This window comes from Rhodococcus sp. NPDC058532 (assembly GCF_042719255.1).
Taxonomy (GTDB): domain Bacteria; phylum Actinomycetota; class Actinomycetes; order Mycobacteriales; family Mycobacteriaceae; genus Rhodococcus_G.
On the sequence record NZ_JBHXNU010000009.1, the window covers coordinates 11,376 to 69,046 of the forward strand.

Below are 57,671 nucleotides of genomic sequence, written 5' to 3' on the forward strand. Positions count from 1 at the left end.
AGGGGCGCGGGGTGTGGGGGGGGACCAAGGGTCGCGGGGGGTGGGGGGGGAGGAGACCGCGGAGAGACCCCAGAACCCACCACCAGGGTCAACCCACGAGCAACGACGAGCGCCTCCCCGCGGCCGTCGCGGTCTGCAGAGCCGAATCGCTACAGCTCGGTGGTGGTCCCACCGGCAGCGGCGATCTTCTCCTTGGCGGAGCCGGTGAACTTGTTCGCGGTCACCTGCACGGCAACCGTGAGCTCACCGTCGCCGAGAACCTTCACCAGACGGTTCTTGCGGACCAGGCCCTTGGCAACGAACTCGTCGATGCCGATCTGGCCGCCCTCGGGGAACACCCGAGCGATGTCGGCGACGTTGACAACCTGGTACTCGACCCGGTTCGGGTTCGTGAAGCCCTTGAGCTTGGGCAGCCGCATGTGCAGCGGCATCTGCCCGCCCTCGAAGGCGGCAGGCACGTTCTTGCGGGCCTTGGTGCCCTTCGTGCCGCGACCGGCGGTCTTACCCTTGGAACCCTCACCACGGCCGACGCGGGTCTTGTCGGTCTTGGCGCCCGGCGCGGGCCGGAGGTGGTGCAGCTTGATGGTCATGGTTAGACCTCCTCAACTGTGACGAGGTGTCGAACCACGTTGATCAGGCCGCGGTTCTGCGCGTTGTCCTCGCGGACGACGCTCTTGCGGATGCCCTTGAGGCCGAGCGTCCGCAGGCTGTCGCGCTGGTTCTGCTTGGTCCCGATCGAGCTCTTGACCTGAGTGACCTTCAGATCTGCCATTACTTCACGCTCCCAGCCTGTGCGCGGGCACGCAGCATGCCGGCCGGGGCCACGTCCTCGAGGGGCAGGCCACGACGGGCCGCAACCTCTTCCGGACGCTGCAGACCCTTGAGGGCGGCAACGGTCGCGTGCACGACGTTGATCGCGTTGTCGCTACCGAGCGACTTGGCAAGGATGTCGTGCACACCCGCGCACTCGAGCACGGCACGCACCGCACCACCGGCGATCACACCGGTACCCGGGCTGGCCGGGCGGAGCATGACGACGCCGGCAGCGGCCTCGCCCTGCACCGGGTGGGTGATGGTGCTGCCGATGAGCGGCACGCGGAAGAAGCCCTTGCGCGCCTCCTCGACACCCTTCTGGATGGCCGCGGGAACTTCCTTGGCCTTGCCGTAGCCGACGCCAACGAGTCCGTTGCCGTCGCCGACGATCACGAGGGCGGTGAAGCTGAAACGCCGACCACCCTTGACGACCTTCGACACGCGGTTGATCGCGACCACACGCTCGATGTGGTCCGACTTCGGTGCCGCCTGGCCGCGACGATCGTCACGACCGCCACGGCGGTCGCCACCGCGGTTGTCCCCGGTGTTGGGGCCATTCTGTCCGGCGGGTCCGCTGCCGCCGTCACGCCTCTGACGTCCCGGCATCAGACTGTCCTTCCGTTAGAAATCTTCGTCATCAGAACTTCAACCCGCCTTCGCGAGCGGCATCGGCCAGGGCCGCGATGCGGCCGTGGTAGCCGTGGCCACCGTGGTCGAAGACCACGGCGTCGATGCCGGCAGCCTTGGCGCGCTCGGCGATCAGCTGACCGACCTTGGCGCTCAGGGCCTTCTTGTCGCCCTCGGCGGCACGCAGGTCCGCCTCGATGGTCGACGCCGCGGCCAGGGTCCGGCCTGCGAGGTCGTCCACGAGCTGGACGTGGATGTGACGCGAGGAGCGGTTCACGACGAGACGGGGACGCTCGGGCGTGCCGGAGATCTTCTTGCGCAGACGGAAGTGACGACGCGTCTTCGACAGACGACGCGTGGTGGACACGTCCTTGCCCAGCGGGATTCGCTTGGCCTTCTGGTTTGCAGTCTGGCTCATATCACTTACCCGTCTTTCCGACCTTGCGGCGGACCTGCTCACCCTCGTAGCGGATGCCCTTGCCCTTGTACGGGTCGGACTTGCGCAGACGACGGATGTTGGCGGCGATCTGGCCGACCTTCTGCTTGTCGATGCCGGAGACCGAGAACCGGGTCGGCGACTCGACCGCGAACGAGATGCCCTCGGGCGCCTCGATCGGGACCGGGTGGCTGTAGCCGAGCGCGAACTCGAGGTCCTGGCCCTTGAGCGCGACGCGGTAGCCGACGCCGTGAATCTCCATCTTGGTGGTGTACCCCTGGGTGACACCGGTGATGAGGTTCGCGACGAGGGTGCGCGACAGGCCGTGCAGCGCGCGGCTGCGACGCTCGTCGTCGGGACGGGTGACCAGCAGGGCACCGTCCTCACCCTTGGCGATGGCGATCGGCTCGGCGATGGTCAGCGACAGCTGCCCCTTCGGGCCCTTCACCGCGACGTCCTGGCCGTCGATGGTCACCTCGACACCCGAGGGGACGGTGACCGGAATCTTTCCAATACGCGACATTGTGGTGGCCTCCCTTACCAGACGTAGGCGAGGACTTCGCCGCCCACGCCCTGCTTGGCCGCCTGACGGTCCGTGAGCAGACCGGAGGACGTGGAGATGATCGCCACGCCGAGGCCGCCGAGAACCTTGGGCAGGTTGGTGGACTTCGCGTACACCCGGAGACCGGGCTTGGAGACACGGCGGACGCCGGCGAGGCTGCGCTCGCGGGTGGGGCCGTACTTGAGGTCGACGATGAGGGTCTTGCCCACCTCGGCGTCCTCGGTGCGGTAGTCGGAGATGTAGCCCTCGCGCTTGAGGATCTCGGCGATGTTCGCCTTGATCTTCGAGTGCGGCAGCTTCACCTCGTCGTGGTACGCCGTGTTGGCGTTGCGCAGACGCGTCAAGAAGTCTGCGATCGGGTCGGTCATGGTCATGGTTAGACCTCGACACCTTTCTCGCTGCGGTTCCCATGCAACACCGGTCGCCCGGTCGTGGGCCTACAACAATTCGGCTGGTCCGACCGACAATCGTCGACCGGAATGAATGCATGTCGCCCGGTCCGTGACGACGCAACGTGGGTCGTCGTGGCACAGGCAACCGCTCTAGTGTAGGCAAAACCCCTGGCCAGGCCAAATCGCCCCAGGTGGCCGCCCCTCCCCCGCCGCGGCGGGGCACGGAAACAACAAGGGGCGCGGACCTTTTCAGGTCCGCGCCCCTCGCCTGTCACACTGGTGGTGTCACCGTCGAACGGGTGAGATCACCACGAGCTCTTGTGGACACCCGGCAGCTCGCCGGCGTGCGCCATCTCGCGCAGGCACACGCGGCAGAGGCCGAACTTGCGGTAGACCGCGTGCGGCCGGCCGCACTTCTGGCAGCGGGTGTACGCGCGGACCGCGAACTTGGGCTTCTTGTTGGCCTTGTTGACCAGTGCCTTCTTCGCCATGCTCAGTTCTCCTTGAACGGGAAGCCGAGGTGCTTGAGCAGGGCACGGCCTTCGTCGTTGTTGGTGGCGGTGGTCACGACGGTGATGTCCATACCCCGCGGGCGGTCGATCTTGTCGACGTCGATCTCGTGGAACATCGACTGCTCGTTGAGGCCGAACGTGTAGTTGCCGTTGCCGTCGAACTGCTTGCCGGACAGGCCACGGAAGTCCCTGATTCGCGGAAGCGCGATCGACACGAGACGGTCGAGGAACTCCCACATGCGGTCGCCACGGAGGGTGACGCGGGCACCGATCGGCATGCCCTCACGCAGCTTGAACTGCGCGATGGACTTGCGGGCCTTGCGGATCTCCGGCTTCTGACCGGTGATCAGCGCGAGGTCCGCGACGGCGCCGTTGATCAGCTTGGCGTCGCGGGCGGCGTCGCCGACACCCATGTTGACGACGACCTTGACCACGCCGGGGATCTGCATGACGTTGTCGTACTTGAACTCCGCGTTCAGCGCGTCCTTGATCTCGGCGCGGTAGCGCAGCTTCAGGCGCGGCTGGATCTTGTTCTCAGTGCTCGTCATCTCAGATGTCCTTCCCGTTCTTACGGGAGATCCGAACCCGCTTGCCGTTCTCGTCGGTGCGGTAGCCCACGCGGGTGGGGTTGCCGTCCGAGTCGATGACCGCGACGTTCGAGACGTGGATCGGGGCCTCCTGGGTCACGATGCCGCCGGAGGAGGCGCCGCGCTGGTTCGCGGAGACCGCGGTGTGCTTCTTGATCCGGTTCACACCCTCGACGAGGACCTTGTCGGTCGCCGGGTAGGCCTGGATGACCTTGCCCTTGGCGCCCTTGTCCTTGCCGGCGATGACCAGAACGGTGTCACCCTTGTGCACCTTCATCACAGCACCTCCGGGGCGAGCGAGACGATCTTCATGAACTTCTTGTCGCGCAGCTCGCGGCCGACGGGTCCGAAGATGCGGGTGCCACGCGGGTCGTGATCGGGCTTGATCAGGACGGCGGCGTTCTCGTCGAACTTGATGTACGAGCCGTCCGGACGGCGGCGCTCCTTGGTGGTGCGCACGACGACGGCCTTGACGACCTCGCCCTTCTTGATGTTTCCACCCGGGATGGCGTCCTTGACGGTGGCGACGATGATGTCACCGATCCCGGCGTAGCGACGGGACGAGCCACCGAGAACGCGGATGCAGAGAATCTCCTTGGCACCCGTGTTGTCGGCGACGCGCAGTCGCGACTCCTGCTGAATCACTGATCTCTCCTAAGACCTGGATTTTCGTACGTAGCGGATTACCGACCCGATACGCGCGGTCTGCCGCCCATCCGTACCCGCACGCGGGCATGCGGAGGCACAGGCAACCGCCCTAGTGTAGGGAATCCGCACCGCGAAGCCAAATCGGTGACACCCGATTCACGCAGGTGGGGATCCCTGTCACAGCCGAACGGCCCGCCCCGGAAGTCCGGGACGGGCCGTTCGACAGTGCTGCATCCGGCGCGGGCAGCTGGTGCCAACGCCGGGAGGAACGCGAGGGCCTACTTGGCCTTCTCGAGCACCTCGACCAGACGCCAGCGCTTGGTCGCCGACAGCGGTCGGGTCTCCATCAGCTGCACGCGGTCGCCGACGCCGGCGAGGCCGTTCTCGTCATGCGCCTTCACCTTGGTGGTGCGGCGGATGATCTTGCCGTACAGCTTGTGCTTGACGCGATCCTCGAGCTCGACAACGATCGTCTTCTCCATCTTGTCGGAGACGACATAGCCGATGCGGACCTTGCGGGTCCCACGCTCTTCAGTCACTGCGGTGTCCTTCTCGTTCTCACTCATGCCGCGTCACCCGCACCCGGGCCGGCGGCGAGGCCGAGCTCACGCTCGCGCATAACGGTGTAGATGCGCGCGATCTCGTGACGAACGGTGCGCAGGCGACGGTTGTTGTCCAGCTGACCGGTCGCCATCTGGAAGCGAAGGTTGAACAGCTCTTCCTTCGACTCGCGGAGCTTGGTGACCAGCTCCTCCTCGGTGAGCTCGCGGAGCTCCGCGGCGGGGGTTCCAGTAGCCATCAGAACTGCTCCTCCCTGGTGACGATGCGGCACTTGCACGGGAGCTTGTGCATCGCGCGACGCAGGGCCTCGCGAGCGATCTCCTCGTTCGGGTAGCTCATCTCGAACATGACCCGACCGGGCTTGACGTTCGCGACCCACCACTCCGGCGAACCCTTACCGGAACCCATGCGGGTCTCGGCGGGCTTCTTGGTCAGCGGGCGATCCGGGAAGATGTTGATCCAGATCTTGCCGCCACGCTTGATGTGGCGCGTCATGGCGATACGAGCGGACTCGATCTGACGGTTGGTGATGTAGGCGGGCTCGAGAGCCTGGATGCCGTACTCACCGAACGTGACCTGGGTGCCACCCTTGGCCGCACCCGAACGGCTCGGGTGGTGCTGCTTGCGGTGCTTGACCCGACGTGGGATCAACATGCGTCAGCCCTCCTGATTCGATTCGGTCGAGGCCGGGGCCTCGGAGGCGGCGCGACCGGCCTCGGTGCTGGTCGCGGTGGTGCCCGAGGCACCGGAACGACGCGGGCGGCTCGGACGCTCGCGACGCGGGCGGTCGCCTGCCGGCGCGGCGGCGGTCAGCTCACGCTTGCCACCGACGATGTCGCCCTTGTAGATCCACACCTTCACGCCGATCCGGCCGAAGGTGGTCTTCGCCTCGTAGAGGCCGTAGTCGATGTCCGCGCGCAGCGTGTGCAGCGGGACGCGACCCTCGCGGTAGAACTCCGAGCGGGACATCTCGGCACCGCCGAGACGGCCCGAGCACTGCACCCGGATGCCCTTGACGTTCGGCTGACGCATGGCCGACTGGATGGCCTTGCGCATGGCGCGACGGAACGCGACACGGTTGCTGAGCTGCTCGGCGACGCCCTGCGCGACGAGCTGGGCCTCGGCCTCCGCGTTCTTGACCTCGAGGATGTTCAGCTGGACCTGCTTGCCGGTCAGCTTCTCGAGGGCGGCGCGGATGCGGTCGGCCTCGGCGCCGCGGCGGCCGATGACGATGCCCGGACGCGCGGTGTGGATGTCGACGCGGACCCGGTCACGGGTGCGCTCGATCTCCACCTTCGCGATGCCTGCCCGCTCCATGCCGGTGGCGAGGAGCTTGCGGATCGCGACGTCTTCCTTGACGTACTCCGCGTACTGCTTGTCGGCGTACCAGCGGGACTTCCAGTCGGTGGTGATACCCAGGCGGAAGCCGTGCGGGTTGATTTTCTGGCCCACTACTGAGCACTTCCCTTCCGGCGGTTGCGGGTCGAGGTTCCGGCCTTCGGCAGGCTCTCCACGATGACCGTGATGTGGCTGGTGCGCTTGCGGATCCGGAACGCACGGCCCTGGGCACGCGGCTGGAAACGCTTGAGGGTGGCACCCTCGTCCACGTACGCGGTGGCGACGACCAGCGTGCTGGGGTCAAGGCCGAGGTTGTTCTCGGCGTTGGCAGCGGCGCTGGCAACGACCTTGGCGACCGGCTCGCTGGCGGCCTGCGGCGCGAACTTGAGGATGTTCAGGGCGTCCTCGACGGAACGACCACGAACCAGGTCCACGACACGACGGGCCTTCATCGGCGTCACGCGCACGTGGCGCGCGACCGCCTTGGCGGTGGGGTTCTGAGTTTCAGTGCTCATCGACGCTTGCTCTTCCGGTCGTCCTTGATGTGACCCTTGAACGTGCGGGTCGGTGCGAACTCACCGAGCTTGTGACCGACCATCGAATCGGACACGAACACCGGCACGTGCTTGCGACCGTCGTGGACGGCGAACGTGTGACCGATGAAGTCCGGGATGATGGTCGAACGACGGGACCAGGTCTTGATGACCTGCTTGGTGCCCTTTTCGTTCTGCACGTCCACCTTCGCGAGGAGGTGGTCGTCGACGAACGGACCCTTCTTAAGACTGCGGGGCATTCTTCACTCCCTCCTAGCGCTTCTTGCCGGTACGCCGGCGGCGGACGATGAGCTTGTCGCTCGGCTTGTTGGGCTTGCGGGTGCGGCCTTCCGGCTTACCCCACGGGCTGACCGGGTGGCGACCACCGGAGGTCTTACCCTCACCACCACCGTGCGGGTGGTCGACCGGGTTCATCACGACACCGCGGACGGTCGGGCGCTTGCCCTTCCAGCGCATGCGGCCGGCCTTGCCCCAGTTGATGTTCGACTGCTCGGCGTTGCCGACCTCGCCGACGGTGGCGCGGCAGCGCACGTCGACGCGGCGGATCTCACCCGACGGCATGCGCAGGGTCGCGTACGGACCCTCCTTGCCGAGGAGCTGGATGCTGGCACCGGCGGAGCGGGCCATCTTGGCGCCGCCGCCCGGACGCAGTTCCACCGCGTGGATGGTGGTACCGGTCGGGATGTTGCGCAGCGGCAGGTTGTTGCCGGGCTTGATGTCGGCGCCGACACCGGACTCGACCCGTGCACCCTGCTTGAGGTCCTTCGGCGCGATGATGTAGCGCTTCTCGCCGTCGGCGTAGTGCAGCAGCGCGATGTTCGCGGTGCGGTTGGGGTCGTACTCGATGTGCGCGACCTTGGCCGGCACGCCGTCCTTGTCGTTGCGACGGAAATCGATCAGCCGGTAGGCGCGCTTGTGTCCGCCACCCTTGTGCCGGGTCGTGATGCGACCGTGCGCGTTACGACCACCGCGCCCGTGCAGCGGGCGGATGAGCGACTTTTCGGGCGTCGACCGAGTGATCTCGGCGAAGTCCGAGACGCTCGAGCCGCGACGGCCCGGGGTAGTCGGCTTGTACTTACGGATTGCCATGAGTCTTCTCGTCCTCTATATCTCGTCAAGTCCCGCCCGCTTACGCGACCGGGCCTCCGAAGATCTCGATGGGCTTGCTGTCGGCCGAGAGGGTCACGAGCGCGCGCTTGGTGTTCTTGCGCTTGCCGTAGCCGAACCGGGTCCGCTTGCGCTTGCCCTGACGGTTGGCGGTGTTGACGCTGGTCACGGTGACGCCGAAGACCTTCTCCACGGCAATCTTGATCTGCGTCTTGTTCGAGTCCGGGTGCACCAGGAAGGTGTAGGTGCCTTCCTCGATCAGTCCGTAGGACTTCTCGGAGATGACCGGCGCGAGCAGGATGTCGCGGGGATCGGCGATGGTGCTCACTTGCTCTCCTCCTTCTGCGCCGACTCGGCCGGGCCGTGGACGAACGTGTTGAGCGCCTCGACGCTGAACACGACGTCGTCGCTGTTGAGCACGTCGTAGGTGTTCAGCTGGTCGGGGGCGATGGGGTGCACACCCTCGAGGTTCTGCACGCTCTTCCAGGCCGCGATGTCCTCGCGTCCGACGACGAGCAGGACCTTCTTGCGATCCGAGATCTCGCCGAGGAACTTCTTGGCGGACTTGGTGGACGGGGTCTGACCCGCCACCAGTTCGGTGATCACGTGGATGCGCTCGTTGCGGGCCCGATCGGAGAGGGCACCGCGGAGGGCGGCGGCCTTCATCTTCTTCGGGGTCCGCTGGCTGTAGTCGCGCGGCTTCGGGCCGTGGACGGTGCCACCACCGGCGAACTGCGGCGCGCGGGTCGAGCCCTGACGGGCGCGGCCGGTGCCCTTCTGCCGGTACGGCTTCTTGCCACCGCCGCGGACCTCGCCGCGGGTCTTGGTGGAGTGCGTGCCCTGACGTGCCGCGGCCAGCTGAGCGACGACGACCTGGTGCATCAGCGCGATGTTGGCCTGGACGTCGAAGATCTCGGCGGGCAGGTCGACGGTGCCGTTGGTGCCGCCGTCGGCGTTGCGGACGTCGAGGGTGAGCTTGGTTGCGGTCTCGGTCATGCGGACGCACCACCCTTCACTGCGGTCTTGACGATCACGAGGCCGCCCTTGCGGCCGGGGATCGCACCCTTGATCAGAAGCAGACCGTTCTCGGCGTCCACCTTGTGGACCGAGAGGTTCTGCGTGGTGACGCGGTCGTTACCCATGCGGCCCGACATGCGCATGCCCTTGAACACGCGGCCGGGGGTGGCGCAGCCACCGATCGAGCCCGGGCGACGGTGCACGGCCTGCGCACCGTGGGAGGCGCCCTGACCGGCGAAGCCGTGACGCTTCATGGTGCCGGCGAAGCCCTTGCCCTTGGAGGTGCCGGTGACGTCGACGTAGGCGCCGTCCTCGAACACAGCGGCGGTGAGCTCCTGGCCGACCTCGTACTCGCCGGCGTCGGCGACGCGCAGCTCCACGATGTGGCGGCGGGGGGTCACACCGGCCTTGGCGAACTGGCCGGTGGTCGGCTTGTTCACCTTGCGGGGGTCGATCGCGCCGTACGCGAGCTGGACGGCGCTGTAGCCGTCGCGCTCCTCGGTGCGGATCTGGGTGACGACGTTCGGTCCGGCCTTGACGACGGTGACCGGAACGACCCGGTTGTTCTCGTCGAAGACCTGGGTCATGCCGAGCTTGGTGCCCAGGATGCCCGTGATCTTGTTCTCAGTCATTGTTGTTGTCTCCGCCGCGCTCACTGGATGTTGACATCGACGCTGGCCGGCAGGTCGATGCGCATGAGCGCGTCGACCGTCTTGGGCGTCGGGTCGAGGATGTCAATGAGCCGCTTGTGGGTGCGCATCTCGAAGTGCTCGCGCGAATCCTTGTACTTGTGCGGCGAACGGATAACGCAGTACACGTTCTTTTCGGTCGGCAACGGCACCGGTCCGACCACACGGGCCCCGGTACGGGTCACCGTCTCGACGATCTTGCGCGCAGACGCGTCGATCGCCTCATGGTCGTAGGCCTTGAGCCTGATGCGGATCTTCTGTCCCGCCACGCTTGTGTCCTCTTCCTTGCCCGATGTGATTAGGCCTTCGCAGCATCCGGGGATGCTGCTCGTTTGCACGTAGACCCGTCAGGGGCTACCTCGTCTGCACAGTTCCCACCCACTTCCGGGCGAAGAAGAACGTTGGCGATCGGGACGCAGGGTCCTGGGACTCGTTGTCCGATGCCGATCGGGATTCCGATCCGCTGCCGCTGTTCATCTGTCATGGAACTGTCCCCGGTCCACGCGGTCGGGCGTGTCGCCCTCCCGCTCCGTCCCCGACCCGCGTTTACACACGAATCGGCGACGGAAAATGTGTCCCGGGCTGCGCTCCGGGTGGAGCGCAGGTGGTCACTGCTTCCGTCTTGCGACGATTTGTTCTGCTTCGGCCCGACCGGCAGTCCGGTGAAACCTCCACCGGAACGTGCTGATCTCGACCCTCAACCGCCGGGCGGAGGCCGTGCGCGTGCACGTCCCTGGCCCAGGCAACCTGAACAGTATGCCGTAGCGCGGCGCGGACTTCAACTCCGGGCGGCCGACCCCCTTGGCCCTGAACTTACTTTTAAGTAAGGTTCGGGCATGGCCATCGAGTCCCCGACCTACCGCAGCTGGCAGCGTCTGCCGAGGAACGGCGTCGGTTCCGTGCTGTTCTCCCTCGGCATGTGCGCGCGGGTGCCGTACTTCGCGACGGTGCTCCCCCGCGTCACCGCGCTGGAGCCGGGCCGCTGCGAGGTGCGGTCCCCGAAGTGGTGGGGGGTGCACAACCACATCGGCACCTTCCACGCGATCGCGGCGTGCAATCTGGCGGAGGCCGCGATGGGGATGCTCGCCGAGGCGACGGTCCCGACCACGCACCGCTGGATCCCGAAGGCGATGCACACGCAGTACCTGGGGAAGGCGACGACGGGACTGCACGCCGTCGCGCAGCTGCCCGCGCTCCCCGACTTCGCCGCGATCACCGACGGCACCGACCTCGTTGTCCCGGTCACGATCCGGGACCGGAACGGCGCCGAGGTGGTGCACGCGGACATCACGATCTGGGTGACGCCGCGGTAGCGAGCTTATCGAATTCCGCCGTCAACAGGTCCTCGTAGCGACCGAGATCCGGCATCGCCGCGCTGTCGACCGTCACCGACAGGGACACGCGGTCGCCGACGGACGAGACGAAGTGCGCCAGGCCATCTCCGTCGCTGAGGGTCAGCACTCCGAACGACCCGATGATGCGCTTGCCCTCGAAGGTCGCGCCTGCCGCCCGGCTCGGGACGTTGGAGATCAGGGTGTTGCCGGTGGACACCACCTCCGGGGGTGTTGCGCCCGCGGCGGCGCGGGCCCCGACGAACCTGGTGACGAACGCGGGAATGCGCTCGGACACGGTGCGCTGCGCGGCGACCGCCGCATGGTTCTGCCGGTCCTTCTCCGCGCGCGTGGTCGCGGCAACCTTCCGCAGTCGCTCGGTCGCATCCGGGACGTCCGTGTGAAGGTCGACGGACCCGAGCGCGAACTTGTTCGCCGTGTCGGTGTCGTCGTCGGTCGCGATAGGCATCTTCGCGGCCAACGAACGGCCGGGCTTCTCCCCCGCCTCGTCCAGGTAGGCGCCCATCGCACCCCCGATGACGGTGAGCATGACGTCGTTGACCGTCGCTCCGGCGACGGTCGATCTGATCGCTGCCAGGTCGGCGAGGTCGAAGAACTGCACCGCGACTCCGGGCACCCCGGCGAGGCGGCGGTTGAATCGCGTTCGCGGCCAGCGCCCCTGCGGCTTGACCAGTTCGCCGCGGGCGGCCGCCAGGTCGACTGCCCGGGCGGCGCGGGCCCCGGTCACGAGCGCGCCGCCGAACCGTACGAGCCGGGCCGGGACCCGCAGCACAGCGGCGGCCGCGCCGGTCGGCCGTGGCACAGGCTGCATGGCCACCGCGGAAGTCCGACTGCCGTCGAACAGTCGCCGTGCGATCGCCGCGGTGGCCACGGCATCCCCCACCGAGTGATGGAAGCGCAGAACCACCACCGTCGCCGTGTCGGGAAAGCCCCCTCCGATCCCGGACACGTTCGGAAGAACGGTGATGTCCCACGGCGGCCGGGTGAGGTCCATCCGCGCATTGACCCGGCCGGCGATGATCCACTTCGCCGAGCCCCACTCAGTGTCGCCGGGCACCACGGTGACGTGGTCACGCACGTCGAAATCCTCGTCGGTGATCCACGCCGGGTAATCGAGCTCACCGAACATCCGGTGCAAACGGGCGGTGAGTATCGGCGAACAGGTCAGCCGCCCGGCGATCCAGTCGGCCACGGAATCCCCGGTGACCTCGCGCGTCACGCCATCGAAGACGTAGACATCGACGATGGTCGCGGGTCCCCGATCCGACTCGCCGTAGACGTTGGCCGCGTCGCGCGGAGCCAGCGGAATCGAGACCTTGCCGATGCCTTCAGTGATCCTCCCCATCCGTCGATCGGATCACGGATCAACACCTACGCACCGAAATCACAGGTACTCATGCGTGTCGTTCAGATGAATGACACAGCGATGAGCAACTCGTACGCCATGCCCATCCAGCGGGTCCGCCGATTGAATGAACTTGGCCATCTCGGCTTCTCGGACGCCGCCTTTCGCCGATAACGTTTGACGCCATGCCGCTTCCTTCGCTGTCCGTTGTCATCCCCGCCTTCAACGAGGAGGACAACATCGAAGCGACCCTCACGAACGTCTTCGCTCAGATCGACGAGATCGCGGAGATCGTGGTCGTTAACAACGATTCGACCGACAACACCGAAGCAATCGTGCAGGGCATTCAGGCCCGAGAGCCCAAACTGCGTCTGGTGAACGAGGCCCGGGCAGGCGTCACCTTCGCGAGGAATGCAGGCCTCAACGCCGCGACCTCGGAGATCGTCGCCCGCCTCGATGCCGACACCCTGGCGCAGCCCGGGTGGGCCCGCGCTATCCGGGAGTACTTCGCGACTGCCCCCGACTCGGTTGGTGCCGCGACGGGCCCCCTGTTGCCGTTTGACTCCCCGTTCCGCAAGACGTTCGCGAAGTCGAACGAGCGGCTGATCGCGAGAACGCGCGCCGCATCGACGGACGGTCTCGGCGTGGTCGGACTCGCGATGGCGCCGGGTGGAAACATGGCGATTCGCAGGTCCGCGTGGGCGTCGGTGCGTGCTGCCATTTCCGATCGCACCGACATCCACGACGATCTGGATCTGTCGCTGTGTGTCCGCAAGTGTGATTACTCGATCGCGTTCATCCTCGGGATGCAGGCGGAGACGTCAGCCCGCCGGTTCCGCACCAATCCGGTCGCCTACTGGCGCTATACCAACCTGCTGACGCGCACCTACAGGGCACACGAAATGGCGCACGAGGCGCGCGCCACTCGGATTGAGGTGTGGAACAACCGGGTTGTCCACCTCGTCACGTGGCTCCCGACGCGCGCCTACAACCCGGAATCGCAACGCTTCTCGCTCGGGCGGATGCTCTCACCCGAACAGGACCGGATCACCGGCCGGGCATACGCCTCGTCAGTCAACTGAACGACCGTCCAACACGTCAACACCACTCGTGCGCGCCGTGCACCCAGCACCCGAAGGACACAGGGATGCTCTCTGCGACAACACCGATGCCGGGCGAGTTGTCCTACCTGGATTCGTCATTCCTCATTGCGGAAACTGACCACTCTCCGCAGGCGATCGTCAATGCGTACCTCCTCGACCCGTCGGCGCCGGACAAGTCGTTCCCGCGCTCGGCGCCAGCCTTGATCGAGTGGATCGCGGCGCGAATCCACTCCAGCACCGTCTTCACCGATGCGCTGGTCCGGGCTCCGCTCGACATCGCGCCGCCACGCTGGGCTCACGACGATGCCTTCGACATCGCGAACCATGTGTTCGTCGATGTGCCCCCAGCTGGCACCACCGTCGACGAGGTGCTCGCGGCAATCTCGGGCACTCGGATGGATCTCACTCGCCCGCCCTGGGAAGCACGTCTTGTCCTGGGCGCGCACGATCGAGGAGCACCCTGCAATGTGTTCGTCTTCAAGGTCCACCACAGCGCCGCCGATGGCATCGCGAGCGCCGATCTCGGTCGAAGCTTGTTGAGCGCACCGGGCCCACTTATCGCAGGTCATTCCGCCTTCCGCGGCTCACATCGGGCACCCGCACTCCCTGCCGCTTTGGCCACAGTTCCGCGGCAACTGGTTCGCCATGCCCGCAGCGTCCGCAGGCTGAAGATCCTTCGACGCGAACTTGCCGCCGAAGTTGCGGCCGGACGGATCCCGGAACTCCAGCAGGACCGAACACCGACACGCTTCAATGCCAGAATCGGTCCCACCCGGACCGTCGGAAGCATCCGATTGCCCCTGGAGGATGCTCGCGCCCTTCGTGCTACCGAGGCGCAGGCGACCGTGAACGATGTCATTCTGGCCACCGTGTCCGCTGCGCTGGCCACGTACCTGAAGGGGCGACCCGAGAGCGATACGCTCTCACTAGCGGCACACGTACCGAAGAGTGTTCGCGGGTCGTTTGAGTTGGACGCAGCTAATCAGGTCGCATCGATGCTCGTGGATCTTCACGTCGAGGAGACCGACGACCGATCACGACTGGCAGCGATCGCCGCATCCGTCTCAACGGAGCGGCACCGACGTGAGCATCCGCTGCTGATGGAGTCGGTGGAATGCGCAGCGGCCATCCCTACCTTCCTCGGCCGCTTTGCGGCATGGATGGAGCGCCGCCGGGGGCATCAGGGCGACAATCGATGCTCCACAACGGTCTCCAACTACATGCGCGAACCCGAGCCGCTCGTCCTCGGAAGCGCCGCGATTGTTGAGATCCGATGCGTCCCGATCATCGACAACGGGACCGGACTCGCCCACATGGTCGCTTCCACTGGAGATGATGTACTCACTATTACGTTCACCGTCGATCTCGCGATGATGCCGGACCCGGATCACTACCGCGAATTGCTTCGCAGCGCCTACTTCGACATCACCAGGTGACCCGGCCACCAGCTGGCGGGAAGTAATCGAGCGTCGATGCTCAGCCGTCTGGCGTCATCCATTCGAAGTAATCTCACCGCGTGGCAGGTCGGCCATGCGCCGCCACACGGCCGGGCGGGGACGCCCACCTCGTCTTGCGCGAAGATCCCGACGGCGAGGCGCGTCGCGTGTTCACGCGATCCACGTCACGCCGCGACAGCCGGTACATCGCGGTATCTGCCACCAGGACCGGCGGCATCATTCGCACGACACGCGCTGCTCTCGGCACGTTCACTCCGACCAGGCGTTGTGTGGGAGACGATCGCGGCACCCGCGGCCGCCGTTACTGCTGTCACCAGCCAGCCAGAGGCAGGGCATGAACTGCCCCGAGGCTTCCTCCGCGTTCAACAGGTCATGACATACTCGCAGGCATGCCTACGCCCCACTCTGCGGTCCTGGTCGAGGGAATCCGCAAGTCCTTCGGTGACGTGCATGCGCTCAGGGGGGTCAACTTCGAGGTGCCGCGCGGCACCGTACTCGGCATCCTCGGACCCAACGGCGCCGGCAAGACGACGACGGTCAACGTGCTGTCCACGCTGCTGCGCCCGGACTCCGGGCGTGCGATGATCGCCGGACACGACGTCGTCAGCCAGGCGCCGGCGGTGCGCCGGTCGATCATGATGACCGGCCAATACGCCGCCCTCGACGAGTCGCTGACGGCGCGGGAGAACATGGTGCTGTTCGGGCGCCTGATGGGCCTCAACCGGGAGTCCGCGAAGGCCCGCGCTGGCGAACTTCTGCGCCAGTTCGACCTTGAGTACGCGGCCGAGCGGAAGGTCGCAGGATACTCCGGCGGCATGCGCCGCCGCGTCGACATCGCCTGTGGGCTCGTCACCAGGCCCGAGGTGGTGTTTCTCGACGAACCCACCACCGGGCTCGACCCGCGCAGCAGGCAGGGCGTGTGGTCGCTTGTCTCCACCCTCAAGGAGCAGGGCATCACGGTCCTGCTCACCACCCAGTACCTCGAAGAGGCCGACGTCCTCAGCGACAACATCGTCGTCATCGACAAGGGCACCGTCATCGCCGAGGGCACCGCGGACCAACTGAAGGAACGGACCGGCGGCAGCTACTGCGAGGTGGTTCCGCTGCGCGTGTCCGACCTGCCGCGGGTGCACGCCGTGCTGACCAGCCTGGTGCCGCCGGAGTACGTCACCGCCACCGGGCACGACCGTCTGTCGATCCCCGCCCAGTATGGCGCGCAGACCCTCGCCGAGGTGCTGCGCCGGCTCGACATCTCGCGGATCCCGCTGGCCGACATCGCGCTGCGCAGGCCCTCCCTCGACGACGTCTTCCTCGCGCTGACGGGCCAGCCGGCCGAAGAAGAGAGCGAAGCTTCATGACTGCAGTCGCTGCGCGAGCAGCACAGTCCGACAACCCGCCACCCGAACCGCAGTCGAAGGTCGTGGCCCGGGTCGGCAGGCATCGCAGGCCGGAACTGTCACCGGTCGGGCAGTGGCTCGCGCTCACCGGCCGCAACATCCGCGGCATGTGGACCAGCGGGCAGCTGTTCATCGCGGTCCTTGCCCCCGCCATCTTCACGATCGGCTTCTACCTTCCGCTGCGCCTGGTGATGAAGTTCCAGGGCATCGACTACGCCCAGTACGTGATGGCGATCATCGTGCTGCAGGCGATGGCGTTCACCGCCATCTCCGCCGCGGGTAAGGCCGCCCTCGAGGCCGTGAATGGCATGGAGGCCCGATTCAAGACGATGCCGATCTTCGCGGGGGTGCCGCTCGCATCGCGCATGTCGGCGTCGTTCGTGCACTGCACCATCTCGCTGATTGCCGCGCTGATCTACGGGCACATCATCGGCTTCCGCTTCCAGGGCGGTCCCGCCAACACCGCCGCCTTCGTTGGAATGTCCCTTGTATTCGCGATGACCCTCTCGCTAGGTGGTGACCTGATCGGCACCCTCAGCAAGAGTCCGGTGATCACCAGCCAGGCGCTGACCATCCCGCAGCTGATCCTCGGCATGTTCTCGGCAGGGTTCATCCCGGTGGAACAGTTCCCGTCCTGGTCGCAGGCCTTCGTGCGCAATCAGCCGGTCTCCCAGTTCGCGATCGCGATGCGCTCCATCGCGGAGGGCAACGCCACGATGGACCTGATAGCGCCAGCGATCTGGTGGAGCATCGGACTGTTCGTGGTAATCGCACCGCTGACGGTGTGGGCGAACGTGAGGCGCAAGTAGATGACCGCCACCCCGACCCACGAACGCCGCGAAGAATCCCCGATCACCGAGATCACCTTCCACGAGACCACCGAGGCGTACCCGGAGAACTCGCGGCAGGCCCTCGTCACGCACAGCCTCCTGCAGACGCAGCGGCTGCTGACCCGCTGGGTGCGCGACCCATTCACGATGCTGCAGGCGATCGGCTACCCGGCGCTGATGCTGATCATGTTCAACGCGGTGCTGGGCATCTCGGTCACCAAGGCCACCGGCATCAATGCGGTCTACGGCTACGCCCCGATGATCGCGCTCGTCGGCTCCATGTTCGGCTCCATCGCCAGCGGCATGGAGTTGAAGGAGGAGTGGCGCAAGGGTCTGCTCTCCCGCTTCTGGATCCTGCCCGTGCACCGGGCGTCCGGGCTGATCAGCAGGCTGCTCTCCGAAGCCGTCCGGATCCTGCTGACCACGGTGCTCATCCTGATCGTCGGCGTGATGCTCGGCTTCCGCTTCAACCAGGGCCCGCTCGCCGCGATCGCCCTGATCCTGGTGCCGCTGCTGATGGGCATCGGCTTCGCGACGATGGTGACCGCCCTGTCGGTGAGCGCGACCAAGGCCCCGCTCGTCGAGCTCCTGTCGCTGATCTGTTCGCTGCTGATGTTCTTCAACTCCGGCTTCGTGCCGACCGCGGCCTACCCGACCTGGCTGCAGAGTTTCGTCGAGAACCAGCCGATGTCGACGGCAATCGACTCGATGAAGGGACTTAGCCTCGGCGGTCCGGTCGCAGAACCACTGACCAAGACGGTCCTGTGGTCGCTCGGCATGATCGTCGTGTTCGCATGGCCCGCGATCCGCGGCTACCGCAGGGCGGCGGGCACCCCGATCTGACGGGCGCACCGCCTGCTCCCGACCACCGACTGGTCACCAACAACCACAACGAGTGAGGGCCCCACCGCAACCGCGGTGGGGCCCTCACTCATCCGGGGGTCACTGCCCCGCGCGCAGGATCCCGTCCAGCACCGGACCGATCTGGGCCAGCGCCTTCGGCGTCGTCATCCCGTTGTGGTCCGAGTCCACATCATGCGTGACCACCGACCCGACCACGTCGGCCCACTGCGCGGCGCCGTCCAGGTGGCCGAGCTCGCCGCGGCGGGCGGCGAAGAAGTCGACCCGGCCGTCGTAGCGCTGCGGCCGGTACGCCCCAACGAGGTCCCCGGTCCGGCCAGCGCTGGCGAGGATCCGCTCGAGATCCGCCACCGACAGCGACGTCGGGAAGCCCGGAACCGCCGCAAGCAGCTCCAGCAGCCGTTCCGAGGTCAGCGACGCCAGGTCGGGGCCGAGGTCGATGCCGAACCCGAGCCCGGCAACCACCTCGCCCATGTTGTCGGCTGCCGCGACGGACCCGACCTCGACCAGGTCGCGGAAGCTGTCGAGCATGACGACCGACTCGACCCGCTCCCCCGCCGCCCGCAGCTGCACGGCCATCGCGTGCGCGACGACACCACCGAACGACCAGCCGAGCAGGTGGTACGGGCCTTCCGGCTGCACCTCCCGGATCTGCTCGATGTACAGCGCCGCGATCTCCTCGATCGTGTCCGGCAGCGCGCCGCCGGACAGCGCGGGCGACTGGATGCCGTACACCGGACGGTCGGCGGACAGGTGCTGCGCGAGCCCGCCGTACGACCAGGACAGGCCGACGAACGGGTGCACGCAGAACAGCGGCGGCTGGGTGCCCGCGCTGCGCAGCGGCAGCATCACCTGCAGCGCGGCCTCGCCCTCGCTGACGCCGCGGTGGGCGGCGTCGACGCGGGCGGCGATCCGCCGCGGTGTCGGGTCGGTGAACATCCACTGCAGCGGCACCCGCACCTCGGTGCGGTCGCCGATCAGCGCGACCAGCCGGGTCGCGAGCAGCGAGTGGCCACCGAGGTCGAAGAACCCGTCGTCGATGCCGATGCCGTCGGCGCCGAGGACCTCCTCGAATGCGTCGACGACGATCTGTTCGACCGGGGTTTCCGGTGCCACGTACGGCGCCCGCTCCGCGAACTGCGGCTCGGGCAGGGCGCGGCGGTCGATCTTGCCGGCCCCGGTCAGCGGGATCTCGTCGATCGGGACGATCGCCGCCGGAACCATGTACGCGGGCAGGGTCTCCCCGACGAACAAGGCCAGCGTCGCCGGGTCGACCACGCCGCCCGGTGCGGGCAGCACGTACGCGGCGAGCGCGGTCGCGCCGCCCGGTCCGGGAACGCCGATCACGTGGGCGAATTCGACGCTCGGATGCGCGGCCAGCGCCGACTCGATCTCGCCGAGCTCGATCCGGAAGCCGCGGACCTTCACCTGGAAGTCGGAGCGGCCGAGGTAGTCGATGATCCACTCCCCGTCCGCGTCCCGGATCCACTGCGCGACGTCGCCGGTGCGGTACATCCGCTCGCCGGGCTCCCCGAACGGGTTCGCGACGAACCGCTCCGCGGTCAGCCCGGTGCGGCGGTGATAGCCGCGGGCCAGCGACTGCCCGAACACGTACAGCTCGCCGGGGACGCCCGCGGGCACCGGCCGCAGCCGCCGATCCAGGATCACCGCGCCAACCCCGGCGAGCAGGCCACCGATGGTGACGTGTTCGCCCGGCCGCAGCGCGCCGGTCGCGGTGACCCAGATGGTGGTCTCCGTCGGCCCGTACGCGTTGACGAACCGGCGGCCCGGCGCCCACCGGGCGACGAGATCCGCGGGGCACGCCTCGCCACCGACCGCGACGACCCGCAGTTCGTCGAGCCCGTCGGGGTCGACGGACGCCAGCGAGCCGGGCGTCATGAAGGTGTGCGTGACGTGCTGCTTGCGCATCAGGTCCGCCAGGTCCGCGCCGCCGAACACGGTCGCGGGCGCGATGACCATCGTCGCGGCCGCCCCGAACGTCATCAGGTATTCGAGGACGGACGCGTCGAAGCTCGGCGAGATCACGTGCAGCACCCGGTCACCCGCCGCAATCCGGAAGTGCGCGCGCGCCTCTTCCGCGGTGGTGAACAGGTCCCGGTGGGTGACCACAACGCCCTTCGGCAGGCCGGTGGAGCCGGAGGTGTAGATCATGTAGGCCGCCGACCCGGGCCGCACCGGGTGGGTGCGGTCGGCGTCGGTGATGGCCGCCGACGGCAGCTCCGCGAGTTCCGCGGCGACGGCCGGGTCGTCGAGGACGATCCACGGCACCCCGGCGCGCGGGCCGTCCCGGTGCGCGGCGAGGGTCACCCCGAGCACGGCACCGGAGTCGGTGAGCATGTGCTCGATCCGGTCCGGCGGGTAGCTCGGGTCGATCGGCAGGAACGCCGCACCCGTCTTCGCCGCCGCCCAGATCGCGGTCACCGATTCGATGGACCGGGACACCGCGATCGCGACGACGCTCTCGGTGCTGGCACCGGCGGCGAGCAGCTTCCTGGCCAACCGGTTGGACCGCTCGTCGAGCTCCCGGTAGGTCAGGCACTCGTCACCCTCGATCAGGGCGAGCCCCGCCGGATCCACCGCGACGGCCGCGGCGAGCAGGTCCGGCAGGCCGCGGACGCCGGGCGCCTGCGGGCCGCGGGCGGGCACCAGTTCGGCGCGCTGCGCCGGGTCGAGCAGGCTGGTCGCCCCCAGCGCGGCGTGCGGGGTCCGCGCGAACGCCTCGACCGCGCGGGTGACGAACCCGAGGATCTCGCCAGCCCGGTCCTGGTCGACGACGCCGTCGAGGAACTTCAGCCGCAGCGCGAGCGTGCCACTGAACTCGGCGACCAGCGCGAGCGGGTAGTGCACCGAGTCGCTGCCGGTCATGCCCGCGACGGTCATGCCGTCGATGTCGCCGCCGCCGGTCCCGGCCTCGACCGGGTACGACTCGAACACCGCGAGGGTGTCGAACACGGTGCCCTGGCCCGCGGCCGCCTGGATCTCCGGCATCCCGACGTAGTGGTGATCGAGCAGGTCGGCCTGCTCGCCCTGCACCCGGGTCAGCAGGTCGGTGATCGTCTCGGCCGAGTCGAGCCGCACCCGCACCGGCAGCGTGTTGATGAACAGGCCGATCATCTCTTCGATGCCGTCGATCTGCGGCGGGCGGCCGGAGACGGTGGCACCGAACGTGATGTCGTCACGCCCGGTCAGGGTGGCGACGACCAGCGCCCACGCCGCCTGCACGACGGTGTTCATCGTGAACCCGTGCTCACGGCCCAGCGCCACCAACGCGTCGGACACGTCACCGTCGAGGTGCGCGGCCAGCTCGTGCGAGTCGCCGAGCTCGTCGCCCGCATCACCGATCACGATCGTCGGCTCGTCGCTGCCCTCGAACGCGGTCCGCCACGCCTGCAGCGAATGTCCACGGTCCTGCCGGGACAGCCAGGACAGGAAGTCCCGGTACCGGCGGGGCTGCGGCAGGTGCGTGACGTCGCCGTGGGTGGCGTACAGGGTCAGCAGTTCCCGCAGCAGCAACGGCGTGGACCAGCCGTCGAGCAGGGCGTGATGGTTGAGCAGCATCAGCCGGTACTCGCCGTCGGCGAGGGTGACCAGGGTGAACCGGATCAGCGGCGCCGACAGCAGGTCGAAGCCCTCCTCCCGGTCCGCGTCCAGCAGCGCGGTCAGCGCCGCGTCCCGGTCGGCGACCGGCACCGACGTCAGGTCGACGGTCCGCCACGGCAGGGTGACGGTCCGCTGCACGATCTGCGCGCCGACCCCGCTCTCGTAGCTGAACGCCACCCGCAGGTTCGGGTACCGGTCGAGCAGGGCCTGCCCGGCGGCCCGCATCCGGTCGGCGTCGACGGTGCCGGTCAGCGTCAGCATCATCTGGACCTGGTAGAAGTCCGTGTCGCCGGACGCCAGCTGCGACTGGTACAGCAGCCCCTCCTGCAGCGGCGAGAGGGACCACACGTCGGACAGCTCCGGGTACTGCGCCTCCCAGCGGTCGATCTGCCGCTGGTCGACGGTGACCAGGTCGAAGTCGGACGGGGTGCGGCCGCCCGCGTCGGGACGGTCGGCGTAGCTGGCGAGCGCGGTCAGCGCGGCCACCCACAGGTCGGCGAACCGCTGCACCTCGTCGCGGCCGAGCAGCCCGGTCGCGTACGACCAGGTGGCGACCAGCTTCGCGCCCTCGGTGGAGTTCACCGCGATCGCGTTGATGTCAACGACCGCGGGCAGAGCCATGTCCGCGTTCCTGGTGCCCGCCAGGTTGACCGGCTGCGCCCCGCCGGTCGGCGCGGGCTGCGGCTCGTCGGTCGCGGCGCCGCGCCGACCGAGGTAGTTGAACCCGATCTGCGGCGGCGCGAACCCGCGGAGGGCCTCGGCGGTGTCCGGGTTGAGCCTGCTGAGCAGTCCGTAGCCGATGCCGTGGTCGGGGACCGCGAGCAGCTGCTCCTTGACGGTCTTCACCGCGGCACCGAGGTCGCCCCCGCCCGCGAAGGCGGCGGTCAGGTCCAGCCCGGACAGGTCGAGGCGGACCGGGACCTGGGTGGTGAACCAGCCGACGGTGCGGGACAGGTCCGCGCCGGGCAGCACCTGCTCCTCGCGGCCGTGGCCCTCGAGGTTGACCAGCGCGGTCGGCTCGTCGATGCCCCGCTCGGCGCGCCACGCGACGAGCGCCAGCGCGAGTGCGGTGAGCAGCCCGTCGTTGGCGGTGCCGTGGAACTTGCCGGGCAGCACGGTGAGCACGGTCTCGGCGATCGCGGCGGGAACCTCGACGTGCAGGTCCGCCACGGTGCCGACGACGTCCCGTTCCGGGTCGACCGGCCGGGACCCGAGGTCCGGGTCGGGGCCGTCGAGGATGCCGCGCCACAGGTCGAGTTCGGCGACGCGACGCTCGGAGCGGGCCTCGTCGACGAGGCCGTGCGCCCAGCGCCGCACCGACGTCCCGACCGGGGCGAGGTCGACGGCCTGGCCGTGCGAGAGCTGACCCCACGCGGTGACGAGGTCGCCGCTGATGATCGGCCAGGACACGCCGTCGACGGCGAGGTGGTGCACGACCAGCATCAGCTGGCCGGGCGCGTCCTCGGCGTCGGGCACGAACCAGACGGCCTGCAGCATCACGGCGTCCGCCGGGTCGAGCCGGTCCGCTGCGGCGTCGAGTTCGACGGCGGCGGTGTCCACGAAGTCACCCGAGTAGGCGACGGTGTGGACGAGGTCGCCCGCGTCGATCGCCCCGAATTCGACGACCTCGAACGCGGGGACGCCGTCGGTGACGGTGAGCCTGCCGCGGAGCAGGTCGTGGTGGTCGATCACGGCCTGCACGGCGCCGACCAGGTCGGCGACGACCAGGTCCCGCGGCAGGGTCAGGATCTCGGCCTGCGAGAAGCGGTCGTAGCTGCGGCCGTGCTCGATCATCCACTGCCCGATCGGGGACAGCGGGATCTCGCCGATGCCGCCGCCGGGCAGCTCCTCGAGCACCTCCAGCGCGACGCTGGACGCGGCCGCGGCCAGCGCGGCGACGGTCCGGTGCTCGAACACCAGCTTCGGGGTCAGGACGATGCCCGCCGCCTTGGCCCGCGCGACCAGCTGGATGGACAGGATGCTGTCGCCGCCGAGCGCGAAGAACGAGTCGTCGACACCGACCGAGTCGAGGCCGAGCAGCTGCGCGAACAGCTCGCACAGCACCCGCTCGGTGTCGGTCCGCGGCGCCCGGGACTCGCCGACACGGGACGCGAGATCCGGTGCGGGCAGCGCGGTGCGGTCCAGCTTGCCGCTGCGGTTGAGCGGGAACTCGTCGAGGGTGACGAACACCGCCGGCACCATGTACTCGGGCAGTCGACGCCCGAGCGCGGCGATTAGCGCGGCCTCGTCGACCGCGACGCCGGGCGCGGGCACCACGTAGCCGACCAGCAGCTGCTGCCCTGGGGTGTCCTCGCGCACCAGGACCGCGGCCTGCGCGACCGTGTCCTGCTCGTGCAGCACGGCCTCGATCTCGCCGAGCTCGATCCGCAGGCCGCGCAGCTTCACCTGGAAGTCGGTACGGCCCAGGTAGTCCAGCTCACCCGCGGCGGTCCAGCGGGCCCGGTCGCCGGTCCGGTACATCCGGGTTCCGGTGTCCCCGAACGGGTTCGCGACGAACCGGTCCGCGGTCTGCCCGACCATCGCGCCGTAGCCGCGGCCGACGGCGACGCCGCCGACGTACAGCTCACCGGCGACACCGATCGGGGTGGGCCGCAGCCGGTCGTCGAGGACGTGCAGCTGCACGCCCGGGATCGGGGCACCGATCGGGACGGCGCCGCGCTCCTCGCGCGAGACCTCGTGGAACGACACGACGTCCGACGCCTCGGTCGGGCCGTAGCTGTTGAACACCCGCAGCCCGCCGTCGATCAGCGCGCGCAGCGGCGTGAGCCGCACCGCCTCACCGCCCAGGAACAGCATCCGCAGCCGCGTCAGCGCGCCGTCGGCGTCCGCGTCGACGATCGCCTCGAACGCGGTCGGCGACATGTTCGCCACCGCAACGGGGTTCGCGGCGACGATCCCGAGGATGGTCTCCGGGTCGAACGTCTCCCCCGCCAGGTGCACGGTGGCACCGGAGGTGAGCGCGGCCCACACGTTCTTCTGCGTCAGGTCGAAGCTCGGCGACGACGCGATCAGCACGCCGTCCCCGGCGGCCAGGTCCAGCTCCCTGCGGTACCAGTCGACGGTGTTCGCGATGCCCGCCATCGGCACCAGCGTCGGCTTCGGCCTGCCGGTGGAACCGGAGGTGGAGATCACGTAGCCCAGGCGGGCATCGGCACCCGGCTCGGTCCACGGGTCGGCAGGCACCGTCCCGGCGTCCGACGACGCGTCCACCGCGATCACCGCGGCGTCGGCGAGGGTGCCGCCGAGGCCGGTTGCCGCGATCCATGCGGGCGTCGACACCAGGGCGCGGGCGCCGGTGTCGGTGAGCAGGGCCGCGATCCGGTCCACCGGGTGCGCCGGGTCGACCGGCGCGTACGCCGCGCCAACCTTCCACGCCGCGAGCATGCCGACGATCCAGTCGACGGACCGGCCGAGGGCGAGCGCGACGACGCCGTCCCGACCCGCACCGGCCGAGGCCAGCTGCGCCGCAAGCGCATTCGCGCGCCCGTCCAGGTCACGGTAGGTCACCGGCCCGGCGGCGTCGACGACGGCCACCGCGTCCGGTGCGGCGGTCACCCGCGCGGCGACGAGGCCGAGCAGGGTGTCCGCGCCGACCGCGGGGTCGGCGCCGCGGCCGAACCCGGCGATCGTCGCGCGCTCGTCGGCGCCGAGCAGGTCCACGGCGCCGAGACGGGTCGTCGGGTCCGCCGACACCTGCGCGAGCACCCGCAGGAACCGGTCCGCGAAACCGCGGACGGTGGACGCGTCGAACAGGTCGGTGGCGTAGCTCAGCGACGCCGCGATGTCCGCCGGCGCCCCGTCCTCGCGGTAGGTCTCCTGCAGCCCGAGGGTCAGGTCGAACTTCGCGGGCTCGGGGCCCGCGTCGACCGCGCCGACGGTGAGGCCGGGCAGCTCGAACGTCGCCTGCTCCAGGTTCTGGAACGTGAGCATCACCTGGAAGAGCGGCGAGTGCGACGTCGACCGCTGCGGGTCGAGCACCTCGACGAGCCGCTCGAACGGGATGTCGGTGTTGCCGAACGCCCCGAGGTCGCTCTCCCGGACCGCGGCGAGCAGCTCGGTGAAGGTGATGTCCGGGTCGACCTGCGCCCGCAGCACCAGGGTGCCGACGAACATGCCGACCAGGTCGTCGAGGGCGGCGTCGCCGCGGCCCGCGGACGGGGTGCCGACCGCGATGTCGGTGCTGCCGGACAGGCCGGCGAGCAGCACGGACAGTGCGGCGTGCATGACCATGAACACGCTGGCGCCGCCCGCGCGGGCCACATCGACGAGCGCCCGGTGGGTGTCGGCGTCGATGGTGAACTCGACGGTGTCACCGATGAGGGACTGCACCGGCGGCCGCGGCCGGTCGGTGGGCAGTTCCAGCTGCGTCGGCAGGTCGGCGAGCGCCTCCCGCCAGTGGGCGAGCTGCCGGGCCGCGAGCGACTGCGGGTCGGCCTCGTCGCCGAGGACCTCCCGCTGCCAGATCGCGAAGTCGGCGTACTGCACCGGTAGTTCGGTCCACTGCGGCTCGAGTCCCGCGGTGCGCGACCCGTACGCGACCATCACGTCGCGGGCCAGCGGCGCCATCGACGAACCGTCACCGGCGATGTGGTGGACGACAACGACCAGCACCCGCTCGGTCGGCGAGGTCTCGAACAGCGCGATCCGCAGCGACGGCGCGACGGTGACGTCGAACCCACCGGACGCGAAGCCCACGACCGCCGCGAGCAGGTCCGCCTCGGCGACCGGGCGCGGCGCCAGCACCGGCATCACCTCGTCGGCGGGCAGCACCACCTGGTGCGGTTCCCTGCCGACCGCCGGGTACACGGTCCGCAGCGTCTCGTGCCGCTCGACGACGTCGGCGACGGCGACCGCCAGCGCGGCGACGTCGAGGTCGCCGGACAGCCGCACCGCGAGCGGAATGTTGTAGGCGGCGGAGTCGGTGTCGAACTGGTTGAGGAACCACATCCGCCGCTGCGCGAGCGAGAGCGGAATCCGCTGCGGTCGCGTCGCGGGCACCAGCGCGGGACGCGAGACGCCCTGCGCGCGCACCGAATCCACGTGCGCGGCGAGGGCAGCGACGGTGGGAGCGTCGAACACCTGCCGGACACCGAGGGTGGCACCGAGGACCGCACCGACCCGGGCGGTGACCCGCGTCGCCGACAACGAGTTGCCGCCGAGGTCGAAGAAGCTGTCCGTGGACCCGACGCGGGCGACGCCGAGCACCTCGGCGAACACCCCCGCGACGATCTCCTCGGTCGCGGTCCGCGGCGGCACGTATCCGCCGGTGACGGTGACGATCTCGGGTGCGGGCAGCGCGCGGGTGTCGAGCTTGCCCGCCGGGGTCAGCGGCAGCGCGTCGAGCACCACGATCGCCGACGGCACCATGTACGCGGGCAGCATCGCGCCCGCGTGCGCGGTGAGGTCCTCGGCGCGCACCGCGGTGTTGGCCGCGGCCAGCACGTACGACACCAGGTGGGTGTCGCCGGATTCGCCGACGTGACCGACGGTATGCGCGAAGTCGATGCCCCGGTGCGAGACGAGCGCCGCGTTGATCTCGCCGAGTTCGATGCGGTAGCCACGGATCTTGACCTGGTGGTCGGAGCGGCCCAGGTACTCCAGCTTCGGGTCGGACGGCTGCCCGACCCAGCGCACCACGTCACCGGTCCGGTACATCCGGTCGCCGGGCTCCCCGAACGGGTTGGCCACGAAGCGGTCCGACGTCTGCCCGGCCCGCGCGTGGTAGCCGCGGGCCAGCGCGGCCCCGGCGACGTACAGCTCGCCGGGAACACCGGCGGGCACCGGACGCAGCCTGCCGTCGAGGACGAGGGCGGCGACGCCCCGGTTGGGTCCGCCGATCGTGATCGGCTCGCCGGCGGTCAACGGGCCGTCGATGGTCACGCAGATCGTGGCCTCGGTGGGGCCGTACATGTTGAACATCACCCGGCCGGGTGCCCAGCGGTCGGCCAGTTCAGGCGGGCAGGCGTCGCCGCCGACACCGACCCACTCGAGCCGGTCGAGGCCCTGCTCGTCCACCGAGGCGAGGGCCGCCGGGGTGATGAACATGTGGGTGACCTGCTCGTCCCGCAGCAGCTGCGCGAGCTCGGCGCCGCCGAACACGGTCGGCGGCGCGATCACGAACGTGGCAGCCGACCCGAACACCATCAGGTATTCGAGCACCGACGCGTCGAAGCTCGGGGTGATCACGTGCGCCACCCGCGACGACGGCGTGACCGCGCACCGGTCCCGCATCTCGGCCGCGAAGTTGTCGAGACCGGTGTGGGTGACGGCGACGCCCTTCGGCAGACCCGTCGACCCGGAGGTGTAGATCAGGTACGCCGGGTGCGTGGGGTGCAGCGGCGCGATCCGGTCCGCGTCGGTGATCGGCGTGGACGGCCTGCGGTCCCAGTCGGCGGTGAGGTCCGCGTCGTCGAGGACGAGCCAGTCGATGGAGTCGCCGAACGCGTCGCGGTGCGCGCGCACGGTGATGCCGATCGGGGCGCCGGAATCGCCGAGCATGTGCGCGATCCGGTCGGCCGGGTACTCCGGGTCGACCGGCAGGAAGGCGGCACCGGACTTGGCGACCGCCCACATCGCGGTGACCGATTCGACGGACCGGGACAGGCCGAGGGCGACGAAGCTCTCCGGCCCGACCCCGCGGTCGACGAGGATCCGGGCGAGCCGGGTGGACCGCTCGTCGAGGTCCCGGTAGCTCACCGCGACGTCGCCGGAGACGAGGGCGGTGGCGGCCGGGTCGAGCGCGGCGGCCGCGGCGAGCAGCTCCGGCAGGGTGCGGTCCGCGGCACCGGCGCCGCCGCGGACCGGGGCCAGGGCCGCGGTCTCGGCGGCGTCGAGGATCTCGATGTCCCCGATCGGCGCGGACGGGTCGGCGGCGATCGCGTCGAGGATCCGGCTCATCCGGGCCGCGAATCGCTCCACCGTTGCTGCGTCGAAGATGTCGGTGGCGTAGCCGAACGTGAGGGACATGCCCTCGGCGCGGCCCTGCGCGTCGAGCCGCTCCGCGTACGACAGTTCCAGGTCGAACTTCTCGACGTGGGTGTCGTCGGCGACGCCGCTGACGGTCAGGCCGGGCAGCTCGAACCGCTCCTCGCCGACGTCGTCGGTGGACAGCACCACCTGGAACAGCGGCGAGTGGGAGGTGGAGCGGGCCGGGTCGAGGATGTCGACGAGCCGTTCGAACGGCAGGTCGGCGTGCCCGAACGCGCCGAGGTCGACCTCGCGGGCCTGCTCGAGCAGGGCGGTGAAGTCCTGCGCGGCGTCCACCTCGGTGCGCAGCACCAGGGTGTTGACAAACATGCCGACGAGGTCGTCGAGGGCGCGTTCGCCGCGGCCGGCGATCGGGGTGCCGACCGCGATGTCGGAGGTGCCGGACAGCCGGGCGAGCAGCACCGCGAGCGCGGAGTGCACGACCATGAACAGCGTCGCGCCGCCCGCGGTGGCGATCGCCCGCAGCCGCTCGTGGGTGGCGGCGGCGATCGGGAACTCGACGGTCGCGCCCTGCTGGGTGCGGTCGGCGGGGCGGGGCCGGTCGGTCGGCAGGGCCAGCACCTCGGGCAGGTCGGCGAGGACGCCGGTCCAGTAGCCGACCTGCTCGGCGGCGAGGGAGGCCGGATCGTCCTCGGCTCCGAGGAGGTCGCGCTGCCACAGGGTGTAGTCGGCGTACTGCACCTCGAGCGGCGCCCAGCCGGGCGCCTCGCCCGCGGTGCGGGCCAGGTAGGCGACCATGATGTCGCGGGCCAGCGGCGCCGTCGACGAGCCGTCACCGGAGATGTGGTGCACCACGAACGCGAGGACGTGCTCGTCGGCGGCCACCCGGTACAGGGCGACCCGGACCGGCGGCTGCGCGGTCACGTCGAACGGGGTGAGCGCGAATGCGCTGACCGCGGCGGCGATCTCGTCGGCGGTGACGTCGACCGGGGTCAGGTCGTCGAGCACCTCGTCGACGGCGAGGATCACCTGGTGCGGGCCGTCCGCGGAGTCCGGGAACACGGTGCGGATCGACTCGTGCCGGGCGACGACGTCGCGGACCGCGGCGGCCATCGCCGCCGTGTCGAGCTCGCCGGACAGCCGGACCGCCAACGGGATGTTGTACGCGGCGGAGTCGGTGTCGAACCGGTTGAGGAACCACATCCGCTGCTGCGCCAGCGAGAGCGGGATCCGCTCCGGGCGCGGCCGCGGCGCGAGGGCAGGCCGGGTGCGGCCGGTGCCCGCGCGTTCGACCTGCTGCGCGAGACCGGCGACGGTCGGCGCGTCGAACAGCGCCCGCACCGCGAGGCTGCTGCCGAGGGCGGCGTTGACGCGGGCGATCACCCGGGTCGCGACCAGCGAGTTGCCGCCGAGCTCGAAGAAGCTGTCGGTGGCGCCGACCCGGTCGAGGCCGACGACCTCCGCGAACACCGCGGCGACGATCTCCTCGACGGGCCCGCGGGGCGCGACGTACGCGGCCTGATCCACCTCGATGTGCGGGGCGGGCAAGGCGCGGCGGTCCAGCTTGCCGCTCGCGTTGAGCGGCATCTCGTCGAGGGCGACGAAGGCGGCCGGGACCATGTAACTCGGCAGCCGCTCCGCGAGGAACGCCTTGAGCTCGGCGGCCGCTGCCGCGCCGACGACGTACGCCACCAGCTGGTCGCCGGTGTGCGGGTCGCTGTGCAGCACGACGACGGTCTGTTCGACTGCCGGATGCGCCAGCAGCGCCGACTCGATCTCGCCGAGCTCGATGCGCAGACCACGCAGCTTGACCTGGAAGTCGGTGCGGCCCAGGAACTCCAGCTGGCCGTCGGCATTCCAGCGCACCAGGTCGCCGGTGCGGTACAGCCGGGAGCCGGCAGGAACATCCCCCGTCGCTCCGCTCGTCCTGCCCGCGAACGGGTTCGCGACGAACCGGTCGGCGGTGAGGTCGGGCCGGCCGACGTAGCCGCGGGCCAGCTGGTCGCCGCCGTGGTACAGCTCGCCTGCGACCCCGGCGGGCACCGGCCGGAGCCGGGTGTCGAGGACGTAGGCGGTGGTGTTCCACACGCCACGGCCGATCGGCACGATCCACTCACCCGCGTGCGCCGCGTCGAACGCGGTGGTGGTGATGGCGGCCTCGGTCGGCCCGTACGTGTTCTCCACGACGGTGCCGAGTTCCGCGACCCGGCGGGCGGTCTGCGGGGTCAGCGCCTCGCCACCGGCGAGGACATGGCGCATCGAGTCCGGCATCCCCATCTCGGGGCTGGCGAGCAGCATCTCGAGCAGGGACGGCACGAACTCGGCGATCGTGATGCCCTCGGCGGTCATCACCTCGGTCAGGTACTCGGGGTCGCGGTGCCCGTCGGGGCGCAGCACGACCACCCGACCACCGACCTGCAGCGCCGCGAAGCACTCCCATACCGACACGTCGAACGTGATCGGCGCCTTCTGCATCACCCGGTCCGCGGCGGTCATGCCGAAGTGGGCGTGCATCCACCGGGTCTGGTTCGCGATCGCGGCGTGCGCGACGGCGACGCCCTTCGGCCGTCCGGTCGAGCCGGAGGTGTAGATGACGTACGCCGTGTTCTCCGGGCGCAGCGGGGTGAGCCGCTCGGCGTCGGTGATGGGGGCGGCGTCCACGTGCGCGAGGTCGACGGTGTCGACGTGCAGCACGGTCCGGTCCGCGGGCAGGTCCACCTGGTCCGCGGTGGTGGTCAGCACCAGCGCGGGGTCGGCGGACTCGAGCACGTACGCGGTGCGCTCGGCCGGATGGTCCGGGTCGATCGGCACGTACGCGCCGCCCGCCTTGACGATCGCGTACATGCCGACCATCAGGTGCAGGGACCGGCGCATCGCCAGTCCGACCAGGGTCTCCGGTCCGACGCCCGCGTCAATCAGCGTGCGCGCCAACCGGTTCGCGGCGGCGTCGAACTCAGCGTAGCTGAGCTGCTCGCCCTCGAAGGCGACGGCGACGGCGTCCGGGGTGCGGGCCGCCTGCGCGTCGAACAGCGACACCAGGGTGGCCGGGTCGAGGTCGACGGCGGTGTCGTTCCACGCCGCCAGCACCTGCTCGCGTTCGGCGTCCGCCAGGATCTCCACGTCCCCGACCCGGGCCGCCGGGTCCGCGACGACAGTGTCGAGGATCCGCACGAAGCGGTCCGCGAACCCGGCGATCGTCGACTCGTCGAACAGGTCGGCCGCATAGGTGAAGTACGCGTACATGCCGTCCGCGTCACCGGCCTCGGTGACCGCGTCGCCGAGGGTCAGGTCCAGGTCGAACTGGGTGACCTCGGCGCCCGGGTCGAGGGCGCTGATCGTCAGCCCGGGCAGTTCGAACTCGGCCCGCTGCTGGTTCTGCAGCGACAGCGACACCTGGAACAGCGGGTGGTGCGCGGTCGAGCGGGCCGGGTTGAGGACGTCGACGAGCCGCTCGAACGGCACGTCGGTGTGCCCGAAGGCGCCGAGGTCGGCGTGCCGGACGCGGGCCAGCAGGTCCACGAACGAGTCGTCGCCGTGCACCTGGGCGCGCAGCACGATCGTGTTCACGAACATGCCGACCAGGTCGTCGAGCGCGGCCTCGCCGCGGCCGCCGATCGGGGTGCCGATCGCGATGTCGGACTCGCGGGTCAGCCGCGCGAGCAGCACGCTCAGTGCCGCGTGCAGCACCATGAACGGGGTCGCACCGTTCGCGACGGCCAGTTCGTGCACCGCGCGCCGGGTGTCCTCCCCGATGGCGAACATGTGCCGGCCGCCGCGCATCGACTGCTCCGCCGGGCGGGGCCGGTCGGTGGGCAGGTCCAGCGCGTCCGGCAGGCCAGCGAGCGTGGTGGTCCAATAGTCGATCTGTCCGGCGGCGAGGGACTGCGGGTCGGCCTCGTCACCGAGCAGGGCACGCTGCCAGATCGCGAAGTCGGCGTACTGAACCGGCAGCGGAAGCCACTGCGGTGCATCCCCGTTCGCTCGCGAGGTGTAGGCGAGCATGACGTCGCGGGCGAGCGGCGCCATCGACATGCCGTCGGCACTGATGTGGTGCACCACCATCACCAAGACGTGTTCGGCACTGTCGGGTCGTTCCGCAGGCTCCACTCCTGCGCTTCCGGGTCGTTCCGCAGGCTCCACTCCTGCCCGCTGAACCGCCAGCAGACGGGCCCGCACCGGCGGGGCCGCGGTGACGTCGAAACCGGTGGACAGCAGGCCAGCGACGGTCGGCAGCAGCTCGTCCTGGCCGACCGGGGTCGGCGTCAGGTCGAACTCGACGTCGGCGGCCGGGAGGACCACCTGGCGCGGGCCGTCGACGGAGTCGGGGAACACGGTCCGCAGCGACTCGTGCCGGGCCAGGACGTCCGCGACCGCCGCCGCGAGGGCCGCGGTGTCGAGGTCACCGGACAGCCGGATCGCCATCGGAATGTTGTAGGCCGCGGAGTCCGGGTCGAACCGGCTCAGGAACCACATCCGCTGCTGCGCCAGCGACAGCGGCACCAGCTCCGGTCGCGGCGCCGCGGTCAGGGCGGGGCGCGCCGCACCGGCCGCACCGGCGTGCTCGAACCGCTGCGCCAACTCGGCGACGGTGGGTGCCTCGAACAGGTCCCGCACACCGATGCGGGCGTCGAGGGCCGCGTTCACGCGGGCGACGACGCGCGTCGCGACCAGCGAGTTGCCGCCGAGGTCGAAGAAGCTGTCGTGGATGCCAACCCGGTCGGCGCCGAGCACCTCGGCGTAGACCGCGGCGATCGCCTCCTCGACGGCGTCCCGCGGGGCGACGTATTCGGTTGCCGCCGCGAGGAAGTCCGGCGCGGGCAGGGCCCGGCGGTCCAGCTTGCCGTTCGCGGTGAGCGGGAACTCGTCGAGGACCATCAGCGCGGACGGCACCATGTACGCGGCGAGGAATTCGCCGATGAAGGCGAGCGCCGCGTCGGTGTCGACGGTGGCACCCGCCTCGGGCACCACGTACCCGATCAGCCGGTCACCGGTGTGCTCATCCGAGCGCACCAGCACTGCCGACGCGGCGACACCCTCGTACCGGAGCAGTGCCGATTCGATCTCACCGAGCTCGATCCGGAAACCACGCAACTGCACCTGGAAGTCGCTACGGCCCAGGTACTCCAGCTGACCGTCGGCATTCCACCGCGCCAGGTCACCCGAGCGGTACATCCGGTCACCGACGGCTCCGAACGGGTTCGCGACGAACCGGTCCGACGTGAGGTCAGGACGGCCCAGGTACCCACGTGCCAACTGGCCGCCGTGGACATACATCTCACCGACCACGCCGACCGGCGCCGGCTGCAGACGGGTATCGAGGACGTACACACCCATGCCGGGCAGGCCGCGGCCGATGACGGAGGCCTTGGACTCCGCGGCGAACGCCCGGTCCAGCGACAGGAACGACACGTGCACCGTCGTCTCGGTGATGCCGTACATGTTCACCAGACGCGGACCGGCAGCGACATCCCCCGTCGCTTCGCTCGCCCCGTCGTCGTGCCGCTCGTACCAGCGTTCCAGCTGGCCGAGGTCGAGGGCCTCGCCGCCGAAGATCACGTACCGCAACGCCAGATCGGAGACAGAGCTGTCCCCTGCGCTCCGAGTGACGGTTCGGTCGGCCTCCGCGAGCTGGTAGAACGCCGACGGCGTCTGGTTCAGCACCGTCACCCGCTCCCGCCGCAGCAGGTCGAGGAACTCCTCCGGCGACCGCGACGTCAGGTAGTCGACGATCACCAGTTCGCCACCGAACAGCAGCGGACCCCACAGCTCCCACACCGAGAAGTCGAACGCGTAGCTGTGGAACATCGTCCACACATCGGTCTCGTCGAACCCGAACTTGGTCTGTGTGTTCGCCATCAGGGTCAGCACGTCCACGTGCGGCACCACGACACCCTTGGGGCGGCCGGTGGACCCGGACGTGTAGATCACGTAGGCGGGATGCTGCGGCGACAGCGCTACCGCGCGGTCGGCGTCGGTGACCGGCGCCGCAGACACCGCGGCCAGCCGCTCCGCCAGCTCCGGCGAATCGAGCAGCAGCTGCGGAACATCGTTGTCCGGCAACGATTCCACGTCGGCCGCCGTCGACAGCAGGACGACGGGCTTCGCGTCGGCCAGCATGTATGCGAGACGGTCCTGCGGGTAGGTGACGTCCACCGGCACGTACCCGCCGCCCGCGGTGATCACCGCGAGCAGCGCGACGACCAGGTCGGTGGTCCGCGGCATCGCCACCGCCACCATCGACTCCGGGCCGACACCCTCGGCGATCAGCACCCGGGCAAGACGGTTCACCCGCTCCGCCAACTCGCCGTACGCGAGCCGACTACCATCGGCAACCACCGCGGTCCGGTCCGCATGCGTCACCGCCTGGGCGGCAAACGCGTCGGCGAGGGTTCCCGCGGGCGCGACGACGCCGGGATCGACCCAGTCGGTGAGCACCAGAGCACGCTCCGGCTCGTCGAGCACGTCCACCGCGGCGACCCGCAGCTCGGGGGTCTCGGCGAACGCGGTGAGCACCCGCAGCACCCGGTCCAGCAGGGCCCGCACCTGGTCGGCGTCGTAGATGCCGGTCAGATACTTCATCTGCAGGTTCAACCGGTCCGCGACGCTCGCGACCAGGGTCAACGGGTAGTGGGTGGAGTCCATGCCGCGCAGGCCGGTGACCCGCATGCCGTCGATGTCGGCGGCGGCGGCGAGCGCGTCCTTATCCACCGGGTAGGACTCGAACACGGTCAGCGTGTCGAAGCCGGCGCCCGCCCCGACCGCCTGCTGAATCTCGGACAGGCCGAGGTAGTGGTGGTCGAGGAGCGCGGCCTGCTCGACCTGCACGCGGGCAAGCAGGTCGGTCAGCGTCTCCGCCGGGTCAAGGGTGACCCGCACCGGCAGGGTGTTGATGAACAGGCCGATCATCGACTCGACACCGGGCAGGTCCGCGGGACGACCGGACACGGTCGAGCCGAACACCACGTCGGTGCGCGAGGTCAGTGCCGACAGCACGACACCCCACGCGGCCTGCACGACGGTGTTCAGGGTGACGCCGTGCGCGCGGGCCAGCGCGGTGAGGTTCGCGGTGAGGTCCACCGACGCGAGCATCGACAGGTCGGCGGAGTCGACCGAGCCGTCGCCGGCACCGACCGCGAGCAGGGACGGTTCGTCGACGCCGGCGAACGCGTCCCGCCAGGCCGCGGTCGAGGCGAGGCGGTCGCGGTCGGACAGCCACACCAGGAAGTCCCGGTACTCACCGACCGGCGGGAGCGTGGACGCATCGCCGCCGGTGGCGTACAGGTACAGCAGGTCCTTGAGCAGCAGCGGCGTCGACCAGCCGTCGAGCAGGACGTGGTGGTTGGTCGAGAGCATCCGGTACCGTCCGCCGCCGAGGTCGGCGAGGGTGAACCGGATCAGCGGCGGCGTCGCCATGTCGAACCCGCGGGCGCGGTCCCGCCGGAGCAGGTCGGCGAACGCGGCGTCGGCATCGACCTCGGCGCGGAGGTCGACCGTCTCCCAGGGCAGTTCGACATCCGACGGGACGATCTGCACCGGCTCACCGGACGCGGTGTCGAACGCGACCCGCAGGTTCGCGTGCCGACGCAACAGTGCCTGACCGGCGGCCCGCAGCCGGGCGGCGTCGACGGTGCCGTCGAGGTCGAGGACCGTCTGCACCATGTAGGCGTCGAGGTGCTCGCCCGCGAACTGGGCGTGGAAAAGCAGGCCCTCCTGCAGCGGCGAGAGCGACCACACGTCCGCGAGGTCCGGGTGGCCCGCCTCGAGGGCGTCGACCCCGGCCTGGTCGAGCGCGACCAGCGGCAGATCGGACGGGGTGAACCCACCCGCTCCGGGGGTGTCGGCGTGGGTGACGAGCGCGGTCAGCGCGGACACCCACAGGTCGGCGATCTCCCGCGCCTGCCCGGCGTCGAGCACACCGGTGGCGTAGGAGAAGGTGGCGCCGAGCCGGGTGCCGTCGACGGTGTCGACGGCGGAGGCGTTGATGTCGAGCACGACCGGCGCGGTCATCCCCGCGTCCCGCACACCGCCGACGGCGGCGGATTCGGAGTCCGGCACCCACGGCGCGTCGGTGCCGGCCGCGGTGGCCGCGACCCGGCCCAGGTAGTTGAAACCGATCTGCGGTGCGGGCAGATCCCGCAGCGCGGCACCGCCGTCGGCGTCGAGATGACGGAGCATGCCGTACCCGATGCCGTTGTCCGGGATGGTGAGCAGCTGTTCCTTGATCCGTTTGAGCGCGTCTCCCGCGGCGGGGCCGCCGGCGAACGCGTCGTCGAGGTCGATGCCCGCCAGGTCGAGGCGGACCGGGAAGGCGCTGGTGAACCAGCCGACGGTGTTCGCGAGGTCGGCGCCGGGCACGGCCTGTTCCTCGCGGCCGTGGCCCTCGAGGGTGACGAGGGCGCCCGGTGCGTCGACCCCCCTGCCGCGCCGCCACTGTGCGACGGCCAGTGCGAGCGCGGTGAGCAGGCCGTCGTTGGTGGTCCCGTGCACCATCGCGGGCACCCGGCCGAGCACGGCCTCGGCGACCGCCGGTTCGAGTTCGATGCGCAGGTCCGCGATTGTCGACACCGTGTCGACGGCCGGGTCGAGCGCGCGGGAGCCGAGCAGCGGGTCGTCGCCGCCCAGCATGGTCTGCCACAGCGGCAGCTCCGGCATCCGCGCCGGGGCCTCGTCGACGAGCCCGTGCGCCCAGCGGCGGAACGAGGTGCCGACCGCGGACAGCTCCGCGCCCTGGCCCTGCGTGGTCCGGTACCAGGCGAGTGCGAGATCCGGGACCAGGGCACGCCAGGACACGCCGTCCACCACCAGGTGGTGGGCGACGACCAGCAGCCTGCCGGGTTCGCCCGCGGTGGGGTCGAGCCAGACGAACTGGATCATCGACCCGGCGTCGGGGTCGAGTCGGGTTGCCGCGCGGCGCATCTCGGCCTCGGCGAGGGACGCGAAGGCGTCGGAGCCGGGCAGGTCGGTGACAGGGGTGCGGGTGACGACGGTGTCCGCGGACACCGAACCGGCAGCCGACACCACGAGCCTGCCCTCGGCGCGCAGCAGGCGCGACCGCAGCATGTCGTGATGGTCGAGGACGGTCTGCACGGTGGCGTGCAGGTCGGCCTCGGCAACGTCGACCGGGAGGCTGAGCAGGACGGCCTGCGAGAACTCGTCGAACTCGCGCAGGTGCTCGATCATCCACCGCATGATCGGGGTGAGCGGCATCTCGCCGACCCCGCCGCCGGGCAGCTCGTCGAGCACGACGACGTCCTCGCCGACCGTTGCCACCCGCGCGAGGGCCGCAACCGTGCGGTGCTCGAAGACCGCCCGCGGCGGGAAGTGAATACCCTCGACCTTCGCCCGCGAGACGAGCTGGATCGACATGATCGAGTCGCCGCCGAGCGCGAAGAACGAGTCGTCGACACCGACCGAGTCGAGGCCGAGCAGCTGCGCGAACAGCGCGCACAGCACCCGCTCAGTCTCCGACTCCGGGCCACGCGAGGTGCGCACCCGCGCCGCGAGATCCGGTGCGGGCAACGCCTTGCGGTCGAGCTTGCCGCTGCGGTTGAGCGGGAACTCGTCGAGGGTGACGAACACCGCGGGCACCATGTACTCGGGCAGTCGACGCCCGAGCGCGGCGACCAACGCCGCCTCGTCGACCGCGGCGCCGGGAGCGGGGACGACGTACCCGACCAGCAGCTGCTGCCCGGGGGTGTCCTCCCGCACGGCCGCTGCCGCCTGCGCGACAGACTCGTGGTCCCGCAACGCGGACTCGATTTCCCCCAGCTCGATCCGCAGGCCGCGCAGCTTCACCTGGAAGTCGGTGCGGCCCAGGTAGTCCAGCTCACCCGCTGCGGTCCAACGGGCGAGGTCGCCGGTCCGGTACATCCGGGTTCCGGTGTCCCCGAACGGATTCGCGACGAACCGGTCCGCGGTCTGCCCGACCATGCCGCCGTAGCCGCGGCCGACGCCGATGCCGCCAACGTACAGTTCACCGGGCACGCCGACCGGCTGCAGTCGAAGTCGTTCGTCGAGCACAAAGAGGTCGATGCCCGGGATCGGGGTACCGATCGGCACCGACCCTCGCTCCTCGCGACCGGCCTCGTGGAACGACACGACGTCCGACGCCTCGGTCGGCCCGTAGCTGTTGAACACTCGCAGCCCGCCGTCGATCAGCGCGCGCAGCGGCGCCAGCTTCACCGCCTCACCGCCGAGGAACAGCATCCGCAGCCGGGCCAGCACGCCGTCGGCGTCCGCGTCGACGACCGCCTCAAACGCGGTCGGCGACATGTTCATCACCGCAACGGAATTCGCCGCGACCTGCGCCACGATCCGCTCCGGGTCGAATCCGGGGTCGGCGAGATGAAGGGTCGCGCCGGAGGTCAGCGCCGCCCACACGTTCTTCTGCGTCAGGTCGAAGCTCGGCGACGACGCGACCAGCACCCCGTCCCCGGGCGCCAGGTTCAGCTCCCTGCGGTACCAGTCGACGGTGTTCGCGATGCCCGCCATTGGCACCAGCGTCGGCTTCGGCCTGCCGGTCGAGCCGGACGTCGAGATCACGTAACCAAGTCGGGCATCGACGGCAGCGGGCCCGGCCGGGAACCCGGCGGCCGCGTCCTGTGCGGGCACCGTGAGGACGCGGGCACCGGCGAGCCCCTCGGCGACACCGGCGGCAGTGACCCAGTCCGGCGTCGACACCAGGACCGGCGCTGCCGTGTCGGTGACCAGCGCGGCGATGCGGTCGATCGGGCTGGCGGGGTCGACCGGCGCGTACGCCGCGCCGACCTTCCACGCGGCGAGCATGCCGACGATCCAGTCGACGGACCGGTCTAGCACCAGCGCGACGACGTCGTCGTGTCCGACTCCGCTGTCCACCAGCACTGCCGCCAGGGCGTCGGCGCGGCCGACGATCCGGGCGTAGCTGTGGCTCTCCCCCGCCGCGGTGACCGCGACGGCGTCCGGCGTAGCGGCGGCCGCGTCCCCGACGAGGTCGATCAGCGACCGCTGCGGCGCCGCTGCGGCGTCGCCCCGCGAGTACGACAGCAGCTGAGCGCGCTCGGCCTCGTCGAGGAGGTCGAGGTCACCGAGTGCGGTGTCCGGCTCCGCGAGCAGCACGTCGATGAACTGCAGGAAGCGGTCCGCGAATCCGCGGATGGTCGATTCGTCGAACAGCGCCGTCGCGTAGCTCAGCGACGACACCAGGTCCTCGGGCTCGCCGGACTCGCCGCGGGCGTCGGTGACGGTCAGCTGCAGGTCGAACTTCGCGACGTCGAAGTCGGACGTCAGTCCGCTGACGGTCAGGCCGGGCAACTCGAAGTTCGCCTGCGCGTTGTTCTGCATCGTGAACATCGCCTGGAACAGCGGCGAGTACGCCGTGGACCTGGCGGGCGCGAGCACATCGACCAGCTGCTCAAACGGCATGTCCGCGTGCGTGAACGCGGACAGGTCGCTCTCCCGGGCGGCGTCGACGAGGGCCGCGAACGTGGTGTCCGGGGTGACCTCGGCCCGCAGCACCAGGGTGTTGACGAACATGCCGACCAGGTCGTCGAGGGACTGCTCGCCGCGCCCGGCGACCGGGGTGCCGATCGCGATGTCGGTTTCGCGGCCCAGTCGCGAGAGCAGCACCGCGAACGCCGAGTGCAGCACCATGAACAGGCTCGCGCCGCGGGCGCGGGCCAGCTCGAGCAGTCGGGCGTGGGTGGCGGCGTCGATGACGAACTCGACGTTCGCGCCCGCCGTGGACTGCACCGCGGGCCGCGGCCGGTCCATCGGCAGGTCCAGCACCTCGGGCAGGCCAGCCAGCTGCGCACGCCAGTACGCGCTCTGCGTGCTGACGAGGGAGTCCGGGTCGTCGAGCGACCCGAGGGTCTCGTGCTGCCAGATCGCGTAGTCGGCATACTGCACCGGCAGCGGAGCCCACTGCGGCGCCGCGCCGTACGACCGGGCGCCGTAGGCGACCATGATGTCGCGGGCCAGCGGCGCCACCGAGGCGCCGTCCGCCGCGATGTGGTGCATGACCACGACCAGCACCCGCTCGGTCGGCGAGATCTCCAGCAGGGCGAGGCGCACCGGCGGCGTCGCCGCGGTGACGTCGAAGCCGCGGGCGATCAGCGCGACCGCACGGTCGACGACCTCGGCCTCGGTGACCGCAATCCGGTCCAGGCTCACCTCGCGGTCGGCGACCGGCAGGATCCGCTGGTGCGGCCCGTCCGCCGAGTCCGGGTACACGGTCCGGAGCACCTCATGCCGGGCAAGGACGTCGGCGACGGCGTGCTCAAGTGCGGCGACGTCGAGGTCGCCGGACAGCCGAACGGCCATCGGCACGTTGTACGCGGCCGAGTCGGTGTCGAACTGGTTGAGGAACCACATCCGACGCTGCGCGAGGGAGAGCGGGATCCGCTCCGGCCGCGGCCCGGCGACCAGGGCCCGTGCAGCATCGGCAGACGAATGCTCGACCCGGGCAGCGAGTTCCGAGACGGACGGGGCGTCGAACAGTTCCCGGACGCCGACCCGCACACCGAGCGCGGCGCTGACCCGGGCGGTCACCTTGGTCGCGGACAGCGAGTTGCCGCCGAGGTCGAAGAAGCTGTCCAGCACGCCGACCCGCTCCGCGCCGAGCACCTCGGCGTAGATCCCCGCGATCAACTCCTCGGTCAGCGACCGCGGCGCCACATAGTCGGCGGCCGGGGTGACGAACTCGGGCTTCGGCAGCGCCCGCCGGTCCAGCTTGCCCGCGGGCGTCAGCGGCACCTCGTCGAGGGCGACGACGTGCGACGGAACCATATAGGCGGGCAGGAACTCCGCCGCGAACGCGCGCAGCGTCTCCTCCTCGACGACGCGACCCGCGGCCGGGAGCACATAGCTCACCAGCACGGTGCCGCCGTCGGGCGCGGTGACGCCCTCTGTGGTGACGAAACCGACGCTGTCGTGGCACGCCAGGGCGCCGCTGATCTCGCCGAGTTCGATGCGGAAACCGCGCACCTTCACCTGGAAGTCGGAGCGGCCAACGTACTCGAGGGTGCCGTCCGCGGTCCAGCGGACCACGTCGCCGGTGCGGTACATCCGCGAGCCGGGGGCACCGAACGGGTTGGCCACGAAGCGTTCCGCGGTGAGCGGACCGCGGGCGTGGTAGCCGCGGGCCAGCGCGGGGCCCGACAGGTACAGCTCACCCGCGACACCGACCGGGGCGGGCCGCAGCCTGCCGTCGAGGACGGCGACGCGGACCCCGCGGGTGGGGGCGCCGATCGTGATCGGCTCGCCCGCCTGCAGCGGCGCCGACACGGTCGACCACACGGTGGCCTCGGTGGGTCCGTACAGGTTGAGCATCGTCCGGCCGGGCGCCCAGCGGGCCACCAGCTCGGGCGGGCACGCGTCGCCGGCGACCGCGAGCACCCGCAGCGTGTCGAGGCCCGTCGGGTCCGCCGCGGCGAGCGCGGCCGGGGTGATGCAGGCATGGGTCACCCCACGGCCGCGGAGGAACTCGGACAGCTCAACGCCGCCGAACAGGTCGGCGGGGGCGATCACCAGCGTCGATCCGCTGCCGAACGCCATCATCATTTCGAACACCGACGCGTCGAAGCTCGGCGACGCGAACTGCAGTGTCCGCGAACCCGGTTCGATCAGCATGTGCGATCGCTGCTCGGCGACCAGGTCGGCGAGGCCGCGGTGGGTGACCACGACGCCCTTCGGCAGGCCGGTCGATCCGGAGGTGTAGATAACGTACGCGGCGTCGTCCATCAGCACCGGGCGGGCCAGCTCCACCGTGTCGTCGGCGGCGGCCGCGATCGTGTCGGCGGCCTCGTCGAGGACCAGCCAGTCGACGTGCCCGGACAGCGCGTCCCGGTGCGGGGACGTCGTGACGCCCACGGCGACACCGGAATCGGTGAGCATGTGCGCGATGCGGTCGGCCGGGTAGTTCGGGTCGACGGGCAGGAAGGCGGCGCCCGTCTTGGCGATCGCCCAGACCGCGGTGACGGTGTCGACCGAGCGCGGCATCGCGACCGCGACGAACGAGCCAGCGCGCACGCCCCGGTCCATCAGGACGCGGGCGAGACGGTTGGAGCGGGCGTCGAGCTCTCGGTAGTCGATCCGGAGCGCGCCCGCGTCGACGGCGACCAGGGCCGGGTCGGCGGCGACGGCGTCGGCGAGGATCTGCGGCAGGGTGCGGTGCGGCAGCCCCGCAGGCCCCGCGACCCCGGCGAGGCGATCCTCCTCGCTGGGGTCGAGGATCGGCACGTCCCCGACCGGGATGGTCGGGTCGACGACGACGGTGGACAGGATCCGCACCAACCGGTCCGCGAAGGTGCGGACCGTCGCGGCGTCGAACAGATCGGTGGCGTAGTCGAAGCCGGCACGCATGCCGTCCGGGCGGCCGTCGGCGTCCACCTGCTCCGCGAGGGACAGCTGCAGGTCGAACTTGGCGACACCGGCGGTGATCGGCTCCGGGGTGATCGTCAGACCGGGCAGCTCCAGCCGCGCCTCGCCCGCATCCTGGAAGTCGATCGCCACCTGGAAAAGCGGGTGGTGCGACTGGGACCGGGACGGGCTGATCGCGTCGACGAGCCGTTCGAACGGCAGCTCGGTGTGCGCGAACGCGCCGAGGTCGGCGGTGCGGGTGTGCTCGAGCAGGGTCGCGAAGTCGGTTTCCGGCTCGACCCGGGTGCGCAGCACCAGGGTGTTGACGAACATGCCGACGAGCCCGTCCAGCTCCGGCTCGCCGCGGCCGGCGATGGCGGTGCCGATCGCGATGTCGGTGCTGGTGCTCAGCCGTGCCAGCAGCACCGCGAGGGTGGCGTGCATGACCATGAACACGGTCGCGCCCTGCGCGCGGGCGATCTCGGCGACGGCGCGGTGCACCTCGGCGTCGATCGTGAACTCGACGCGGCCGCCGCGCATCGACGCGCGGGCGGGCCGCGGCCGGTCGGTCGGCAGGTCCAGCTGATCCGGCAGCCCGGCCAGGGCCGACGTCCAGTAGCCGAGCTGCGCGGCCGCCCTGGACCGGGGATCCTCGGTGTCGCCGAGCAGCTCCCGCTGCCAGATCGCGTAGTCCGCGTACTGCACCGGCAGCGGCGTCCACTGCGGCTCCTGCCCGCCGATGCGGGCCGCGTACGCGGTCATCAGGTCGGTCACCAGCGGCGTCAGGGAGACGCCGTCGGCGGCGATGTGATGCATGACGAGCACGAAAACGTGCTCCGCGGAAGAGAGTTCGAGCAGCGCGGCCCGCACCGGCACCGCGGTGGTGACGTCGAAGCCCTCGGTGGCGAGGGCCGTGATCCGCTCCACCACCCGGTCGGCTGACACCGACTCGACGGCGAGGTCGAGGTCGACGGCGTCGAGGGCATGCACCAGCTGGTGCCCACCGTCGCCGCTGTCCGGGTACGAGGTGCGCAGCGTCTGCTGCCTGCCGACCACGTCGCGCAGCGCGGCGTGCAGTGCCGCCACGTCCAGGTCACCGGACAACCGCACCGCCAGCGGGATGTTGTAGGCGGCGGACGCGGGATCGAGCCGGTTGAGGAACCACATCCGCTGCTGCGCGAGCGAGAGCGGCAGCTCACCATCGCGCTGCTGCGGCACCAGCGCGGGCCTGCTGCTGTCGCCGCCGCGGACCACCCGGGCCGCGAGCTCGGCGACGGTCCGCGCCTCGAACAGGTCCCGGACCCCGATCCCGGTTCCGAACGCCTGATTGACCTGGGCGACAACACGGGTCGCGATCAGCGAGTTACCGCCGAGGTCGAAGAAGTCGTCGGTTGCACCGACCCGCTCCGCGTCCAGGATCCGCGCGAACACCTCGGCGACACCGACCTCGACGTCCCCGGCGGGCGCGACATACACGGCGGCACCGGCGAACTCGGGCGCGGGCAGCGCCGCCCGGTCCACCTTGCCGAGCGCGGTGAGCGGCACCTCGTCGAGGACCATGATCACCGACGGCACCATGTACGGCGGCAGCGTCGCCGCGACCGACGCGGTGAGCGCGTCGACGTCCAGGCGGGCCCCGGCGACCGGCTGCACATAGCCGACCAGCGCCAGGTCCCCGGCGGGGCCGGGCCTGCCGACGGTGACGGCGAACGCGACCGATTCGTGCGCCGACAGGGCGGCGTCGATCTCCCCGAGCTCGACCCGGAATCCGCGGACCTGCAGCTGGAAGTCGGAGCGACCGACGTACACCAGGTCGCCGGCAGTGACATTCCCCGTCGCTTCGCTCGCCCCGGCATCCCAGCGCACCACGTCACCGGTGCGGTACATCCGCTCCCCCGGCCCGCCGTACGGGTTCGCGACGAACCGCTCCGCGGTCAGGCCGCGGCGCGCGTGGTAGCCGCGGGCCAGGCCGGCGTTGGTGATGTACAGCTCGCCGGGGGTGCCGACCGGCACCGGACGCATCCGGGCGTCGAGCACCAGCGCGTGTACGCCGCGCATCGGCGCGCCGATCGTGATCGGTGCGCCCGCGTCGAGCGGGTCGGTGATCGTGACGATCACCGTGGCCTCGGTGGGGCCGTACGCGTTCCGCAGTCGGCCACCCCAGCGGGCGGCGAGTTCCGGCGGGCAGACGTCGCCACCGACGACGATCCGCTCGATCAGATCGAGACCGGTGGCGTCGATCGTCTGCACGGCCGTCGGCGCGCCGACGAACAGGGTGATCCGCTGGTCCCGGATGAACGCGGCCAGCTCGGTGCCGCCGTACAGGTCGGTGGGGGCGATGACCATCGTGGCGCCGGCCCCGAACGTCGAGAGCAGCTCACCGACCGCCGCGTCGAAGCTGATCGCCGCGAACTGCAGCACCCGCGACGCGGTCGTGGTGCCGTAGAACTCGACGAGGTCGGCGGTCAACGATGCGAGGCCGCGGTGCGGCACCGCGACACCCTTGGGCAGACCGGTGGTGCCGGAGGTGTAGATCAGGTACGCGAGGTGGTCCACCGACAGCGCGGCGGCCCGGTCGGCGTCGGTCAGCGGCGCCGCCGACTCGGCTGCGACCGCGGTCGCCAGCTCCTCCGAGTCGAGCGCCAGCCAGCCCGCGTCCGGGCGGGCATCCGCCGGCAGCTCGGAACCCGCTGCCGCGGTGGTCAATCCGACGACCGCGGCGGAATCGGTCACCATGTGGGCGATCCGGTCGGTAGGCAGCTTCGGGTCGATCGGGACGTACCCGCCGCCGGCAGCGGCGACCGCCCAGATCGCGACCATCGCGTCGATCGAACGCGGCAGCGCCAGCGCAACCACGGTGTCCGGTCCGACGCCGAGGCGGATCAGGTGCCGCGCCAGCCGGTTCGCGCGCGCGGCCAGCTCCGCGTAGGTGACGTGCTCACCGTCGGCTTCGATCGCGGTCCGGTCGGCGTTCCTGACCGCGCTGTCTGCGAGGATCGCGGCGAGCGTCGTGGGCGCCTCGGCGGCGGGGCCGCGACGGTCGACGAGCGCGGCCGTCCCCGCCGCGTCCAGCACCGCGAGGTCGCCGACCGGGGTGGCCGGCGCGGCGAGGGCCTCGGCGAGCAGGCGACGCAACTGCTCCCCGATCCGGGCGACGCTGGACTCGTCGAACAGGTCGGTGGCATAGCTGAACACCGCATCGGCGCCCGACTCGCCGGTCTCGACGACGGTGAGCATCAGGTCGTACTTCGCGGAGCCGGTCGGCACGTCCAGCGCGTCGACGTCGAGTCCGGCGAGCTCGAACCGGGCCGGCGCGGCGGGCGCGAACGCCAACGCCACCTGGAACAGCGGCGAGTACGCCGTCGATCGCGGCACGTCGAGGACCTCAACGAGCTGCTCGAACGGGATCTCGGCGTGCTCGAAGGCCGCGAGATCCGCGGTCCGGGTCCGGGCGACGAGCGCGTCGAAGCTCTCGCCGCGGTCCACCACGGTGCGCAGCACGAGGGTGTTGACGAACATGCCGACCAGATCGTCGAGGGCACGCTCGCCGCGACCGCCGACCGGGGTGCCGACGGCGATGTCGTCGGTGCCGGACAGCTGCGCGAGCAGCGTCGTGTACGCGGTGTGCAGCACCATGAACGGCGTGACGCCGGTGCGGCGCGCGTAGCCGGTGACCTGTGCATACAGCTCCGCCCCCAGCGCGACCCGGAGGTCGGCGCCGCGGGTGGACTGGGCGTGCGGGCGGGGGCGGTCGGTGGGCAGGTCGAGGCGATCCGGCAGCCCCGCCAGGGTCTGCCGCCAGTACCCGATCTGGGCGGCAGCGACGGACCGGGTGTCGGCGGCGTCGCCGAGCACGGTGCGCTGCCACAGCGCGTAGTCCGCGTACTGCACGTCGAGCGGCGCCCACCCGGGCGCCTCGCCGGCGGTGCGGGCGCCGTAGGCAATCATCACGTCCCGGGCCAGCGGGCCCATCGACAGCGCATCACCCGAGATGTGGTGCAGGACAAGGACGAGCACGTGCTCGCCGCGGGCGTCCCCGTCGGTGACGCGGAGCAGCCGCGCGTGCAGCGGCACCTCGATGGTCACGTCGAAGCCGCGGGTCGCGGTCGCCGCGACGGCGGCGGGCAGGCCCGCCGTGTCCACGTCCACCGCGGTGAGGTCGGGGACCACGCCCGCCGCGGGCACGATCACCTGGTGCGGGCCGGACTCCGAATCCGGGAACATCGTGCGCAGCGACTCATGCCGCTCGATGACGTCGGCGACCGCGGCCGTCATCGCCGCGACGTCGAGGTCGCCGACGAGGCGGACCGGCAACGGCAGGTTGTAGGCCGGTGAGGTCGGGTCGTAGCGGTTGAGGAACCACATCCGCTGCTGCGCCAGCGACAGCGGCACCGTCGCGCCGCGGTCCTGACGGGTCAGGGCCGGACGGTCCCCGCGGTCGGACAGCTCCAGCCGCGCGGCGAGCTGCGCGACGGTCGGCGCCTCGAACAGGTCCCGCACCCCGACGCGGACCCCGAGGGCCGCGCTCACCTGGGAGACGACCCGGGTCGCGATCAGCGAGTTGCCGCCCGCGTCGAAGAAGCTCTCCAGCGCGCTGATCCGCGGGACGCCGAGGACGTCGGCGAACACGCCCGCGACGACCTCCTCGACCGGGTCGCGCGGCGCGATGTACTCGGCGGCCGCGAGGTCGAACACCGGCTCCGGCAGCGCCTTCCGGTCCAGCTTGCCGCTGCCGTTGAGCGGGAACTCGTCGAGCACCATCACCGCGGCGGGCACCATGTACGACGGCAGCGCCTGCGCGGCGTGCGCGGCCACCTCGTCGCCGACCAGGGTGACGTCCCCGGTGGGCACCACGTAGCCGACCAGCTGATCGCCGGTGTGCGCGTCGCTGCGGACCACAACAACCGACTGGCTGACGCCCGGCGCGGACAGCAGTGCGGCCTCGATCTCGCCGAGCTCGATCCGGTTGCCGCGCACCTTGACCTGGAAGTCGGTGCGGCCGATGTACTCGAGCACACCGCGCTCGTCGGCGGCCGAGGCGCGATAGCGCACCAGGTCGCCGGTGCGGTACATCCGCTCCCCGGTGCTGCTGAAGGGGTCGGCGACGAACCGGTCGGAGGTGAGGTCGACGCGGCCCTGGTAGCCGCGTGCCAGCTGGACGCCCGACAGATAGAGCTCACCCGCGACGCCGACCGGGACCGGCTGCAGGCGCGAATCGAGCACGTAGAGGCGGGTGTTCCACATCGGCACACCGATCGGGACGACGCCCTGGTCGGCGGCGGTGTGCCGCCAGTAGGTGACGGCGAGGGACGCCTCGGCCGGGCCGTACAGGTTGTCCAGCGGCGCGGACGACAGGGCCCGGAACCGTTCCGCGGTCTCGATGGGCAGTGCCTCACCGATGGCGATCACGGCACGCACCGAATCCGGAATGCGCGCAGACGAATTGGACACGAACATCGCGAGCATCGACGGCACGAACTGCACGACGGTGACGCGCTGGTCGACCATCAACTGCGACAGGTACTCGGGGTCGCGGTGCCCGTCGGCGCGGGCGATGACCAGCCGGGCGCCGGTCTGCAGGGTCCAGAAGAACTCCCACACCGACACGTCGAACGTCATCGGGGTCTTGAGCATCACCGCGTCGTCGGCGGTCAGCGCGTACTCGTCCTGCATCCAGCGCAGCTGGTTGACCAGGCCGGCGTGCGGCACCGAGATGCCCTTCGGCCTGCCGGTGGAGCCGGAGGTGTAGATCAGGTTCGCCGGATGCTGCGGGCGCAGCGGGGCGATCCGGTCCGCGTCGGTGACCGGGGTGTCGGCGTAGCCTGCGGTGTCGATCTCGTCGATCCGCAGCGCGGGCGCGTCGGCGGGCAGGGCGTCGGCGGGCAGGGCGTCGGCGTCCCGGGAGGTGGTCAGCACACAGACCGGTGCCGCGGAGTCGAGCACATAGCCGTTGCGTTCGGCCGGGTGATCCGGGTCCAGCGGCACGTACGCGCCGCCCGCCTTGAGGATCGCGTACATGCCGACGAGCAGGTCGATGGACCGGCGAATCGACAGGCCCACCAACGATTCCGGGCCGACACCCAGACCGATGAGGTGCCGGGCGAGCCGGTTGGCGCGGGCGTCGAACTCCGCGTACGTCAGCTCCTCGCCCTCGAAGACGAGGGCGACCGCGTCCGGGGTGCGGGCCACCTGCGCGTCGAACAGCGCGGCGAGGGTGTCCTCGCCCGCCGCGACCTCCGGCACCACGTGCGCGGTGTCGTTCCAGGTGTCGAGGACCAGGGCGCGCTCGTCGGCGGACACGAGCGCGATGTCGCCGACCGCGACCGCCGGGTCGGCGGCGACGGCGGCGAGAACGGCGGTCAGCCGGGCCGCGAACGCCTCCGCGGTGGACCGGTCGAACAGGTCGCTCGCGTAGGTGAGGACGACGTCGATGTCGCCGGGAACACCCTGCGCGTCGGTGGTGTCGGTGACGGTGAGCTGCAGGTCGAACCGGGACAGCCCGGTCTCGAACTCGGCGGGCGCCACCGTCAGTCCGGGCAGTTCCAGTGCGGCGCGGGTGACGTTCTGGAACCACAGCGACACCTGGAACAGCGGGTGGTACGCCGCGGATCGGGTCGGGTTCAGCGCCTCGACGAGCCGCTCGAACGGCACGTCGGTGTGCGTGAACGCGGCGAGGTCGCGTTCCCGGACCCGGCCGAGCAGGTCCGCGAAGGACGCGTTCTCGTCGACCTCGGTGCGCAGCACCAGGGTGCCGACGAACATGCCGACAATGTCGTCGAGGGCGGCCTCGCCGCGGCCGGCGATCGGGGTGCCGATCGCGATGTCCTCGCTGCCGGACAGCCGGGCCAGCAGCACCGACAGGGCCGCGTGCACGACCATGAACAGCGTCGAGTTCGTCGCCCGCGCGACGCCGAGCAGGCGGGCGTGCAGGTCCGCGTCGAGGGTGAACGCGACGTCGCCGCCGCGGTACGACTGCTGCGCGGGCCGGGGCCGGTCGGTGGGCAGCTCCAGCAGATCGGGCAGGTCCGCGAGGGCGCCGCGCCAGAATTCCAGCTGCCGGGCCGCGAGGGACTGCGGATCGGTCTCGTCGCCGAGCAGCTCGCGCTGCCAGATCGCGAAGTCGCCGTACTGCACGGGCAGCGGCGCCCACGCCGGCGCCTCCCCGGCGGTGCGGGCCGTGTACGCGACCATCAGGTCGCGGGCCAGCGGCGCCGACGACCAGCCGTCGAAGGCGATGTGGTGCAGGACGAAGACGAGCACGTGGGCGGCGGTGCCGTCCGTGTGTGCACTGCCGGTCTGCAGCAGGCGCACCCGCAGCGGCGGCGCGGCGGTCACGTCGAACGGGGCGGTCGCCAACGCGACCACTTCCCGTTCGAGGTCCTGCTCGGCGACCACGGTGACCTCGAGGTCCGCGGCCGCCGCCACCTGCTCGGCGGGCAGCACCACCTGCAGCGGACCGGTGTCCGCGTCCGGGTACACGGTGCGCAGGGTCTCGTGCCGGTCCAGCACGTCCCGCATCGCCGCGCGCAGCGACGGCACGTCGAGGTCGCCGGTGAGCCGGATCGCGAACGGCATGTTGTAGGCGGCCGACTGCTGATCGAACCGGTTGAGGAACCACATCCGCTGCTGCGCCAGCGACAGCGGTGCGTCGGTGCCGCGGTCCCGCGCGGTGAGCGCGGGACGCCCGGCCGCGCCGTCGCCGGTCTCGGCGCGCAACGCCAGCTCGGCGACGGTCGGCGCGTCGAAGATCGCCCGCACCCCGAGCCGGATCCCCATCGCGGCGTTGATCCTCGAGACGACCTGCGTCGCGATGAGCGAGTTTCCGCCCAACTCAAAGAAGTTGTCGGTGGCACCCACCCGCGGGGCACCGACGACGTCGGCGAACACGCCAGCGACGATCTCCTCGACCGGGGTACGCGGCGCGATGTACTCGGCTCCCGCGAACTCGATCTGGGGTTCGGGCAAGGCCCGCCGGTCCAGCTTGCCGGAGGCGTTGAGCGGCATCGCGCCGAGCACGACAACCGCGGTCGGCACCATGTACGCGGGCAGGGATCGGCCAGCGAACGCGGTCAGGTCGGTGACGTCGACGAGGGCGCCGTCGGACGCGACGACGTAGGCCACCAGCTGATCGCCGGTGTGCGCGTCGTGGTGCAGCACCACCACCGACTGGCTGATGCCCGGATGCGCGACGAGCACGGCCTCGATCTCGCCGAGCTCGATGCGCTGGCCGCGCAGCTTCACCTGGAAGTCGGTGCGGCCCAGGTACTCGATCTGGCCGTCGACGTTCCACCGCACCAGGTCACCGGTGCGGTACATGCGGGACCCGTCGCTGGTGGACGGGTCGGCAACGAACCGATCCGCAGTCAGGTCGGCGCGGCCATGGTAGCCGCGCGCCAGCTGAACGCCGGACAGGTACAGCTCACCCGCGACACCGACCGGGACCGCCCGCAGCCGGGCGTCGAGGACCCGGGCATCGGTGTTCCACACGGGCCTGCCGATCGGCACCATCGACGCGGATTCGGCGTCCCGCGTGTCCCATGCGGTCGCGTGCACCGCGGCCTCGGTGGGGCCGTAGAGGTTGTGCAGTTCGGCACCCCCGACCGCACGGAACCGCTCGACCACGTCGACCGGGAGGGCCTCGCCCGCCGCGAAGACCACCCGCAGCGATCCGAGCTGTTCCCCGCGGACGGCATCGACGAAGAGCGCGAGCATCGACGGAACGAAGGACGTCGCCGTCACCCGGTGCGCGGCGATGGTGCGCGCCAGGTAGTCGGGGTCGCGGTGGCCGTCGGCCGTCGCGACGACCATCCGGGCGCCCGAGACCGTCGGGACCCACAGTTCCCACAGCGAGACGTCGAAGGTCGGCGGCGTCTTGTACAGCACAGCGTCGTCCGCGCCGAACCGGTAGGTCGCGGACAGCCAGCGCACCTGGTTCACGATCGCGCGATGGCTGACCGCGACACCCTTGGGCCTGCCGGTCGAACCGGACGTGTAGATCATGTAGGCGACGTGATCCGGGTGCAGCGGCCGCACCCGATCCTCGTCGGTGATCGGCTCCGCCGAGTAGCCGTCCAGGTCGAGCCGGTCGACGGCCACCGCCCGGTACCCGGCCGGAACCGGGCCGTCGGCCGCGGTGGTCAGCACGCAGATCGGGTCGGCGGACTCAAGGACATATTCGGTGCGGTCGGCCGGGTGATCCGGATCGACCGGCACGTAGGCCGCGCCCGCCGCCGCGATCGCCTGGAACGCCAGGACCGCGTCGACCGACCGCCGCATGAACACGGCCACCCGGGACTCGGGGCCGACGCCATCCTCGATCAGCTTGCGGGCAAGCCGGTGTACGCGTTCGCCTGCCGCACGGTAGGTCAGTTCCTCGCCGTCGCCGACCAGCGCGACGGCGTCCGGGGACAGCCGGAACCGGTCGACAGCGAGCGAGGCAAGGGTGCTGTCGCCGTCCAGTGCGACCGTCGTGTCGTTCCACCGGGAGACGGCGCCGCGCTGTTCCGCGTCCGCGAACTCGACATCACCGACCGGCAGCTCCGGGTCCGCGAGCACGCCCGCGAGGACCGCGGCGTACCAGCGGGCGAACCGCTGGACCGTCGACTCGTCGAACAGGTCCGTCGCGTACAGGAACGTGACGTCGTAGCCGCCGCCCGCCTGCTCGCCGACGGTGACCTCGAGGTCGAACTTCGACACCGCGGTCTTGATGCCCTCCGCCGCGACGGTCAGGCCGGGCAGGTCGATGCTGGGGTCGGTGAAGTTCTCGAGCGCGAACTGCACCTGGAACAGCGGCGAATGCGCCGTCGAGCGCACCGGGTTGAGCACCTCGACGAGCCGCTCGAACGGCACGTCGGTGTGCTCGAACGCGGCCAGGTCGCGGCCGCGGACCTGCGCGAGCAGATCCGTGAACGACGCCGCGCCGTCGACCGTGGTCCGCAGCACCAGGGTGTTGACGAACATGCCGACGAGCTCGTCGAGCGCCTTCTCGCCGCGGCCGGCGACGGGGGTGCCGAGGGCGATGTCGGACTCGCCGGAGATCCGGGCGAGCAGCACCGCGAGCACCGACTGCAGCACCATGAACGGCGTCGAGCGGTGCGCGTGCGCGAGGTCGTCGATCGCGCGGCGGGTCTGCGCGTCCAGCGGGAACTGCACGCGCGCACCGATTCCGGACTGCTCCGCCGGGCGCGGGCGGTCCGAGGGCAGGTCGAGAACATCGGGCAGCCCGGCAAGCTCGCCGGTCCAGAAGCCGATCTGCCGCGCGGCCAGCGACTCCGGGTCCCGCTCGTCGCCGAGCAGTTCGCGCTGCCAGATCGCGAAGTCCGGGTACTGCACCGGCAGCGGCGCCCACACCGGCGGCACCGACTGGGTGCGGGAGGTGTAGGCCAGCACCAGGTCCCGCGCCAGCGGCGCCAGCGACCAGCCGTCGGTGGCGATGTGGTGCATCACCAGGGTCAGCACGTGCTGGTCGGCATCGAGCTCGAACAGGAAGCCGCGGACCGGGATCTCGCGGGTCACGTCGAAGCCGGCGGAGCCGAGTTCGAGTGCACGGGAATGCAGTTCGGCCTCGGTCACCGCGATCGGGGTGAGGTCGAGGTGCACCTGCGACAGCGGAAGCACCACCTGCTCGGGCCCGTCCACGGTCTCCGGGAACACGGTGCGCAGCGCCTCGTGGCGGCCGAGCACGTCCCGCAGCGCCTCCGCCATCGCGGCGGTGTCGAGGTGCCCGGACAACCGGATCGCGAGCGGCACGTTGTAGGTGCCCGCCGCGGGGTCGAGGCGGTTGAGGAACCACATCCGCTGCTGCGCCAGCGACAGCGGGATCCGGGCCGGGCGATCCGCCGCGACCAGCGGCAGCCGGTCCGCGGTTCCGGTCGCGGCGTGCTCGGCGCGCAGCGCGAGCGCGCCGACGGTCGGCGCCTCGAACAGGTCCCGGACACCGATCGTGGTGCCGAGGGCGGCGTTCACCCGTGCGGTGACCTTGGTGGCGATCAGCGAGTTGCCGCCGAGGTCGAAGAAGTCGTCGGTCAGGCCCGCGCGCGCGACCCCGAGGACCTCCGCGAACACGTCGGCGACGAGCTCCTCCACCGGGGAGGTGGGCGCGACGTACTCCGTTGTCGTCGAGGCGAATACCGGCGCGGGCAGCGCGCGGCGGTCGAGCTTGCCGACCGGGGTCAGCGGCACCACGTCGAGGACCACGATCGCCGACGGCACCATGTAGGCGGTCAGGGACCGGCCGACGAACTCGGTGAGCTCGGCGGTGTCGATCGTCGCCCCGGGCGCCGGGCGTACATAGGCGACGAGCTGCGTCTGCCCGTGCTCGTTGTCGACGCCGAGGGTGGCCGCGAAGTCCACCGCCGGGTGCGCGGTCAGCGCGGCGTCGATCTCGCCGAGCTCGATCCGGAAACCGCGGACCTTCACCTGGAAGTCGGAGCGGCCGAGGTACTCGACCGTGAGGGCCGTCTCATCCCCCGGCGCCGCCGGGATCCACCGCACCAGGTCGCCGGTGCGGTACATGCGCTCGCCCGGCGCCGCCGGGTTCGCGACGAACCGTTCGGCGTTCAGCGCGGGCCGGGCATGGTAGCCGCGGGCCAGGCCGACACCGGCGATGTACAGCTCACCGGTCGCGCCGACCGGAACCACCCGCAGCCGCTCGTCGAGCACCAGCAGCTGGGCACCGCGGATCGGGCCGCCGATCGTGATCGTCTGCCCCGGCGCCATCGGGTCGCTGATCGCGGCCATGATCGTGGTCTCGGTCGGGCCGTAGCCGTTGTACAGCCGCCTGCCCGGCGCCCACCGGGCGACGATCTCGGCGGGCACCGCCTCGCCGCCCGCGACCAGGTGCTGCAGGCTGTCGAGCCCGGCCGGGTCCACCGACGCCAGCGCGGACGGGGTGATGAAGGCGTGGGTGACCTGCTCGGCGACGATCAGGTCGTGCAGTTCGGCGCCACCGAACACGGTCGGCGGGGACACCACCAGGGTGGCACCGGAACCGAACGCCATCGTGTACTCGAGCACCGACGCGTCGAAGCTCGGGGACGCGACGTGCAGCACCCGGGACGCGGCGGTGACGCCGTAGCGTTCCCGCTGCTCGACGGCGAAGTTCGCCAGGCCGGTGCGGGTGACGACGACACCCTTCGGCAGGCCCGTCGACCCCGACGTGTAGATCATGTACGCGGGCTGCTCGAGGCGCCCGGCCCCGAGCCGGTCCGCGTCGGTCAGCGGCGCGGCGGACCGGGCCGCGGCCTCCGTCGCGAACTCGTCGGTGTCGACGACCAGCCACTCGGTGCCACCGCCGGGCAGCAGCGCCCGTTCGGCGGCGACGGTGAGACCGATCCGGGCGCCGGAGTCGGTGAGCATGTGCTCGATCCGGTCGAGCGGATAGTTCGGGTCGACCGGGACGAACGCGCCACCGGACTTGAGCACCGCCCACATCGCGACGATCGACTGCAGCGACCGGGTCATCCCCAGTGCAACAAAGGTTTCCGGCCCGACGCCGCGGTCCACGAGGATCCGGGCCATCCGGTTGGACCGCTCGTCGAGCTCCCGGTAGGTCAGTTCCTGCCCGGCGAAGGAGACAGCTGTCCCCTCGGCGTTGTCGGCACACGCCTGCGCGAACAGTTCGAAGCCGCGGTGCACCGGCGTCGCGGGCAGCCCGCGGACCGGCGCGAGCCGCGCCCGCTCCGCGCCGTCGAGGATCTCGATGCCGCCGACCGGCGCCGACGGGTCCGCGACCACGGCGGCGAGGATCCGGGTGAACCGCGCCATCATCCGCAGCACCTCGTCGCGACCGAAGACGGTCGGCAGGAACTTGACGGTGAAGCGCAGCGCCGGGTCCTGCAGCGCCACCAGCGTCAGCGGGTAGTGGGTGGCGTCGTTGACGCCGATGTCCCGCACCCGCATGCCCGCGATGTCGGTGGCCGCGGACAGCGCGTCCCGGTCCACCGGGTACGACTCGAACACGGCGAGGGTGTCGAACAGGGCGCCGAGACCGGCGGTCCGCTGGATGTCCGTCAGGCCCATGTGATGGTGGTCGAGCAGGTCCGCCTGCTCGACCTGCAGCCGCCGCACCAGTTCGGTGATCGGCTCGGCCTCGTCCAGGTGCACCCGCACCGGCAGCGTGTTGATGAACAGGCCGACCATCGTCTCGATGCCGGGCAGCTGCGGGGGACGCCCGGACACGGTGGCACCGAACACCACGTCGGTGCGCCCGGTCAGCCGCGCCAGCAGCACGCCCCAGGCGGCCTGCACGATCGTGTTCGCGGTGACCCCGAGGTCCCGCGCCAACGCGACGACCCCGGCCTCCACGGCGGCGTCGAGGGTGACCTCGACCTCCTCCGGCACCGGCAGCGCCGCGACCGGATGCCCGGACGCGAGCAGCGTCGGCTCCTCCAGCCCGGACAGGGCCCGCGCCCACGCGTCCCGCGACACCTGCGGGTCCTGCCGGTCCAGCCACTCCAGGAACTCCCGGTAGGACCGACCGCGGGTCAGCACCGACCGGTCCCCGGCCACCGCGTACAGCGCGAGCAGGTCCTGCAGGATCAGCGGCAGCGACCAGCCGTCGAGCAGCAGGTGATGGTTCGTGATCGCCAGCCGGTAGCGGTCTGATGCGGTGCGCACCAGCAGCATCCGCACCAGCGGCGGCGCGGCGACGTCGAACCGGGCCACCCGGTCCGCGTCGATCAGCCTGGCGGCCTCCGCGTCGGCGTCGGGGTGCCCGGCCAGGTCGACGAGCGTGAACGGCACCGTCGCGTCGTCGACGACGACCTGCGCCGGGACGCCGGAGTCGTCGTAGACGAACGCGGCCCGCAGGCTCGGATGCTGGTCGACCAGCGCCTGCCCGGCGACCCGCATCCGGTCGGCGTCGACGACGCCGCCGAGGTCGAGGACGATCTGCGCGGTGTACACGTCGACGGACTGGTCGGTCAGCGTCGCGTGGAACAGCAGACCGGACTGCAGCGGTGACAGCGACCAGACGTCGGACAGCGACGGGTAGCGCAGCTCCCAGCCGTCGATCTGCTCCTGCGTCACCGACACCAGCGGCAGGTCCGACGGGGTGCGCCCGCCGGTGTGGTCGGACGCGGCGAGGGCTGCGAGGCCGTCGAGGGCCCGCTGCCACAGCCCGGCCAGTTCGGCGACCGACCGCTCGTCGAGCAGCCCGGCCGCGTACGCGAACGTCGCGGTGAGCCGGACCCCGTCGGCGGCGTCGGCGGCGATCGCGTCGATCGCCAGCGCCGCGGACAGCGGCATGTCCGCGTCCCGGTGCGCGCCGGTGCCGAGCGAATCGCCGTCCGGCATCCAGCCGACGCTGCGCAGTTCGGCGGGGATGTCGCCCGCGGACAGCCTGCCCAGGTAGTTGAACGCGATCTGCGGGCGTGCCCAGCCGCGCATCTGCCCGGCGGTGTCCTCGTTCAGGTAGCGCAGCAGGCCGTACCCGATGCCGTGGTCCGGCACCGAGCGCAACTGCTCCTTGACCCGCTTGATCGCGGCCGCGGCGGCGGGGCCGCCGGTGAGGGCGTCGTCGACGTCGACGTCGCCGAGATCGAGCCGCATCGGGAAAACGCTGGTGAACCAGCCGAC

The 57,671-nt window shown here is 70.8% G+C and carries 29 protein-coding genes (1 of these 29 only partly in view); 6 read left to right on the top strand and 23 right to left on the bottom strand.

What is annotated here, in order from left to right; genetic code table 11:
- Positions 1-149: 149 nt before the first annotated feature.
- From rplO to rpsJ, 21 genes are all read right to left on the bottom strand, one after another.
- Complete coding sequence (gene rplO, locus ACFWQG_RS12665; RefSeq protein WP_378507977.1) at positions 150-590, bottom strand: 50S ribosomal protein L15; 441 nt, start codon at positions 588-590, stop codon at positions 150-152.
- A 2-nt stretch (positions 591-592) separates the two neighbouring features.
- On the bottom strand, positions 593-772 hold the full coding sequence (rpmD, locus tag ACFWQG_RS12670) for a 50S ribosomal protein L30 (RefSeq protein ID WP_378507978.1): 180 nt from the start codon (positions 770-772) through the stop codon (positions 593-595).
- Complete coding sequence (rpsE, locus tag ACFWQG_RS12675; protein ID WP_378507979.1) at positions 772-1,419, bottom strand: 30S ribosomal protein S5; 648 nt, start codon at positions 1,417-1,419, stop codon at positions 772-774. Before rpsE ends, rpmD begins: the two co-directional genes overlap by 1 nt.
- Positions 1,420-1,450: 31 nt before the next feature.
- The gene (gene rplR, locus ACFWQG_RS12680) at positions 1,451-1,858 is read right to left on the bottom strand and encodes a 50S ribosomal protein L18 (protein ID WP_378507980.1); all 408 of its coding nucleotides are present in this window, start codon (positions 1,856-1,858) and stop codon (positions 1,451-1,453) included.
- 1 nt (position 1,859) lies between these two features.
- Complete coding sequence (gene rplF, locus ACFWQG_RS12685) at positions 1,860-2,399, bottom strand: 50S ribosomal protein L6 (protein WP_378507981.1); 540 nt, start codon at positions 2,397-2,399, stop codon at positions 1,860-1,862.
- 14 nt (positions 2,400-2,413) lie between these two features.
- Complete coding sequence (rpsH, locus tag ACFWQG_RS12690; RefSeq protein WP_378507982.1) at positions 2,414-2,812, bottom strand: 30S ribosomal protein S8; 399 nt, start codon at positions 2,810-2,812, stop codon at positions 2,414-2,416.
- A 323-nt stretch (positions 2,813-3,135) separates the two neighbouring features.
- Positions 3,136-3,321, bottom strand: a complete 186-nt coding sequence (locus ACFWQG_RS12695) for a type Z 30S ribosomal protein S14 (protein WP_050063877.1) — start codon at positions 3,319-3,321, stop codon at positions 3,136-3,138.
- A gap of 2 nt (positions 3,322-3,323) precedes the next feature.
- Positions 3,324-3,890, bottom strand: a complete 567-nt coding sequence (rplE, locus tag ACFWQG_RS12700; protein ID WP_378507983.1) for a 50S ribosomal protein L5 — start codon at positions 3,888-3,890, stop codon at positions 3,324-3,326.
- A gap of 1 nt (position 3,891) precedes the next feature.
- On the bottom strand, positions 3,892-4,206 hold the full coding sequence (gene rplX / locus ACFWQG_RS12705; protein WP_007531926.1) for a 50S ribosomal protein L24: 315 nt from the start codon (positions 4,204-4,206) through the stop codon (positions 3,892-3,894).
- Positions 4,206-4,574 (bottom strand): 50S ribosomal protein L14, encoded by a 369-nt coding sequence (gene rplN / locus ACFWQG_RS12710; protein ID WP_007531925.1) that lies wholly within the window; start codon positions 4,572-4,574, stop codon positions 4,206-4,208. Before rplN ends, rplX begins: the two co-directional genes overlap by 1 nt.
- Before the next feature lie 281 nt (positions 4,575-4,855).
- A complete protein-coding gene (rpsQ, locus tag ACFWQG_RS12715; protein ID WP_378507984.1) occupies positions 4,856-5,143 on the bottom strand; it encodes a 30S ribosomal protein S17 in 288 nt (95 codons plus the stop codon).
- Positions 5,140-5,376: a 50S ribosomal protein L29 gene (rpmC, locus tag ACFWQG_RS12720; RefSeq protein WP_378507985.1), complete on the bottom strand. Its 237-nt coding sequence runs from the start codon at positions 5,374-5,376 to the stop codon at positions 5,140-5,142. Before rpmC ends, rpsQ begins: the two co-directional genes overlap by 4 nt.
- A complete protein-coding gene (rplP, locus tag ACFWQG_RS12725) occupies positions 5,376-5,792 on the bottom strand; it encodes a 50S ribosomal protein L16 (protein WP_378507986.1) in 417 nt (138 codons plus the stop codon). The genes rpmC and rplP overlap by 1 nt, the downstream gene beginning before the upstream one ends.
- 3 nt (positions 5,793-5,795) lie before the next feature.
- Positions 5,796-6,590 (bottom strand): 30S ribosomal protein S3, encoded by a 795-nt coding sequence (gene rpsC, locus ACFWQG_RS12730; protein ID WP_378507987.1) that lies wholly within the window; start codon positions 6,588-6,590, stop codon positions 5,796-5,798.
- Positions 6,590-6,991, bottom strand: coding sequence for a 50S ribosomal protein L22 (rplV, locus tag ACFWQG_RS12735; RefSeq protein ID WP_378507988.1), 402 nt, complete (start codon positions 6,989-6,991; stop codon positions 6,590-6,592). The genes rpsC and rplV overlap by 1 nt, the downstream gene beginning before the upstream one ends.
- On the bottom strand, positions 6,988-7,269 hold the full coding sequence (gene rpsS / locus ACFWQG_RS12740; RefSeq protein ID WP_005518370.1) for a 30S ribosomal protein S19: 282 nt from the start codon (positions 7,267-7,269) through the stop codon (positions 6,988-6,990). Before rpsS ends, rplV begins: the two co-directional genes overlap by 4 nt.
- Positions 7,270-7,282: 13 nt before the next feature.
- Entirely contained in the window at positions 7,283-8,119 is an 837-nt protein-coding gene (gene rplB / locus ACFWQG_RS12745; protein WP_378507989.1) for a 50S ribosomal protein L2, read from the bottom strand.
- A gap of 40 nt (positions 8,120-8,159) precedes the next feature.
- On the bottom strand, positions 8,160-8,465 hold the full coding sequence (gene rplW / locus ACFWQG_RS12750) for a 50S ribosomal protein L23 (RefSeq protein WP_378507990.1): 306 nt from the start codon (positions 8,463-8,465) through the stop codon (positions 8,160-8,162).
- Complete coding sequence (gene rplD / locus ACFWQG_RS12755) at positions 8,462-9,133, bottom strand: 50S ribosomal protein L4 (RefSeq protein WP_378507991.1); 672 nt, start codon at positions 9,131-9,133, stop codon at positions 8,462-8,464. The genes rplW and rplD overlap by 4 nt, the downstream gene beginning before the upstream one ends.
- Positions 9,130-9,786 (bottom strand): 50S ribosomal protein L3, encoded by a 657-nt coding sequence (gene rplC / locus ACFWQG_RS12760; protein WP_378507992.1) that lies wholly within the window; start codon positions 9,784-9,786, stop codon positions 9,130-9,132. The genes rplD and rplC overlap by 4 nt, the downstream gene beginning before the upstream one ends.
- 20 nt (positions 9,787-9,806) lie before the next feature.
- Positions 9,807-10,112 carry a 30S ribosomal protein S10 gene (gene rpsJ / locus ACFWQG_RS12765; protein ID WP_003938093.1) on the bottom strand — a complete coding sequence of 102 codons (306 nt, stop codon included), beginning with the start codon at positions 10,110-10,112 and terminating at the stop codon, positions 9,807-9,809.
- Between the two features lie 567 nt (positions 10,113-10,679).
- On the opposite strand from rpsJ, the gene ACFWQG_RS12770 reads away from it, so the two are divergent.
- On the top strand, positions 10,680-11,156 hold the full coding sequence (locus ACFWQG_RS12770; protein ID WP_378507993.1) for a hotdog fold domain-containing protein: 477 nt from the start codon (positions 10,680-10,682) through the stop codon (positions 11,154-11,156).
- Here the strand turns inward: ACFWQG_RS12770 and ACFWQG_RS12775 are convergent.
- The gene (locus ACFWQG_RS12775) at positions 11,131-12,540 is read right to left on the bottom strand and encodes a wax ester/triacylglycerol synthase domain-containing protein (protein ID WP_378507994.1); all 1,410 of its coding nucleotides are present in this window, start codon (positions 12,538-12,540) and stop codon (positions 11,131-11,133) included. The genes ACFWQG_RS12770 and ACFWQG_RS12775 overlap by 26 nt on opposite strands.
- A 185-nt stretch (positions 12,541-12,725) precedes the next feature.
- Between ACFWQG_RS12775 and ACFWQG_RS12780 the strand changes: the two genes are divergently transcribed.
- The 5 genes from ACFWQG_RS12780 to ACFWQG_RS12800 all read left to right on the top strand — a co-directional run bounded on the left by ACFWQG_RS12780 (position 12,726) and on the right by ACFWQG_RS12800 (position 18,170).
- On the top strand, positions 12,726-13,622 hold the full coding sequence (locus ACFWQG_RS12780) for a glycosyltransferase (protein WP_378507995.1): 897 nt from the start codon (positions 12,726-12,728) through the stop codon (positions 13,620-13,622).
- Between the two features lie 65 nt (positions 13,623-13,687).
- Entirely contained in the window at positions 13,688-15,079 is a 1,392-nt protein-coding gene (locus tag ACFWQG_RS12785; RefSeq protein WP_378507996.1) for a wax ester/triacylglycerol synthase domain-containing protein, read from the top strand.
- A 410-nt stretch (positions 15,080-15,489) separates the two neighbouring features.
- Positions 15,490-16,458: an ATP-binding cassette domain-containing protein gene (locus ACFWQG_RS12790; protein ID WP_378507997.1), complete on the top strand. Its 969-nt coding sequence runs from the start codon at positions 15,490-15,492 to the stop codon at positions 16,456-16,458.
- Positions 16,455-17,306, top strand: a complete 852-nt coding sequence (locus tag ACFWQG_RS12795) for an ABC transporter permease (protein WP_378507998.1) — start codon at positions 16,455-16,457, stop codon at positions 17,304-17,306. Before ACFWQG_RS12790 ends, ACFWQG_RS12795 begins: the two co-directional genes overlap by 4 nt.
- Positions 17,307-18,170 (top strand): ABC transporter permease, encoded by an 864-nt coding sequence (locus ACFWQG_RS12800; protein ID WP_378507999.1) that lies wholly within the window; start codon positions 17,307-17,309, stop codon positions 18,168-18,170.
- Positions 18,171-18,269: 99 nt separating this feature from the next.
- Here ACFWQG_RS12800 and ACFWQG_RS12805 read toward each other — a convergent pair whose 3' ends face one another.
- Positions 18,270-57,671, bottom strand: partial view of a non-ribosomal peptide synthase/polyketide synthase gene (locus ACFWQG_RS12805; RefSeq protein WP_378508000.1) — the 3' portion only. It continues 4,074 nt past the right edge of the window; the window shows 39,402 of its 43,476 coding nt (coding positions 4,075-43,476); its start codon lies beyond the right edge, outside the window — the gene reads right to left on this strand; its stop codon occupies positions 18,270-18,272.

Coding starts and splice junctions, on each gene's coding strand:
- ACFWQG_RS12780 (WP_378507995.1), top strand. CDS start 12,726: ATGCCGCTTCCTTCGCTGTCCGTTGTCATCCCCGCCTTCAACGAGGAG.
- rplP (WP_378507986.1), bottom strand. CDS start 5,792: ATGTTGATCCCACGTCGGGTCAAGCACCGCAAGCAGCACCACCCGAGC.
- rpsH (WP_378507982.1), bottom strand. CDS start 2,812: ATGACCATGACCGACCCGATCGCAGACTTCTTGACGCGTCTGCGCAAC.
- rplR (WP_378507980.1), bottom strand. CDS start 1,858: ATGAGCCAGACTGCAAACCAGAAGGCCAAGCGAATCCCGCTGGGCAAG.
- ACFWQG_RS12800 (WP_378507999.1), top strand. CDS start 17,307: ATGACCGCCACCCCGACCCACGAACGCCGCGAAGAATCCCCGATCACC.
- rpmD (WP_378507978.1), bottom strand. CDS start 772: ATGGCAGATCTGAAGGTCACTCAGGTCAAGAGCTCGATCGGGACCAAG.
- ACFWQG_RS12695 (WP_050063877.1), bottom strand. CDS start 3,321: ATGGCGAAGAAGGCACTGGTCAACAAGGCCAACAAGAAGCCCAAGTTC.
- rpsE (WP_378507979.1), bottom strand. CDS start 1,419: ATGCCGGGACGTCAGAGGCGTGACGGCGGCAGCGGACCCGCCGGACAG.
- rpsQ (WP_378507984.1), bottom strand. CDS start 5,143: ATGAGTGAGAACGAGAAGGACACCGCAGTGACTGAAGAGCGTGGGACC.
- ACFWQG_RS12795 (WP_378507998.1), top strand. CDS start 16,455: ATGACTGCAGTCGCTGCGCGAGCAGCACAGTCCGACAACCCGCCACCC.
- ACFWQG_RS12775 (WP_378507994.1), bottom strand. CDS start 12,540: ATGGGGAGGATCACTGAAGGCATCGGCAAGGTCTCGATTCCGCTGGCT.
- rplD (WP_378507991.1), bottom strand. CDS start 9,133: ATGACCGAGACCGCAACCAAGCTCACCCTCGACGTCCGCAACGCCGAC.
- rplO (WP_378507977.1), bottom strand. CDS start 590: ATGACCATCAAGCTGCACCACCTCCGGCCCGCGCCGGGCGCCAAGACC.
- rpmC (WP_378507985.1), bottom strand. CDS start 5,376: ATGGCTACTGGAACCCCCGCCGCGGAGCTCCGCGAGCTCACCGAGGAG.
- rpsS (WP_005518370.1), bottom strand. CDS start 7,269: ATGCCCCGCAGTCTTAAGAAGGGTCCGTTCGTCGACGACCACCTCCTC.
- rplB (WP_378507989.1), bottom strand. CDS start 8,119: ATGGCAATCCGTAAGTACAAGCCGACTACCCCGGGCCGTCGCGGCTCG.
- rplV (WP_378507988.1), bottom strand. CDS start 6,991: ATGAGCACTGAAACTCAGAACCCCACCGCCAAGGCGGTCGCGCGCCAC.
- rplE (WP_378507983.1), bottom strand. CDS start 3,890: ATGACGAGCACTGAGAACAAGATCCAGCCGCGCCTGAAGCTGCGCTAC.
- rplC (WP_378507992.1), bottom strand. CDS start 9,786: ATGACTGAGAACAAGATCACGGGCATCCTGGGCACCAAGCTCGGCATG.
- ACFWQG_RS12770 (WP_378507993.1), top strand. CDS start 10,680: ATGGCCATCGAGTCCCCGACCTACCGCAGCTGGCAGCGTCTGCCGAGG.
- ACFWQG_RS12785 (WP_378507996.1), top strand. CDS start 13,688: ATGCTCTCTGCGACAACACCGATGCCGGGCGAGTTGTCCTACCTGGAT.
- ACFWQG_RS12790 (WP_378507997.1), top strand. CDS start 15,490: ATGCCTACGCCCCACTCTGCGGTCCTGGTCGAGGGAATCCGCAAGTCC.
- rplF (WP_378507981.1), bottom strand. CDS start 2,399: ATGTCGCGTATTGGAAAGATTCCGGTCACCGTCCCCTCGGGTGTCGAG.
- rplX (WP_007531926.1), bottom strand. CDS start 4,206: ATGAAGGTGCACAAGGGTGACACCGTTCTGGTCATCGCCGGCAAGGAC.